This is a genomic window from Pseudonocardia sp., assembly GCF_029263155.1.
Classification (GTDB): domain Bacteria; phylum Actinomycetota; class Actinomycetes; order Mycobacteriales; family Pseudonocardiaceae; genus Pseudonocardia.
On the sequence record NZ_JAJCYB010000016.1, the window covers coordinates 1 to 55377 of the forward strand.

General features: G+C 73.8%; 53 protein-coding genes and 2 pseudogenes (1 of these 55 only partly in view). 30 read left to right on the forward strand and 25 right to left on the reverse strand.

What is annotated here, in order from left to right; genetic code table 11:
• On the forward strand, window positions 1-367 hold a 367-nt coding region (locus Q1K26_RS02490; protein ID WP_300007475.1), incomplete at its 5' end, for a phytanoyl-CoA dioxygenase family protein.
• Between the two features lie 306 nt (window positions 368-673).
• Here the strand turns inward: Q1K26_RS02490 and Q1K26_RS02495 are convergent.
• On the reverse strand, window positions 674-985 hold the full coding sequence (locus Q1K26_RS02495) for an STAS domain-containing protein (protein WP_300007476.1): 312 nt from the start codon (window positions 983-985) through the stop codon (window positions 674-676).
• A gap of 169 nt (window positions 986-1154) precedes the next feature.
• On the opposite strand from Q1K26_RS02495, the gene Q1K26_RS02500 reads away from it, so the two are divergent.
• On the forward strand, window positions 1155-1382 hold the full coding sequence (locus Q1K26_RS02500; protein WP_300007477.1) for a DUF3040 domain-containing protein: 228 nt from the start codon (window positions 1155-1157) through the stop codon (window positions 1380-1382).
• A 15-nt stretch (window positions 1383-1397) separates the two neighbouring features.
• On the opposite strand, the gene Q1K26_RS02505 is transcribed toward Q1K26_RS02500, so the two are convergent.
• Complete coding sequence (locus Q1K26_RS02505) at window positions 1398-1706, reverse strand: hypothetical protein (RefSeq protein ID WP_300007478.1); 309 nt, start codon at window positions 1704-1706, stop codon at window positions 1398-1400.
• Window positions 1707-2059: 353 nt separating this feature from the next.
• On the opposite strand from Q1K26_RS02505, the gene Q1K26_RS02510 reads away from it, so the two are divergent.
• Genes Q1K26_RS02510 through Q1K26_RS02520 form a run of 3 tightly spaced genes read left to right on the forward strand, consistent with a single transcriptional unit; the run spans window position 2060 to window position 4388 of the window.
• A complete protein-coding gene (locus tag Q1K26_RS02510) occupies window positions 2060-2746 on the forward strand; it encodes a response regulator transcription factor (protein ID WP_300007537.1) in 687 nt (228 codons plus the stop codon).
• Window positions 2743-4113 carry a HAMP domain-containing sensor histidine kinase gene (locus Q1K26_RS02515; protein ID WP_300007479.1) on the forward strand — a complete coding sequence of 457 codons (1371 nt, stop codon included), beginning with the start codon at window positions 2743-2745 and terminating at the stop codon, window positions 4111-4113. Before Q1K26_RS02510 ends, Q1K26_RS02515 begins: the two co-directional genes overlap by 4 nt.
• Window positions 4110-4388 (forward strand): hypothetical protein, encoded by a 279-nt coding sequence (locus Q1K26_RS02520; RefSeq protein ID WP_300007480.1) that lies wholly within the window; start codon window positions 4110-4112, stop codon window positions 4386-4388. The genes Q1K26_RS02515 and Q1K26_RS02520 overlap by 4 nt, the downstream gene beginning before the upstream one ends.
• Window positions 4389-4445: 57 nt before the next feature.
• On the opposite strand, the gene Q1K26_RS02525 is transcribed toward Q1K26_RS02520, so the two are convergent.
• The 3 genes from Q1K26_RS02525 to tkt are packed head-to-tail and all read right to left on the reverse strand — an operon-like array spanning window position 4446 to window position 8510.
• The gene (locus Q1K26_RS02525) at window positions 4446-4712 is read right to left on the reverse strand and encodes a metal-sensitive transcriptional regulator (RefSeq protein WP_300007481.1); all 267 of its coding nucleotides are present in this window, start codon (window positions 4710-4712) and stop codon (window positions 4446-4448) included.
• A 13-nt stretch (window positions 4713-4725) separates the two neighbouring features.
• On the reverse strand, window positions 4726-6477 hold the full coding sequence (sulP, locus tag Q1K26_RS02530; RefSeq protein ID WP_300007482.1) for a sulfate permease: 1752 nt from the start codon (window positions 6475-6477) through the stop codon (window positions 4726-4728).
• A gap of 26 nt (window positions 6478-6503) precedes the next feature.
• On the reverse strand, window positions 6504-8510 hold the full coding sequence (tkt, locus tag Q1K26_RS02535; RefSeq protein WP_300007483.1) for a transketolase: 2007 nt from the start codon (window positions 8508-8510) through the stop codon (window positions 6504-6506).
• Window positions 8511-8635: 125 nt separating this feature from the next.
• Here tkt and Q1K26_RS02540 point away from each other — a divergent pair, with 125 nt between their 5' ends.
• Complete coding sequence (locus tag Q1K26_RS02540) at window positions 8636-9289, forward strand: response regulator transcription factor (RefSeq protein ID WP_300007484.1); 654 nt, start codon at window positions 8636-8638, stop codon at window positions 9287-9289.
• Between the two features lie 11 nt (window positions 9290-9300).
• On the opposite strand, the gene Q1K26_RS02545 is transcribed toward Q1K26_RS02540, so the two are convergent.
• From Q1K26_RS02545 to Q1K26_RS02555, 3 genes are all read right to left on the reverse strand, one after another.
• A complete protein-coding gene (locus Q1K26_RS02545) occupies window positions 9301-10329 on the reverse strand; it encodes a class I fructose-bisphosphate aldolase (protein ID WP_300007485.1) in 1029 nt (342 codons plus the stop codon).
• A 185-nt stretch (window positions 10330-10514) separates the two neighbouring features.
• Window positions 10515-10820: a rhodanese-like domain-containing protein gene (locus tag Q1K26_RS02550; protein WP_300007486.1), complete on the reverse strand. Its 306-nt coding sequence runs from the start codon at window positions 10818-10820 to the stop codon at window positions 10515-10517.
• The gene (locus Q1K26_RS02555; protein WP_300007487.1) at window positions 10793-11860 is read right to left on the reverse strand and encodes an MBL fold metallo-hydrolase; all 1068 of its coding nucleotides are present in this window, start codon (window positions 11858-11860) and stop codon (window positions 10793-10795) included. The genes Q1K26_RS02550 and Q1K26_RS02555 overlap by 28 nt, the downstream gene beginning before the upstream one ends.
• A gap of 306 nt (window positions 11861-12166) precedes the next feature.
• On the opposite strand from Q1K26_RS02555, the gene Q1K26_RS02560 reads away from it, so the two are divergent.
• Both Q1K26_RS02560 and Q1K26_RS02565 read left to right on the forward strand, forming a co-directional pair.
• Window positions 12167-12754: a rhodanese-like domain-containing protein gene (locus Q1K26_RS02560; RefSeq protein ID WP_300007488.1), complete on the forward strand. Its 588-nt coding sequence runs from the start codon at window positions 12167-12169 to the stop codon at window positions 12752-12754.
• A 67-nt stretch (window positions 12755-12821) separates the two neighbouring features.
• Window positions 12822-13535 carry an HAD-IA family hydrolase gene (locus tag Q1K26_RS02565; RefSeq protein WP_300007489.1) on the forward strand — a complete coding sequence of 238 codons (714 nt, stop codon included), beginning with the start codon at window positions 12822-12824 and terminating at the stop codon, window positions 13533-13535.
• Window positions 13536-13567: 32 nt separating this feature from the next.
• Here the strand turns inward: Q1K26_RS02565 and Q1K26_RS02570 are convergent, their stop codons facing one another.
• From Q1K26_RS02570 to Q1K26_RS02605, 8 genes and pseudogenes are all read right to left on the reverse strand, one after another.
• Complete coding sequence (locus tag Q1K26_RS02570; protein WP_300007490.1) at window positions 13568-14971, reverse strand: MBL fold metallo-hydrolase; 1404 nt, start codon at window positions 14969-14971, stop codon at window positions 13568-13570.
• A gap of 296 nt (window positions 14972-15267) precedes the next feature.
• Window positions 15268-16530 carry a molybdopterin-binding protein gene (locus tag Q1K26_RS02575; protein ID WP_300007491.1) on the reverse strand — a complete coding sequence of 421 codons (1263 nt, stop codon included), beginning with the start codon at window positions 16528-16530 and terminating at the stop codon, window positions 15268-15270.
• A 5-nt stretch (window positions 16531-16535) separates the two neighbouring features.
• Window positions 16536-17663 carry an Mrp/NBP35 family ATP-binding protein gene (locus tag Q1K26_RS02580; RefSeq protein WP_300007492.1) on the reverse strand — a complete coding sequence of 376 codons (1128 nt, stop codon included), beginning with the start codon at window positions 17661-17663 and terminating at the stop codon, window positions 16536-16538.
• Window positions 17663-20632 (reverse strand): molybdopterin-dependent oxidoreductase, encoded by a 2970-nt coding sequence (locus tag Q1K26_RS02585; RefSeq protein WP_300007493.1) that lies wholly within the window; start codon window positions 20630-20632, stop codon window positions 17663-17665. Before Q1K26_RS02585 ends, Q1K26_RS02580 begins: the two co-directional genes overlap by 1 nt.
• 76 nt (window positions 20633-20708) lie before the next feature.
• The gene (locus Q1K26_RS02590; protein ID WP_300007494.1) at window positions 20709-22247 is read right to left on the reverse strand and encodes a 4Fe-4S dicluster domain-containing protein; all 1539 of its coding nucleotides are present in this window, start codon (window positions 22245-22247) and stop codon (window positions 20709-20711) included.
• A 125-nt stretch (window positions 22248-22372) separates the two neighbouring features.
• Window positions 22373-23385 (reverse strand): annotated as a pseudogene (glpX, locus tag Q1K26_RS02595) (class II fructose-bisphosphatase).
• Window positions 23386-23544: 159 nt separating this feature from the next.
• Window positions 23545-23982, reverse strand: a complete 438-nt coding sequence (locus Q1K26_RS02600; RefSeq protein ID WP_300007495.1) for a heme-binding protein — start codon at window positions 23980-23982, stop codon at window positions 23545-23547.
• Window positions 23979-24473, reverse strand: coding sequence for a hypothetical protein (locus Q1K26_RS02605; RefSeq protein ID WP_300007496.1), 495 nt, complete (start codon window positions 24471-24473; stop codon window positions 23979-23981). The genes Q1K26_RS02600 and Q1K26_RS02605 overlap by 4 nt, the downstream gene beginning before the upstream one ends.
• Before the next feature lie 214 nt (window positions 24474-24687).
• Between Q1K26_RS02605 and Q1K26_RS02610 the strand changes: the two genes are divergently transcribed.
• Complete coding sequence (locus Q1K26_RS02610; protein ID WP_300007497.1) at window positions 24688-26094, forward strand: MBL fold metallo-hydrolase; 1407 nt, start codon at window positions 24688-24690, stop codon at window positions 26092-26094.
• 133 nt (window positions 26095-26227) lie between these two features.
• Window positions 26228-27142, forward strand: coding sequence for an SGNH/GDSL hydrolase family protein (locus tag Q1K26_RS02615; RefSeq protein ID WP_300007498.1), 915 nt, complete (start codon window positions 26228-26230; stop codon window positions 27140-27142).
• Window positions 27143-27187: 45 nt separating this feature from the next.
• On the opposite strand, the gene Q1K26_RS02620 is transcribed toward Q1K26_RS02615, so the two are convergent.
• Window positions 27188-27784, reverse strand: a complete 597-nt coding sequence (locus Q1K26_RS02620; protein ID WP_300007499.1) for a class I SAM-dependent methyltransferase — start codon at window positions 27782-27784, stop codon at window positions 27188-27190.
• A gap of 132 nt (window positions 27785-27916) precedes the next feature.
• On the opposite strand from Q1K26_RS02620, the gene Q1K26_RS02625 reads away from it, so the two are divergent.
• From Q1K26_RS02625 to Q1K26_RS02660, 8 genes are all read left to right on the forward strand, one after another.
• Window positions 27917-29056, forward strand: a complete 1140-nt coding sequence (locus Q1K26_RS02625) for an AI-2E family transporter (protein ID WP_300007500.1) — start codon at window positions 27917-27919, stop codon at window positions 29054-29056.
• A gap of 143 nt (window positions 29057-29199) precedes the next feature.
• Window positions 29200-30273 carry a class 1 fructose-bisphosphatase gene (locus tag Q1K26_RS02630; RefSeq protein ID WP_300007501.1) on the forward strand — a complete coding sequence of 358 codons (1074 nt, stop codon included), beginning with the start codon at window positions 29200-29202 and terminating at the stop codon, window positions 30271-30273.
• 9 nt (window positions 30274-30282) lie between these two features.
• The gene (locus Q1K26_RS02635) at window positions 30283-31155 is read left to right on the forward strand and encodes a phosphoribulokinase (RefSeq protein ID WP_300007502.1); all 873 of its coding nucleotides are present in this window, start codon (window positions 30283-30285) and stop codon (window positions 31153-31155) included.
• A 68-nt stretch (window positions 31156-31223) separates the two neighbouring features.
• Window positions 31224-32654: a form I ribulose bisphosphate carboxylase large subunit gene (locus Q1K26_RS02640; protein WP_300007503.1), complete on the forward strand. Its 1431-nt coding sequence runs from the start codon at window positions 31224-31226 to the stop codon at window positions 32652-32654.
• Window positions 32655-32670: 16 nt separating this feature from the next.
• Window positions 32671-33096 (forward strand): ribulose bisphosphate carboxylase small subunit, encoded by a 426-nt coding sequence (locus Q1K26_RS02645; protein ID WP_300007504.1) that lies wholly within the window; start codon window positions 32671-32673, stop codon window positions 33094-33096.
• A 46-nt stretch (window positions 33097-33142) separates the two neighbouring features.
• On the forward strand, window positions 33143-34138 hold the full coding sequence (cbbX, locus tag Q1K26_RS02650; protein WP_300007505.1) for a CbbX protein: 996 nt from the start codon (window positions 33143-33145) through the stop codon (window positions 34136-34138).
• A 51-nt stretch (window positions 34139-34189) separates the two neighbouring features.
• Window positions 34190-34513 carry a rhodanese-like domain-containing protein gene (locus Q1K26_RS02655; protein ID WP_300007506.1) on the forward strand — a complete coding sequence of 108 codons (324 nt, stop codon included), beginning with the start codon at window positions 34190-34192 and terminating at the stop codon, window positions 34511-34513.
• 332 nt (window positions 34514-34845) lie between these two features.
• Window positions 34846-35187, forward strand: a complete 342-nt coding sequence (locus Q1K26_RS02660) for a hypothetical protein (RefSeq protein WP_300007507.1) — start codon at window positions 34846-34848, stop codon at window positions 35185-35187.
• A gap of 41 nt (window positions 35188-35228) precedes the next feature.
• Here Q1K26_RS02660 and Q1K26_RS02665 read toward each other — a convergent pair whose 3' ends face one another.
• Window positions 35229-36776, reverse strand: coding sequence for a SulP family inorganic anion transporter (locus Q1K26_RS02665; protein WP_300007508.1), 1548 nt, complete (start codon window positions 36774-36776; stop codon window positions 35229-35231).
• Window positions 36777-36945: 169 nt separating this feature from the next.
• Between Q1K26_RS02665 and Q1K26_RS02670 the strand changes: the two genes are divergently transcribed.
• Window positions 36946-37815 carry a LysR family transcriptional regulator gene (locus Q1K26_RS02670; protein WP_300007509.1) on the forward strand — a complete coding sequence of 290 codons (870 nt, stop codon included), beginning with the start codon at window positions 36946-36948 and terminating at the stop codon, window positions 37813-37815.
• On the opposite strand, the gene Q1K26_RS02675 is transcribed toward Q1K26_RS02670, so the two are convergent.
• Window positions 37812-39026, reverse strand: a complete 1215-nt coding sequence (locus Q1K26_RS02675) for a GAF domain-containing sensor histidine kinase (RefSeq protein ID WP_300007510.1) — start codon at window positions 39024-39026, stop codon at window positions 37812-37814. The genes Q1K26_RS02670 and Q1K26_RS02675 overlap by 4 nt on opposite strands.
• 309 nt (window positions 39027-39335) lie before the next feature.
• Here Q1K26_RS02675 and Q1K26_RS02680 point away from each other — a divergent pair, with 309 nt between their 5' ends.
• Complete coding sequence (locus Q1K26_RS02680; protein WP_300007511.1) at window positions 39336-40742, forward strand: DUF3089 domain-containing protein; 1407 nt, start codon at window positions 39336-39338, stop codon at window positions 40740-40742.
• Window positions 40743-40823: 81 nt separating this feature from the next.
• Here Q1K26_RS02680 and Q1K26_RS02685 read toward each other — a convergent pair whose 3' ends face one another.
• Both Q1K26_RS02685 and Q1K26_RS02690 read right to left on the reverse strand, forming a co-directional pair.
• Entirely contained in the window at window positions 40824-41150 is a 327-nt protein-coding gene (locus Q1K26_RS02685) for a DUF202 domain-containing protein (protein ID WP_300007512.1), read from the reverse strand.
• Window positions 41147-41518, reverse strand: coding sequence for a DUF202 domain-containing protein (locus Q1K26_RS02690; protein WP_300007513.1), 372 nt, complete (start codon window positions 41516-41518; stop codon window positions 41147-41149). Before Q1K26_RS02690 ends, Q1K26_RS02685 begins: the two co-directional genes overlap by 4 nt.
• A 179-nt stretch (window positions 41519-41697) precedes the next feature.
• Here Q1K26_RS02690 and Q1K26_RS02695 point away from each other — a divergent pair, with 179 nt between their 5' ends.
• The 3 genes from Q1K26_RS02695 to Q1K26_RS02705 all read left to right on the forward strand — a co-directional run bounded on the left by Q1K26_RS02695 (window position 41698) and on the right by Q1K26_RS02705 (window position 44693).
• Window positions 41698-42528, forward strand: a complete 831-nt coding sequence (locus Q1K26_RS02695; protein ID WP_300007514.1) for a GntR family transcriptional regulator — start codon at window positions 41698-41700, stop codon at window positions 42526-42528.
• Between the two features lie 89 nt (window positions 42529-42617).
• Window positions 42618-43820 carry an FAD/NAD(P)-binding oxidoreductase gene (locus Q1K26_RS02700; RefSeq protein WP_300007515.1) on the forward strand — a complete coding sequence of 401 codons (1203 nt, stop codon included), beginning with the start codon at window positions 42618-42620 and terminating at the stop codon, window positions 43818-43820.
• Between the two features lie 57 nt (window positions 43821-43877).
• Window positions 43878-44693, forward strand: coding sequence for an IclR family transcriptional regulator C-terminal domain-containing protein (locus Q1K26_RS02705; protein ID WP_300007516.1), 816 nt, complete (start codon window positions 43878-43880; stop codon window positions 44691-44693).
• Here the strand turns inward: Q1K26_RS02705 and Q1K26_RS02710 are convergent.
• Genes Q1K26_RS02710 through Q1K26_RS02720 form a run of 3 tightly spaced genes read right to left on the reverse strand, consistent with a single transcriptional unit; the run spans window position 44633 to window position 49055 of the window.
• Window positions 44633-45874, reverse strand: a complete 1242-nt coding sequence (locus Q1K26_RS02710; RefSeq protein ID WP_300007517.1) for a hydantoinase B/oxoprolinase family protein — start codon at window positions 45872-45874, stop codon at window positions 44633-44635. The two genes, Q1K26_RS02705 and Q1K26_RS02710, sit on opposite strands and share 61 nt — an antisense overlap.
• Window positions 45874-46926, reverse strand: coding sequence for a hydantoinase B/oxoprolinase family protein (locus Q1K26_RS02715; protein ID WP_300007518.1), 1053 nt, complete (start codon window positions 46924-46926; stop codon window positions 45874-45876). Before Q1K26_RS02715 ends, Q1K26_RS02710 begins: the two co-directional genes overlap by 1 nt.
• The gene (locus tag Q1K26_RS02720; RefSeq protein WP_300007519.1) at window positions 46923-49055 is read right to left on the reverse strand and encodes a hydantoinase/oxoprolinase family protein; all 2133 of its coding nucleotides are present in this window, start codon (window positions 49053-49055) and stop codon (window positions 46923-46925) included. Before Q1K26_RS02720 ends, Q1K26_RS02715 begins: the two co-directional genes overlap by 4 nt.
• Before the next feature lie 103 nt (window positions 49056-49158).
• On the opposite strand from Q1K26_RS02720, the gene Q1K26_RS02725 reads away from it, so the two are divergent.
• From Q1K26_RS02725 to Q1K26_RS02740, 4 genes and pseudogenes are all read left to right on the forward strand, one after another.
• On the forward strand, window positions 49159-50649 hold the full coding sequence (locus Q1K26_RS02725; protein WP_300007520.1) for an FAD-dependent monooxygenase: 1491 nt from the start codon (window positions 49159-49161) through the stop codon (window positions 50647-50649).
• Between the two features lie 134 nt (window positions 50650-50783).
• Window positions 50784-51866, forward strand: a pseudogene (locus tag Q1K26_RS02730) (AMP-binding protein); the annotation flags it as partial.
• Between the two features lie 251 nt (window positions 51867-52117).
• Window positions 52118-52360, forward strand: coding sequence for a hypothetical protein (locus tag Q1K26_RS02735; protein ID WP_300007521.1), 243 nt, complete (start codon window positions 52118-52120; stop codon window positions 52358-52360).
• Window positions 52357-53052 (forward strand): TetR/AcrR family transcriptional regulator, encoded by a 696-nt coding sequence (locus Q1K26_RS02740; RefSeq protein ID WP_300007522.1) that lies wholly within the window; start codon window positions 52357-52359, stop codon window positions 53050-53052. The genes Q1K26_RS02735 and Q1K26_RS02740 overlap by 4 nt, the downstream gene beginning before the upstream one ends.
• A 26-nt stretch (window positions 53053-53078) precedes the next feature.
• Here the strand turns inward: Q1K26_RS02740 and Q1K26_RS02745 are convergent, their stop codons facing one another.
• Window positions 53079-53885, reverse strand: a complete 807-nt coding sequence (locus Q1K26_RS02745) for an alpha/beta hydrolase (RefSeq protein ID WP_300007523.1) — start codon at window positions 53883-53885, stop codon at window positions 53079-53081.
• 146 nt (window positions 53886-54031) lie between these two features.
• Between Q1K26_RS02745 and Q1K26_RS02750 the strand changes: the two genes are divergently transcribed.
• From Q1K26_RS02750 to Q1K26_RS02760, 3 genes are all read left to right on the forward strand, one after another.
• A complete protein-coding gene (locus tag Q1K26_RS02750; protein ID WP_300007524.1) occupies window positions 54032-54697 on the forward strand; it encodes a VOC family protein in 666 nt (221 codons plus the stop codon).
• Complete coding sequence (locus Q1K26_RS02755; RefSeq protein WP_300007525.1) at window positions 54694-54945, forward strand: hypothetical protein; 252 nt, start codon at window positions 54694-54696, stop codon at window positions 54943-54945. Before Q1K26_RS02750 ends, Q1K26_RS02755 begins: the two co-directional genes overlap by 4 nt.
• A 72-nt stretch (window positions 54946-55017) precedes the next feature.
• A protein-coding gene (locus Q1K26_RS02760) for an alpha/beta hydrolase (protein WP_300007526.1) crosses the window boundary here: on the forward strand, window positions 55018-55377 show its 5' end (the start). It continues 888 nt past the right edge of the window; only the first 360 of its 1248 coding nucleotides appear in the window; it begins with the start codon at window positions 55018-55020; the stop codon falls past the right edge of the window.

Consider the following 55377-nt stretch of genomic DNA (forward strand, 5'->3'; position numbering starts at 1 on the left):
CGCCCACAACGGCTGCCTGATGATCATGCCCGGGTCGCACAAGGAGTTCGTCGCCTGCGTCGGACAGACCCCCGCCGACCACTACAAGCAATCCCTGCGCGAGCAGGAGATCGGCACCCCCGACCAGGACAGCCTCACCGCGCTGGCCGACCGCCACGGCATCGCCATGCTCACCGGCGCCGCCGGCTCGGCCACCCTGTTCGACTCCAACTGCATGCACGGCTCGGGCGGCAACATCACCCCCTACCCGCGCTCGAACATCTTCGTGGTGTTCAACAGCGTGCACAACGCGCTGGAGGAGCCGTTCGCCGCGCCGGCGCCGCGACCGGCCCACGTCGCGGCCCGCACCGTCACACCCGTGTCCTGAGCCGGAGGCGGCGGCCGGGCAGCGGGCGCCGACCGGGGCCGCGGCGGACATCCTGAGCTGCGCCGGTCCGGGAACCCGCTGTTCCGGGCCGGTCCGAGCGGCCGGCGGACCGAGGGACTTCCCGCCGGGACACCGATGCTGTGCCACCGATCCGCGAGTGAGCTCCCCAGTCCGCCTCGCACATGTCGGTCATCCGCACCCCGGGTCCTCGTCCCCGGCCCGCCGGCCGCCCGTCAAGTTGTAGCGGAGCGACGGTGCCGTGCCCAGCGGAGGCGGGACATCGTCAGCCGTTCGTCAGGAGCGCGGTCAGGAGGCGAGCGCGGCGTCCAGGCCGCAGATCGCCAGGGAGCGGTACAGTGCCGGGTGCGCGCCGCACACCGTCATCCGCCTGCCGGACGCGCGCAGGGCGTCGTGACAGCCGACCAGCAGGCCGGCGGCCCGGCAGCTGAGAAACTCCGCTTCCGACAGGTCGACGACGACGTCGCGGGAGCTGTCCACGGCATCGTCGAGTGCGAGTCCCAGGTGCGGGGAGCCCATCAGATCGACGTCACCGTGGACCTCGATCCGGTGTTCCTCGGCGACCGTCACGACCAGTTCGACGTCCGCCGTGCAGATCACGTGCAACGTGCCCCTCCGTCAGCTCGACTCACGCGATGCCGGCCGATCCTCGCGCGGAACGGGTCGACGCCGGCACCCCGATGCCGATCCGTCAGGAGAAAGTCAGGTGGATGCGCGCCGGGACGGTCCACCCTGGGAACCGTCGACCGGATCGGGCCGGGGGAGGATCGTGCGCAACGGTTTCCGCGAGCGTCGCCTGCTCGCCCGGACAGCGAAGCAGCTGGCTGCGGACGACCCGCAGCTCGCGGAGGCGTTCCGGCTCTGGAACGCGCGGTGCTGCGGTGTCGAGCCCACCGACGACACCCGGGTGGTGTCCGACCGGCTGCTGCGGATGGTGTTCTGCGCGGCGGTGGCCGCCTGCGTGCTGCTGGCCGTCACCGGTTGCGGACCGTTCTGAGCGTCCGCGCCGCGTTCACCGGGGTCGGCGGGACCGGCCGGCGGGCGGCGGTGCCTGGTCCGCCGCGGTGACCATGAGCCACACCGCTGCGGCGGCGCAGACGGACAGGACGACGACGGTGACCGATCCGCTCAGCGCGGCCAGGCCCAGCAGGATCGCCGCGGCCTCCCAGCCCGTGACGACCGTCGTGTCCTCGTCGAACGGCGTCGGCACCGCGCCGTCGGGTCGCCCGGGCCCGGGCGGACCCGGCTCCTCGGCCGGGGCGCCGGCGGCCTCCTCGTGGCGCATCCAGGCCCACCGGCCCGTTCCGTAGGGAAACCACATCTGCGTCCACCTCCCCGCCGAGCATCCCCGCCGACGCGGTCGCGGACACCCGGCCGGGCGCACCGTCAGGTGATCGCAAGGACCCGACCGCGGCATCCGGCGGTTCCGATGACGCGAACGGCAGGCCGCTGAGCTGACGATCTGCTTGCATACGGTGTGACAGCCTGCCCTCGACGCCCCGGCATCCGGCCGATGCGCGACCATCAGTGACGACGGAGGGAGTGGCGGATGCCCACGGGTCTCGAGGTGCTGCACCGGACGGCCGTGCAGCGGTCGCGGCGGCGCCGCACCGTTCCGCGACCGTGACGGCCGCGGACGACCACGGCGCCCCGCCGGCCACGGCGGTCGGCGCGATGGACGCGCGGCTGCTCCTGGTCGAGGACGACGAGCGCATCCGCCAGGCGCTCGGGCTGGCGCTGGCCGACGAGGGCTGCGAGGTCGTGGAGGCGGAGTCGGGCGAGGCGGCGCTGCGGCTGATCGGGTCGACGCCGGTGGACGTCGTGCTGCTGGATCTCATGCTGCCCGGCGTCGACGGGCTCGCGGTCTGCCGCACGCTGCGGGCCGGGGGCGACCTGCCGATCATCATCGTCTCCGCGCGGACGGACACCGCCGACGTCATCGCCGGGCTGGAGGCGGGCGCCGACGACTACGTGACGAAGCCGCTCGTGGCCAGCGAGCTGGCCGCCCGCATCCGTTCGCTGCTGCGGCGCCGGCAGCCCGGGCCGGGCGGGCCGCGGACGCTGCGCATCGGCGATGTCGAGGTCTCCCCGGACGAGGAGCTCGTGCGCCGCGACGGCGAGGAGATCCACCTGACGCGCACGGAGTTCGGCGTGCTGCTCGAGCTCGCCGAGGCCGGGGGCCGGGTCGTCACCCGCGAGGAGCTGCTGCGCCGCGTGTGGGGCTACGACTACTTCGGCGACACGCGGCTGCTCGACGTCCACGTCCGGCGCCTGCGGCGCAAGGTCGAGCGCGACCCGGACGCGCCCGAGTGCGTGCTGACGGTCCGGGGGCGGGGCTACAAGGCCGGTCGGGCCGGGTGACGCGGCCCGCGGTGCCCGTGCACCTGTCCCTGCGCTGGCGGGTCGCGCTGGCGTTCGGCGGCGGGGCGCTGTTGTTCACCGGGTTGTTCGCCACGGTGACGTGGAACCTCGCGTCGGACTACATGCTGCGCCAGCGGGAGACCAGCGCGATCCTGCAGGCCGAGCTCAACGTCCGGCTGGTGGACGCGTCGCTGAGGGAAGGATCGGAGGGCCTCGACGACCTGTTGACCGGGCTGAGCACCGACTCCGAGTCGACGGTGCTGGTCCGCCGTCCGGAGGGCTGGCTCACCAGCGGGCGCCAGGTGGTCCCCGACCAGCTTCCCGCGTCGCTGCGGGCCCTCGCGATGGAGGGCGTGGCGGCACGGCAACGGCTGATGGTCGACCGCGTCCCGGTGCTCGCCGTCACCCACCCGGTCGCACTGGCCGACACGGTCTACGTCGAGCTGTTCCCGCTCTCCCAGCTCGACCGGACCTTCCGGTTCCTCAGCACGGTCCTCGGCGCCGGTGTCGCGCTGTGCGCGTTGCTCGGGGTCGCGCTCGGGTCGTGGGCGAGCCGGCGGGCCCTGCGGCCGCTCACGGAGCTGACCGGTGCGGCGTCGCGGGTGGCCGGGGGAGACCTGACGGCGCGGCTGCCCGAGCAGGGCGATCCCGACCTGGCGCCGCTGGCGGTGACGTTCAACCGCACCGCCGAGGCGCTGGAGAACCGGGTGCGCCGGGACGCGCGGTTCGCCGGCGACGTCAGCCACGAGCTGCGCTCCCCGCTGACGACGATGGCGAACGCCGCCGAGGTGCTCGTACGGCGCCGCGGGGAGATCTCCGGCACCGCGGGTCGCGCCCTGGACCTGCTGCTCGGTGAGACCGGCCGCTTCCAGCGCATGGTCGTCGACCTGCTCGAGATCTCCCACGACGAGCGCGACGGACCCACCGAGCCGGTCGACCTCGCCGATCTCGTGGACAACGTGCTCAGGTCCCGGACCAGATGCCCCGGTCTCGTCGTGGAGTACGCCGAGCCCGCGCCGGTCGTGCAGGGGGACCGGCGACGGCTCGACCGCGTGGTGGCCAACCTGCTCGACAACGCGGACAAGTACGGCGGCGGCCCGGTGCGCGTGGCGGTGACGCGCAGCGGGGGCAAGGCGCGCGTCGAGGTCGACGACGCCGGGCCGGGCGTCCCCGAGGAGTACCGGGACGTGGTGTTCGAGCGGTTCGCCCGCGGTGCCCAGGCCGGGCGGCGCGGCGGGAGCGGCGGCAGCGGTCTGGGCCTGGCGCTCGTCGCCCAGCACGTCCGGCACCATCGCGGGGCGGCATGGGTGGAGCAGCGGCCCGGTGGCGGTGCCCGGTTCGTGGTCGAGCTGCCGGAGTCGACGTGAGGCGGCGCGCGCTCGTACTGGTCATGGCCGCGGCCCTCGCCACCGGGTGCGGTGTCGCCGTCGACGCCGCGCCCCGCCCGCTGGAGCCCGTCACCCTGGCCCCGCCCCGGCCGACGCCGACCGTCGTCCAGCGTTCCGACGACGGCACCGTCGAGTGCCCGACCGGCACACCCGAGCCCGCCGCGACGGCCGTGGCCGGGGCGACGGCTGGGGCGACGGCTGGGGCGACGGCCGGGCAGCCGACGACGCCCGCCTCGGTGGCCCCGGCGTGCTGATCCCGCCGCGACGGGAGGCCTCCGGATGGGCCGGGGTGCCGGGTGCCGGGGCGCCCGTCAGGCCAGGGAGAGGAAGAGCTTCTCCAGGGCGGACTCGTCGAGCCGGCGGGCGGCCGGGTCGTCCTGTTCGAGGCACTGCTTCATCCCCGTAGCAATGATCTTGAATCCGGCCCGGTCGAGGGCCCGCGAGGCCGCGGCGAGCTGGGTGACCACGTCGGCGCAGTCCCGGCCCTCCTCGATCATCCGCACCACGCCGCCCAGCTGGCCCTGCACCCGGTTGAGCCGTTTGACGACCTCGCCGAGCTGATCGCGTTCCACGTTCATCCGAACCTCCCCGTCATGTACCCCCGAGGGTATCGCGTGCGGGCCCCGCTGTCCCCGGGCCGTCCGGTCGCAGCGGGGAGCCGGGATCGAGGTCGAGGGCGCGGACGGCCGCGGCGACGTCGGCATGCATCCGGCCCTCGGTCAGCAGGGCGGCGCTGTCCGCGGAGCGGGCGAGCACGTCGCTCACGGGGCCCCGGGTCGCGGCGAGGTGCAGGGCGACCCCGGCGGCGCGCAGCGCGTCGTCGAGCTCGGCGAGCACCTCCGTGCCGGTGTAGTCGATCCACGCCAGCGAGCTCGCGTCGAGGACCACCGCCCGCAGCTGCGGGCGCAGCGCGACGGCGTCACCGATCCGGTCGGCCACGGCGCGGGAGTTGGCGAAGTACAGCGGCGCGTCGAGCCGGAACAGGGCGACCGACGGGTCCGTGCCCGCGTCGTCGTGCCGGGCGAGGTTGCGGTAGCGGGCCGTACCGGGCACCCGGCCCAGTTCGGGCAGGTGCGGTCGGGCGGACTGGCGCAGGAACACCACGATGCTGACGGCGGCGCCGACCCCCAGCCCGGTGGCGGGGCCCAGCACCAGGGTGGCCAGGAACGTCGCGACGAGGGCGACCAGGTCGCTGCGGCGGACCCGCGCGATGGACCGCGCCCCCCGCACGTCGACGAGCGAGGCGACGGCCACCATGATGATCGCCGCGAGGGCGACCTTGGGCATCAGCGCGAGCAGCGGGGTGATGGTCACCAGCGCGACCGCGACGACCACGGCGGCCAGCACCCCGGACATCGGCGTGCGGGCCCCGGCCCCGAAGTTCACCGCCCCCCGGGAGAATCCGGCCGCCACGGTGAAGCCACGGAAGAAGCCCACCGCGACGTTGGCGGCGCCGATCCCGATGAGCTCGCCGTTGGCGTCGACCCGGCGGCGGGTCCGCCGGGCGAAGGTCGTCGCCGTGCTGATCGACTCCAGGTAGGACACCAGGGCGAGCGCGGCGGCCGCGGGCAGCAGCGCGCCGACGTCGCCGGGGTCGAGCGAGGGCAGCGCGAACCCCGGCAGCCCGGCGGGCACCTCCCCGAGCACCGCGACCTCGCCGGAGAGTCCGGGCAGCAGCACGACCAGCGCGGCGGCGACCACCACGATCAGCGGCCCGGGGGCCCTCGGGACGACGCGGCGCAGCAGCAGCAGCGCGGCCACGGCGCCCACCCCGACCGCCAGGGTCGCGGGGGAGATGCCGCCCAGGCGCGGCACGAGCCCGGCGACGGTGTCCACCAGCGTCGTGGAGCCGCCGCCACCCGCGACGCCGAAGAAGTCCTTGAGCTGCGACGCCGCGATCGTCAGCGCGGCGGCCGTGGTGAACCCGCTGATCACCGGCACCGAGATGAAGCTGACCAGCGTGCCGACCCGCAGGACGCCCGCCCCGATCTGCAGCACGCCGGTGAGCACCGCGAGCAGCCCGGCCAGCGCGACGTAGCGCGCGGGGTCGCCGTCGGCGAGGGGGGCCACGGCCGCGGCCACCAGCAGCGAGTCGATGGCCACCGGGGCGACCGAGGAGTAGTTGCTGGTGCCGAGCAGCGCGTACACGAGCAGCGCGACGATTGCGGCGTAGAGCCCCGTGATCGGGGGCATCCCGGCCAGTGCCGCGTAGGCCATGCCCTGGGGGATCAGCAGCACGCCGACCGTGGCGCCGGCCCGGGCGTCCGCCCCGAACGTCGGCCGGTCGTAGCGGCGCAGCCACCGCAGCGGGGGCAGGAACCGCGCCGCGGTCACGTCGTTCACCGCCCGAATAGTACGGACATTCGGGCTCAGGTGTCGATTGTCGGGTCGGTCACCCGGGTGACCCGCACGGCGGCGTCGACGAGGTGCCCGCTGGTGAACCCGAGCCGGGCGTACACCTCCGGGCCGGGGGCACTCGCGCCGAACCGCTCCAGCCCGATCACGGCGTCGCCCGGCCGGCTCACCGCCCGCCAGCCGACGGGTGATCCCGCCTCGACCCAGACCGCGGGCAGCTCGCCGAGCAGCTCGTGCAGCCTCCCGCTGCCGACCGCACGTTCCCGCCAGGGCACCGAGACCACGCGGGCGGCGGGCCCGTCGAGCTCGTCGAGGCGGTCGGCGGCGGACAGCGCGAGGCTCACCTCGGAGCCCGTGGCGACCAGTACCACCTGCGCGGGCCGGGCCGGCTCCCGCACGGTCCGCGCCCCGTGCTCGGCGACCACCGCCGCCGGCACGGGATCGAGCACCGGGAGGTCCTGGCGGGTCAGGACGAGCGCGGTGGGACCGTCGGTGCGGGCCAGCGCCGTCGCCCAGCAGGCCGCGGTCTCGTGGGCGTCGGCCGGGCGCAGCACGGCGAGACCGGGGATCAGGCGCAGGGCCTCGACGTGCTCGACCGGCTGGTGGGTCGGCCCGTCCTCACCGACCACGACCGAGTCGTGGGTGAACACGTGGACCACCGGCAGCCCCATCAGCGCGGACAGCCGCAGCGCGGGCCGCAGGTAGTCGGAGAACACCAGGAACGTGCTGCCGAACGGGCGCAGCCCGCCGTGCAGGGCGATCCCGTTGAGGACCGCGGCCATCCCGTGCTCGCGGATGCCGAATGCGACGGTGCGCCCGGAGAAGTCGTGGCGGGTCACGACGCCGTGGCCGGGGAGCGCGGTGCCGGTGGAGCCCTCGAGGTCGGCCGAGCCGCCGACCAGGCCGGGGCACGCGTCGGCCGCGGCGCGCAGGGTCGCGCCCGACGCCACGCGGGTGGCGGTCGCGGCGTCGAAGTCCGGCGGGTCGAACGCGGTCCGGCCCGCGGCGTCGGACCACCGTCGCCAGCCGTCGGCGTGCGCGTCCGCCCAGTCCAGGCGCGTGCGCCGGCCCCTCCCGGCGATCTCGGCACAGTGGGCGGCGACGTCGGAGGGCACGTGGAACGGCTCGTCCGGCCACCCGTGGCGCGCCCTGAGCTCCGCCACCCCGGCCACGCCGAGCGGCGACCCGTGTGCCTTCGGCGTCCCGGCGACGGGGGAGCCGAAGCCGATCACGGTGCGGACCGCGACCAGGCTCGGGCGGGCGGTCTCCTCGGCGGCGTCCTGCAGGGCCGCGCAGACGGCGTCGAGGTCGTTGCCGTCGCCCACCCGCGCGGTGTGCCAGCCGTAGGCCGCGAACCGGGCCAGCGGGTTGTCGCTGCACGACCGCGACGCCGCGCCGTCGATGGTGACGTCGTTGTCGTCGAACACCACGATCAGCCGACCCAGACCCAGGTGCCCGGCCAGCGACGCGGCCTCGTGGCTGATCCCCTCCATCAGGTCGCCGTCCCCGGCGAGCACCCAGGTGCGGTGGTCCACGACGGGCCCGTCGGCGTTGCAGCGGGCGGCCAGCATGCGCTCGGCCAGTGCCATGCCCACGGCGTTGGCCAGCCCCTGACCCAGCGGTCCGGTGGTCGTCTCCACCCCGGGGGTGTGGCCGTGCTCGGGATGGCCGGGCGTCCGCGAGCCCCACTGCCGGAACCGGGCCAGCTCCGCGGCGGGCAGGTCGTAGCCGGTCAGGTGCAGCAGCGCGTAGAGCAGTGCCGAGCCGTGCCCGGCGGAGAGCACGAACCGGTCGCGGTCGGGCCAGCCCGGGTCGCCCGGGTCGTGGCGCAGGAACCGGGAGAAGATCGCCCAGGCCGGCACGGCCGCGCCCAGCGGGAGGCCGGGGTGCCCGCTGTTCGCCGCCTGCACCGCGTCCGCCGCGAGCATGCGGATCGTCGCGACGGCCCGGCCGTCGACGTCGTCGGGGGCGGGGGCCAGGTCGGCGACTACCGCGGTGGGGGCGGTGGGGGTGGCGGTCAACGGATGGCCTCCTCGGGACGTTCCATGGGCACGGCCCCGACGCTAGGCAGCACCGGCACCCGGGCGGTTCCCCGCGCGGGGGGAGACGGCCGGGGACCGATTGTCCGGACAGCTACCATCGACCGATGGTCGCCCGCCCGCTGCGCCTCGTGCTCGTCGACGACCACGAGATGGTCCGGACCGGGCTCAAGGCGATGCTCGCGGGCCTGGACGTCCGGGTCGTGGGGGAGGCCGCCGACGCCGAGGGCGGCGTGCGGGCCGCGGTCGACCTCAACCCCGACATCGTCGTCACCGACGTCCGGCTCGGCCGGCACAGCGGCCTGGACCTGTGTCGCACGCTGCTCGCCCGCGACGCGGCGCGACGGATCGTGATGCTCACCGTGTACGACGACGAGCAGTACCTGTTCCAGGCCCTGCGCGCCGGGGCCCGTGGCTACCTGCTCAAGCAGATCGACGGCGAGGAGCTCGTCCGCCAGCTCCACCGGGTCCAGGACGGTGAGATCGCGGTGGACGCCACGCTGGCGGGCCGCGTGGCCGCGTCCGCCGCCCGCATCGACGCGGGCGAGTTCTGGCCCGGTGCCCGCCTCGGCCTCACCCAGCGCGAGAGCGAGGTGCTCGGACTGATCGTCGCCGGGCTGTCCAACGGGGCGATCGCCGGGCGCCTGATCGTGGGGGAGGAGACCGTCAAGAGCCACGTCCGCGCCGTCTACCGCAAGCTGGAGGTGCCCGACCGGGCCGGAGCGGTGGCGGTGGCGCTGCGGGAGGGCCTGTTCCGCTGACCCCGCGGGAGCTACGCGGTCTGCAGCGGCGCTCCCGATCCGCGCAGCACCGCGGCGTTGCGCCGGACGAGGCGGGCCAGCGTCGCCTGGGCGGCGGCCACCCGGTCCGGGGCGCCCCGCCACTCCAGCAGCGCCGGGCTCACCAGTGCCCGGCCGAAGGAGAACGTCAGCGGCCACGGCGTGTCGATCTCCTGCATCGCGGCGAGGTGCGCGGTGGCCGTCTCCGGGGCCTGGCCGCCGGACAGGAACGCGACACCGGCGAGCCCGTCGGGCAGCACGGCGCCCAGCACGTCCACCGTCGCCCGGGCGACCGCCGCCGGGGGGCACCGCTGCGGGGACCCGTCCCCGGGCACCACCATGTTCGGCTTGAGGACGGTGCCGCGCAGGTCGACGCGCGCGTCGCGCAGGGCGTCGAACAGGGCGGTCAGCGCGTCGGTCGTGGCGCTCGCGCACCGCGAGAGCGGGTGCGCGCCGTCCATGAGCACCTCCGGCTCGACCACCGGGACGATGCCCGCGGCCTGGCAGGCGCTCGCGTAGCGGGCGAGGGCGTGGGCGTTCGCCGCGAGCGCCCACGGGCTCGGGGTGGCCTCCCCGATCCGGATGACCGCGCGCCACTTGGCGAAGCGCGCCCCCAGCTCCGCGTACTCGGCGAGGCGGGCCGGCAGCCCGTCGAGCCCCTCGGTGACCAGCTCGCCCGCGGTACCGGGCAGGTGCGTCGTCCCGGTGTCCACCTTGATCCCCGGGAGCAGGCCCAGGTCGCGCAGCGCCCGCGGGAACGGCCGGCCGTCCGCGAGCCGCTGGCGCAGCGTCTCGTCGCACAGGATGACGCCGCTGACCCCCTCGTGCAGGTCCGGCGTGGTGACGAGCAGCTCGCGGTAGTCCCGGCGGCCGGTCCCGGTCGGCGTGACACCGGCCTTCTCCAGCCGGGCCGACATCGTGGCGATGCTCTCGTCCGCCGCGAGGATCCCGCGGCGGTCAGCGACCAGCTCGCGGGCGGTGGCGTGCAGCGCGGCGGTCGTGGCGTCGGGCGCGATCGGCATGCGGGTCCCTCCGGTGTCCCTCCCGGCCGGGTGCCGGGCTCGTCGGCGACGCTACGAACGCGCGGGCGCGCTGCCGTCCCCCCGGCGGAGGACGTGCACGGGGAGGCCGGCCCGTCGGGCGACGGGAGGGGCCCCGGGCCGGCCACGGGGGAGGCCGGGCCCGGGGCCCCGGTCGGGTTGACGCGTCAGGCCGCGTCGGCCTCGGCGCGCGCAACGACGTCGGGCACGCCGACCTCGTCGAGCACCACGGCCCGGTATCCGGCGTCGGCCAGCACGCCGGCCGCGATGCTCGCGCGCCGTCCGGTGCGGCAGGCGACGAGCACGGGCCGGTCGCGGTCCAGCTCGGCGGGTATCCCGTCGGTGAGCAGGTCCGGGAGGAATCGGCGGACGGATCCGTCGATGCTCGCGTCCGCCCACTCCGACGGCATCCGCACGTCGAGCACCTGGGCGTCCGGCTCGGCCATCAGCTCGCGGAACCGGTCGATGCCCACCAGCTCGAACCCGACGCCGGCCCGGTCGGCCGGGAGGCCGCGGACGACCCCGACGACGGTGTCCACGCCGATCTGGGCGAGCTGGGTGAGCGGCTCGGTGACGTCCTGGTCGGCATCGGCGACGAACACGATCGGTGAGCTCCGCGGGACCAGCCAGCCGGCCCAGCTGCCGAAGTCGGTGGTGACCTCGATCGCCAGCGACCCGGCAGGATCCCGGCCGCCTGCTCGGCGCGCGGGCGGACGTCCACCACCTGCGTGCCCTCGGGCTGGGTGGCGATGTCGTCGACCGAGAGCTCCGGGAGGTCGCCGTCGGGCATCGCGGGCACACCCAGGACGTTGGCCGGGCCCATGAACCTGTAGAACGCGGGGATCGGCATCGCCGATCCGAGCAGCTGGTCGACGAACTGCTCGGCCGTCGGGATCGCCAGGAGCGGGTTCTCCCTGCGCTCCTGGCCGATCGTGGAGGTGAGGCGGCCCGCGCCGGACGCCGTGCAGAACGACCCCTGGCCGTGGGTGGGGTACAGCCCCAGGGAGTCGGGGAGCCCGGCGAGCCGGTGCAGCGACTGGTGCTGCAGCGTCGCCATCGTGCGGGCGCGCTCGGGACCCAGCAGGTCGGGCCGCCCGGCGGAGGCGACCAGCAGGCTGCCCCCGGAGAACAGTGCGGCCGGCTCGCCGTCGACCAGCACCAGGTAGCTGGTGTGCTCCGGAGTGTGGCCGGGGGTGTGGATCGGCCGGATCGTCAGCGCGCCGCCAGGGATGTCCTCGAGGTGGAACGCGGGCGTGCTCGGGTACGCGGGCGCCGCCGCGGCGGGCAGGACCAGCTGTGCGCCGGTCGTGTTCGCGGCCTGCTCGGCGCCCGAGACGTAGTCGTTGTGCAGGTGGGTGTCCAGGACGAAGCGGAGCTGCACATCCTGCTCGGCCGCCGCGTCGAGGAAGCGGTCGATGTCGCGTTGCGGGTCGACGAGCACCCCCTGCCCCTCGTGCACGAGCAGGTAGGTCTGGTCACCGAGGCCGGCGGTGCGGAACGTGAGGACGTCCATGTCCTCTCCTCTCTGGTCCGTGACGATGCCCACGAGTGTGTACGGATGGCCGGACATTGACAAGCGACCGCGCAGACCTGCGCATCGAGGCCCGGACGCCGGGAAGGGGCCCCCGCGGGCCGGGAGACCCGGACGAGCCAGTCCTCGCTTGATGTCCGTACAATTTCTCGTGGTTCCGTCGCGGCTGTCCGGTACGTCCCGCCCGCGCGGCGACCGGCGCCTCGCGTAGGATACCCCTTGGGGTACCCACATCGGGCGATGTGCAGCCTGCGCATCCGCCCTCCGTGACCACGAATCGGAGCACGCATGACCGTCAGCACGCCGACCGCGGCACCGGGCACGATCGACGTCGCCACGCTGCAGGCCGAACTCTCCACCAACCCGGACACGCTGCTCGTCGACGTCCGCACGCCCGGCGAGTTCCAGGGGGCCTCGATCGAGGGCGCGGTGAACCTGCCGCTGTCCCAGGTCGACGCGCACCTGCGCCGGATCGTCCGCGACGCGGGCGGGCGGATGGTGCTCGTCTGCCAGTCCGGGACCCGTGCGGAGCAGGCCGCCACGACGCTCGCCGGGGCCGGGCTCTCCGACGTCGCCGTCCTCGACGGTGGGATGAACTCCTGGGTGGCCGCCGGTGCGCCGGTCCGCCGCGAGGAGCAGGCGAAGTGGGCGCTGGAGCGGCAGGTCCGGCTCGTCGCGGGCGGGATCGTCGCCTCGTCGATCGCGGGGAGCGTGTGGTTCCCGAAGCTGCGCTTCCTGGCCGGCGGCATCGGGGCCGGGCTGGTCTTCGCCGCGGTGAGCAACTCCTGCGCGATGGGCAGCATGTTGATGAAGCTGCCCTACAACCAGGGGGCCGCCGCCGACGTCGAGAAGGCCATCGAGCGGCTGCGCGGCTGAGTCTCCCGCCGCGGCTACCTCGGCGGGGGGATCCGGTCGCGGTACGACCGGGCCTACCGTCGGGGCCGTGCTCACCGCGGTGCTGTTCGACGTCGACGGGACGCTGGCCGACACCGAGCGCGACGGGCACCGGCCCGCGTTCAACCGAGCCTTCGCCGAGCACGGGCTCGCCGACCGGTGGGACGTCGAGGACTACGGCCGCCTGCTGTCGGTGACCGGCGGGCAACGGCGCATCGAGAGGTTCCTCGCCGAGCGCGGCCACCCCGACCCGGCGGGTCTGGCCCGGGCGCTGCACCGGGCGAAGACCGAGCACTTCGTGGAGTGGGTCCGCTCGGGGCCGGTGCGGTGCCGGCCCGGGGTGGACGTCCTGCTCGCCGACCTCCGCGCGGCGGGCCTGCGGCTCGGCGTCGTCACCACCGGACGACGGGCGTGGGTGGCGCCGCTGCTGGACCGGTTGTTCGGGCCCGCCGCGTTCGAGACCGTCGTGACCGGCGACGACGTCGAGCGGCTCAAGCCCGCCCCCGACGCCTACCTGCTCGCCCTGCGACGGCTCGGGCTCGACGCCGCGGCCGCCGTCGCCGTCGAGGACTCCCCGCCCGGCCTGGCCGCGGCCCGGGCCGCCGGCCTGCCCGGCGTGGTCGTCACGAACGGGTACACGGCCGGCGCCGGTTTCCCCGGGGCCGCGGCCGTCCTGGAGTCCTTCGACGGCCTCGACGCGGCGGGCCTGCGGCGAGCCGCGCACGCACCGGCCACCCGCGCACGTCCCGACATGCGCGGATGACCCGAAGGTGCGCGGATCGGGCGCGGCGTGGCTCAGGCGGGGGCGACCCGCACGACCGGTCGGGAGCCGTCGTCCCACGCCCCGAACCCGCCGATCAGGTCGGACACGTCGGCGAACCCGCGCGCCCGCAGCGCGGACGCCGCGATCGAGGACCGGTAGCCGCCCGCGCAGAACACGATCGTGGGCTTCGCCGGGTCGAACTGCGACACCCGCGCGACGAGCTCGGGCAGCGGGACGAGGTCCGCGCCCGGGACGGTGCCGCTGACCCGCACCTCGCCCGGGCCGCGCACGTCGATGACCTGCACGTCGGTGGGGGCGGCGGTGACCTGCGCGGCGGTCAGCCGGCTGCCTGGGGTGAGGTGTTCCGCGGCGACGCCGGCCGCGCCACCCGCGAGGTGTCCCACGACGCGGTCGAACCCGATGCGGGCCAGCCGGTTGCGCGCCTCGGTCTCCGTGCCCGGGTCGGCGACCAGCACGATGTCGTCGCCCGCGCCCAGTACCTGTCCGGTCATCTCCGCGAACCGCCCGCCGAGGCCGACGTTGACCGAGCCGCGCAGGTGCCCGGTCGCGAAGTCCTGGGGGTCGCGGGTGTCGAGCAGCACGGCTCCGGCGGCCTGGGCGGCGAGCGCCTCGGCGGCCGACAGCGCGGGCACCGGCTGCGTCTCGTCGAGGGTGGGGCGTTGCTGGCGGTTGCGGACCGAGGCGTACGCGAAGTAGGCGGGCGCGGTGCTCTGGCCCTCGCAGACCGCGGCGACGAAGTCGTCCTCGGCCATCGGGGCCAGCGCGTAGTTGGTGCGGCGCTGCTCGCCGACGGTGCTGGTGGTCTCGGTCGAGAGGTTCTTTCCGCACGCCGACCCCGCGCCGTGCGCCGGGTAGACCCCGGTGGCGTCGGGCAGGGTGAGCAGCTGCTCGCGGGTGGAGCGGAACAGCGCCCGGGCCAGCTCCTCGGACGACCAGCCGTTCGCGCCGAGCAGGTCGGGCCGGCCCACGTCGCCGATGAACAGGGTGTCCCCGGTCAGCACCCCGAACGGGACCTCGTCGCCCGCCGCCGCCCGCACCACGATGCAGATCGACTCCGGGGTGTGGCCGGGCGTGTGCCGGATCTCCAGCTCGACCTCGCCGAGCGAGATGCGCTCGCCGTCGCCGAGCCGGTCGATCTCGAACTCGACCTGTGCCCCGGACCCGTAGGCGATCCGCGCCCCGGTGGCCGCGGCCAGCTCCAGGTGGCCGGACAGGAAGTCGGCGTGCACGTGGGTCTCCAGGACCTGCTCGATGCGCAGGCCCTCGGTCTGCGCGTCGGCCAGGTACTCGCTGACGTCGCGTTGCGGGTCGACCACGACGGCCCGGCCGCTGCTCCGGTCGCCGATCAGGTAGGAGGCCTGTGAGAGGCAGCCGAGGTAGTACTGCTTGAAGGCCAGTGCGCCCGTGCCGTCCATGTGGGTCCTCCATGCTGCGGCAGTCTGCTCACTTTGACCGTACATCTGCGCCGCGGCCCGGTCGAGGGCTGACGCGGCCGGACCGACCGATGAGTTCGGTCGGACGCGCGGGTCGGTACCCGTGACGGCACATCGCCGTCACGGGGTCGCCGCCGCGTGCGGCTCCGGGGGACAGGGGGTGAGCCGTGGTGGAGCAGATGGTGGCGGTGGGCGGGGTCGAGCTGTGCGTCGAGACGTTCGGGCGACCGGCCGATCCGGCGGTGCTGCTGATCGCGGGCGCACCGACGTGGCTCCGCTCAGCCGGTCCCCACCCGGTCCGCGGCGGGAGCGCCGGGCAGCCGCTCGACGGTCACCGTGGCCCCGGCCGGGTGTCCGGTCGCACCGGCGGGGACCCGCAGGACGCCGTCGGCGCGGGCCAGCCTGCTCAGCGCCCCGGCCCCGCGCCCGCTCGGCACGGCGGTGAGCGTGCCGTCGCGGTCCTCCAGGCGGACCAGTACGCTCTCCTCGACGTGCCCGGGGGAGTCGACCGCGGTGCCGAGCACCGCGGTGACCCGGTCCACCGGGCGCGGCGCGCCTCCGGTGAGCGCAGCGATCATCGGGGCGGCGAAGGTGTCGAACACGTGCGCCGCCGAGACCGGGTAGCCCGGCACGCCGACGACCGGCACCGGGACGGTGTCCTCGAGCACCCCCAGCACGACGGGGTGGCCCGGCCGCATCGCGACCCCGTGCACCGCCACCTTGCCCAGGGTGGCGAGGACACCCGCGGTGTGGTCGTCGCGCCCGGCGCTCGATCCGGCGATGACCAGCACCAGGTCGGCCCCGTCGGCCGCCGCACCGACCGCGGTGGCCAGCAGCGCGGGGTCGTCGGGGACGACGGGCAGCACCCGGGTCGCGCAGCCCGCCTCCTGGGCCATCCCGGCGAGCATCAGGGAGTTCGTGTCGACGATGCCGCCGGGCCCCAGACCACCGGGTTCCAGCGCGCTGCCCACCGGCCGGATCTCGTCGCCGGTGGGCAGGACCGCCACGACCGGGCGTCGCACCACCGGCAGGTCACGGTGTCCGGCGGCGGCGACCATCGCCGCGTCGACCGGGCGGACGCGGTGCCCGGCAGGGAGCAGCCGCTCCCCGGCGACGACGTCCTCGCCGATCGGGCGCACGTGCCGCCCCGGCGGCGCGGGCGCGACGATCTCCACCGTGCCGTCCGGGACCCGGCGGACGTGCTCGCGCATGATGACCGCGTCACGGCCGGCCGGCAGCGGGTCACCGGTGTCGACGACGTCCCAGGAGCCGGGGGGCAACCGAACCGGGCGGTCCTGCGAGGCGTCCACGGTGTCCGCGGAGCGCACCGCGACGCCGTCCATCGCCGCGCGCTCCTGTGCGGGGGAGGACCACAGGGCGTGCACGTCCGCTGCCGTGGTGCGCCCGGCGGCGGCGTCGAGCGGGACCCGCTCGACCGGCCGTCGCGGAGCCCACCCGGCCTCGGCACAGCACGCGAGCCAGGTGCGGTGGGCCTCGCCGACCGGGCCGGCCGGGGTCGGCGCGAACCGGGCGGTGGACACGTCGCCTACCGGGACACCACGGACAGCGGCAGCGCGCGACCGGCCAGCTTGCGCTGCGGGGCGGGCAGGACCGTGGCGATCCGGGCCAGCTCGCGCGCCGAGGCCGACCCGGGCGCGTCGACCACGACGGGCACCCCGCGGTCACCTGCCTCCCGCAGCTCGATGTCGAGCGGTACCTGCCCCAGCAGCGGCGCCCCGGCCTCCTCGGCCAGCAGCGCCCCGCCCCCGGTGCCGAACACCGACGTGTGCTCGCCGCAGCTCCCGCACACCGACGCCGTCATGTTCTCGATCACCCCGGCCAGCGGCACCCCGGTCTCGGCCGCCATCCGGGCGACGCGGGCGGCGACGACCGTGGCCGTGCGCTGCGGGGTGGTCACCGCGAGCAGCGTGGTGTCGGGCAGGAACTCCAGCAAGGACAGCGTCGCGTCGCCGGTGCCCGGCGGCAGGTCGACCAGCAGCGCGTCGAGGCTGCCCCAGTAGGTGTCGGTGACGAACTGCTGCAGCGCCTTGTGCAGCATCGGACCACGCCACACGACCGGCTGCTCCTCGTTGACGAAGAAGCCGATCGACATGAGCCCGACACCGTGCGCCGGCACCGGCATCATCAGCTCGCCGAGCACCACGGGGTTGCGCCGCACCCCGAACAGCTGCGGCATCGAGTACCCCCAGACGTCGGCGTCCAGGACCCCGACGCGCTTGCCCTGTGCCGCGAGGGCCACCGCGAGGTTGGCGGTGACGGTGCTCTTGCCGACCCCGCCCTTGCCGCTGGCGATCGCGTACACGCGGGTGCCACCGACACCCAGCGTGCCGTTGAGCGGCGGGGCGGCCAGCTTGAGCCGGTCGGCGAACTCGGCCCGCTCGCGCGGCGCCATGGTGCTGAACGCGACCTCGACCTCGCGGACGCCCGCCTCGCCGGAGACGACGGTGGTGACCGCGTGGCGCAGCTCGTCGACCAGTGGGCAGGACTCCGTGGTCAGCCGCACCTCGACGCGGACGTGCCCGCGCCGGGCGGTGATCTCCCCGAGCATGCCCAGCTCGGCGAGCGGCCGGCCGATCTCCGGGTCGTGCACCGCGGCCAGGGCGTCGCGGACGGTGTCGGTGTCGACCCCGGCGGGACGGGTCAGCAGGCCCATCAGGACGTCCCGCCCTCGGCCGGGGCGGTGCCGGGGGAGTGGAACGGCGGCTGCCCGTCCCCGTCGACCCGGAACGCGCGGCGGCGCGGCTTCACCGGGCGCATCAGGAACTCCGGGCGGCGCTGGCCACCGGGGCCGAGCATCGGCCGGGTCTTGGCCAGCCACTCCCGGTAGACCTCCATCGACCGGGCGGTGTCGACGTAGACGTCGCCGTACTGGTCGCCCGCGTGCGCCTTCTCCAGCCGCACCTTCTGCAGCCAGCACTGCATCCCCGACCACGGGTCGGGCTGCACGGCGAACGCGAGGTTCTGGTGCACGCCCGGGTCCTTCCACCAGATCCGCTCCGAGTCCGGGTCGTCGGAGGAGAAGGGCTCGATGCCGCCCTTGTAGCGCAGCAGATGCGAGTCCGGGCCGTCCGGGTGGGTGATGTCCACCAGGCCCTGCGACCAGCGGCTGCCCTCGGTGTCGTGCAGCCGCCAGCGGCCCATGTGGTGGGAGAGCGCGCAGACGCCGGGCCGGATGCCCTCGGTGACCCAGACCCGGGCCACCAGGTAGCCGATGGAGGTGTTGAGCCGGACCAGGTCGCCGGTGGCCACCCCGTGCCGGGCGGCGTCGACGGAGTTGAGCCACATCGGGTGGGAGTTGGAGATCTCGTTGAGGTACTTCGCGTTGCCCGAGCGGGTGTGGATCAGCGTGGGCAGCCGGAAGGTGGGGACCAGCACCAGGTCGCCCGCCGCCAGGTCGATCTCCGAGGCCGCCACGTGGGAGCGGATGTAGCCCGGGGTGGCGTGCTCCTCCCAGCCCCAGTCGCGCATCGTGGGGGAGTAGACCTCCAGCTTGCGCGACGGGGTCAGCCAGCCCGCGGTGACGGTGCCGTCGTCGTGGCGCACGCCGACCGCGCCCGCCTCACCGATCAGCGGCGGCACCGAGTCGAGGTCGGTGGGCTTGCGCAGCACGCCGGGGGTCGCCGAGTCCGGGCCGTCCGGGACCGCCCCGTCGAGCTCGGTGTCGGTGAGCGCGCGCTCGTCCTGCCGGTAGAGCTTCTCGGCCACCTCGACCACGCCGTAGCGACGCATGTACTCCAGCGGCGTGAGGCCCTCGGCGTCGGCCTTCTCCTTCAGCCCGGGCACCCGGTTCTCGAAGATCCACCGGTAGTACTCGTCGACGGTGATCTTCTCGCCGGGCCGGTAGGGCGACTCGAAGTGCTTCCGGATCCCCATCGACCCGTCCGGGTCGATCCGCCAGGACAGCTCGAACCAGAGCTCGTTCTCCTCCCACACCTCGCCGGGGTTGGCGTCGCGGGTGTCGCCGACCGGCATCCCCATCTTCTCCATCGCCACCCGGCGCACCGGCTGGCGGAAACCCAGCCACTTGGCCGCGTGGGTCTCGTAGGACTGGGTGTCGTGGCGCTCGGTGGAGTGGCCCATCGGCAGCACGTAGTCGGCGAACTCGGCGGTCTCCGACCAGGTCGGGGTCAGGGCGACGTGCAGGCCGACCTTCTCGGGGTCGGTCAGCGCCTTCATCCAGGTGAAGCCGTCGGGGTAGGTCCAGATCGGGTTGAACACCCGGGAGAAGTAGACGTCCATCCTCCCGCGGCCCTCCTGCAGGAAGTGCGGCAGCAGGATCGACATCTCGTTGCAGGACATCGGGTACTCGGCCGGCCAGGCCAGCTCGTTCCAGTTCGCGTGCGCGGGCACGTCGGGGCCGTGCGGGATGAACTTGTTCCAGCCGTTGGGCTGGGTGCCGCCCACGCCGCCGATCGAGCCGGTCAGCGCCAGCACGAACCACATGCTCCGCGCCACCTGCCAGCCGCCGTAGTTGCCGGCCGCGGCGGAGCGCCAGATGTGCGCGGCGAGCTTCCCGTCGCAGCCGGCGACCAGGCGCGCCACCTCCTCGATCCGCTCCACCGGGACCTGGGTCTCGGCGGCGGCGAACTCGAAGGTGTAGCCGGCGTAGTCGGCCTCGATGCAGTCGAGGAAGGACTCGAAGGTGGGCTCGGCGGACGGGTGGCGCTCGCGCAGGTAGACGTCCCAGTTGAACCAGCGCCGCAGGTAGGGCTCGTCGATCTGGCGGGTGCGCAGCAGGTAGGACGCGATCGCCAGCAGCATCGCGGCCTCGCTGCCCGGCCACGGCGCGAGCCACACGTCGGCGTGCGAGGCCGTGTTCGACATCCGCGGGTCGACGACGACCAGCTTCGCGCCGGCCTGCTTGCCCTCCATGATCCGCTGGGCGTGCGGGTTGAAGTAGTGCCCGGTCTCCAGGTGGCTGGAGAACAGCAGGATCACCTTGGCGTGGGCGTGGTCGGGGGAGGGCCGGTCGAACCCGCCCCACAGGGTCTGCCCGAACCGCGCTCCCGACGAGCAGACCTGGGTGTGGCTGTTGTGCCCGTCGACGCCCCACGCCTGCAGCACCCGCTCGGCGAAGCCGTCCTCGCCGGGGCGCCCGACGTGGTAGGCGACCTCCTCGTTGCGGCCCTCGGTGATCGCCGCCCGGATCCGGGCGGCGATGTCGTCGAGGGCGTCGTCCCAGCTGACCCGCTCCCACTGCCCGCCGCCGCGCTCGCCGGTGCGGCGCAGCGGGTGCAGGATCCGCTCGGGGTCGTCGATCTGGTTGATCGTGGCCGGGCCCTTGGCGCAGTTGCGCCCGCGTGACCCGGGGTGCGCCGGGTTCCCCTCGACCTTCTTGACCGACAGGTCGTCCTTGTCGACGTAGGCGAGCAGCCCGCAGGCCGACTCGCAGTTGAAGCAGGTGGTGGGCACCAGCATGTAGCTGTGCGGCACCTTGCGCGGGTGTGCCTTGGCGTCGTAGGCGACGTGGTGGTCCCACTCGGAGACCGGCGGGTAGTTGCGCAGGTGCTCGTGGGTGCGGGCGCCGGGCAGCGGGTGGCCCACGGCGGGGGTTGCCGGTGTGGTGGGCGCCGGGGCGGTGGGGGCGGCGCCGGTGGTGTCGTGGCGGGCGGTCTCGGTCATCGGGATTCCTCGCAGAGGGGGCGCGGTGTGGTGGGCGCGGTCCGGGAAGGCGCGGTGGCGCGGGCGACGCCGCGGGTCAGGAGAGCGGCACGTCCTGGCCGGCTCGGACGAACACGGACTCGTAGGCGAGCAGCGCCACCTGCACGGCGAGACCGGCGACGGCGACGAGGACGACGGCCCCGCCGCCCCAGGCCGGGACCGTCAGCACCGCGGCGACGGCCGCGAGTGCCACGGCGCCGAACCAGAACAGCCGGGCGTAGCGGCCGTGGGTGATCATGTGGGCTCCCGTCGCGGCGCCCTTGCTCGAGTGCTTCCCGCCGTACTCGATCAGCAGCATGAGCACGTGCAGCACGGTGGCGACGAGGAAGACCCGCGAGATCAGCGCGAACTCCGGCGCCGGGGTGCCGGCGAGCGCGGCCGCCACGGCCAGCGCGCCGCCGCCGACCATCACGGCCTGCACGATCAGGTGCCAGAACAGCAGCGGCGACTGCCACAGGTCGCGGCCCTCGGCCTGGCCGAACAGGAACCCGGTGTACCCGGCCAGCATGGCCCCGGTGGGGATGCCGAGCACCGCGAGCACGGTGAACGCGGTGTCGGCCGAGGCGATCAGCCCGGTCTCCACCCCGATGCCCAGCAGTAGCCAGATCCCCGCCACCGCGGCGAACAGGGCCAGCGCGTAGGACCCCAGCACGAGCCAGGACCCGAAGTTGGACTTGAGGAAGATGTAGAGGAAGCGCTCGGGGCGCTTGAGGTCCCAGATCAGCAGGGCGCCGGTGATGCTCACCCCGGCGACCCCGAGCGCGGGGGCGACGACGGTCGACAGCACCCCGAGGTCGATCCCCAGCAGCAGCGCCAGCGCGGCGATGAGCACCGCCCCGCCGCCGACGGCCTTGGTCCACAGGTAGGTCGTGACCCGCCAGCCCCACGGCCGCGTGTGCTCGGTGTTGAGCGTGGTGCGGGCGCCCGTCACCGGGTCGACCGGCAGGTCCTTGCCGACGTCGACGCGGTGCGCGTCGGGGGAGGAGAAGATGTAGCTGCTGTCCACCGGGGCTCCCAGCGGGTCGAGCACGGCGCGGTCGGCGCCCAGGTAGAACACGTTCGGGCCGGTGTTCTGCTCCGGTGCTCGCACCGTGACCGGGTTCGAGTTGACCAGCTTCGAGATCCCGCTGTGCGGGTCGTCGAGGTCACCGACCCAGATCGAGTGCGTGGGGCAGACGACGACACACGCCGGTTCCATGTCCTCGTCGATGCGGTGCGCGCAGAAGTTGCACTTGGCCGCGGTGTGGGTGTCCTCGTCGATGTAGATCGCGTCGTACGGACAGCCCTGCATGCAGCTCTTGCAGCCGATGCACCGGTCCTTGTCGAAGTCGACGATCCCGTCCTTGCGCTTGTACAGCGCCTTGGTCGGGCAGATCTTCACGCACGGCGCGTCCGTGCAGTGGTTGCAGCGCATGACGCCGAAGTCGCGGGTGTTGTTCGGGAAGGCGCCCTGGTCCACGTACTTGACCCAGGTCCGGAACTGTCCCACCGGGATCTCGTGCTCGGTCTTGCACGCCACGGTGCAGGCGTGGCAGCCGATGCAGGTCCGCTGGTCGATGGCGAAGCCGTACCGCACTCGACACCTCTCCTCTTCGAGGGCTCACCGAGGACGGTGACCCGCCCGCCGAGTGATCTGGCGTGTGAGTCTGCCATGAGTCCGGATGTACGGACAAGCCACTCGGTCCGGCGGTATCGGCGGTGTCAGTGCCGGTAGTCCACCGCGCTGTAGCGCTCGAGCCGGTCGAGGCGGTGGTCGCTCTGCATCCGGCGGACCGTCCCGCTGCGCGCGCGCATGACCAGCGAGTCGGTGGTGGCGGTGTCGGGGCCGTAGCGGACCCCGGCGACCAGGTCGCCGTCGGTGACCCCGGTGAGCACGAGGAACGCGTCCTCACCGCGCACGAGGTCGTCGCACTCCAGCACGGCGTCGAGGTCGACACCCGCGGTCTGCAGGTGGACCTCCTCGGCGGCGTCGCGAGGTGCGAGCCTGCCCTGCAGGGTGCCACCGAGGCACTTCACGGCGCAGGCGGCGATCACGGCCTCGGCCGTGCCGCCCAGTCCGATCAGCATGTCGATCCCGGTCCGCGGGCTCGCCGCCATGATCGCCGCGGACACGTCGCCGCCGGTGAGGAAGCGGATGCGGGCACCGGCGTCGCGCACCTCGCGCGCCAACCCCTCGTGGTGGGTGCGCGCCAGCATGCCGACGGTGACGTCCTCGACGTGGCGGCCGGTGACCTTGGCCAGCCGGTGCACGTTCTCCGCGACCGACGCGCGGATGTCGAGCTGGTCACGGGCCTCCCGCCCGGCCACGAGCTTGTCGATGCGCAGGCACACCGACGGGTCGAACATCGCTCCGCTCGGGGCGACGGCCAGTACGGAGACCGCGTGGGACAGGCCCTTCGCGGTGAACGTGATCCCGTCGACCGGGTCGACGGCCACGTCGTAGCGGCCGCCGCTGCCGTCACCCACCCGGTCGCCGCGCTCGAGCCGCACCTCGTCGTCGTCGGTGCCCTCGCCGATGACGATCGTGCCGGCCATCTCGACGCTCCCGATCATCGCCCGGACGGCGTTGACGGCGGCGGCGAGCGCGCCGCCCGCGTCGTTGCCCCGACCCACCTGCCGGTCGCCATCGCCGCCGCCTCGGTCACCCGGACCAGTTCCAGGGCGAGGTTCCGGTCGGGCACGGGCCCGCCCCGCGCCGTCGCAGCATCGGTCACATCGCCACATCCTCCCGGCCGCAGGGGCGGCTCGCCCGCCCCGTCGTCGACGACCGCGGCGCGCACCTGGGTGCCCGCGGCCGTCTCCGGTCCAGCTCACAGGCGCCGGGGCCGGGGCGCATCACCGTCAGGGGGGAGGGCGGCGGGGGTCCTGGGGGTTCAGCTCACCCCCTGCACCGACTCGGCACCGGCGGCGGCGACCGTGCGGTCCTGGTCGGGCATCCCGCCGCTGACCCCGATCGCGCCGACGATCTGGCCGTCGACCGAGATCGGCAGTCCGCCGGCGAAGACGACGACGTTGCTCTTGCCGCCCTGCAGCGTCTGGATCCCGTACGCGGGCCCGCCGGGCTGGGCGATCTCGCCGAGCTTCTCGGTGGGCATGTCGAAGGCGCGGGCGGTGCTGGCCTTGTCCAGCGCGATGTCGATGCTGCCCAGCCACGCCCCGTCCATCCGGGCGAACGCGGTGAGGTTGTTGCCGGCGTCCACGACGGCGACGTTCATCCGGAGGCCCTCGGCGGCCGCCGCCTTCTCGGCGGCCTCGACCACCGTGCGTGCCTGCTCGAGGGTGATGCCGCTCTGACTCGTCAGGTGTGTCATGTCCCGTCCTTCCTGGTGTCGTGACGTCCACCCGGTGGCTGCCCCGGCCGGGGCCGGGCGAAACCGGCCCTCGCCTGTGCGCGGGCGATCACGATGGCGGCGGCCAGTCCGAAGACGACATGGACGAGCAGGCTCGGCCACACCGCCGCGGCGCCCTCGGTCCACGGGGCGGGGCGGCGGTACAGCAGCGGCAGGGCCAGCGCGTTGACCACCAGCCAGTAGGTCGCGCCGTAGACGACTCCGCCGGCGACCGCGATGCCGGGGCGGGGACGCAGCGCGGCAGCGGCGACGGCGAGCGGGACGGCGCTGACGACACCGATCACCAGGTGCAGGGCGAGCAGCACCACGGGACGCCGGGTCCCGGTGAGCTGCTCGGCCAGCAGCTCGCCGTAGCGGTTCACCTCGAAGCCCGCCACGGACAGCGCCAGGCCGACCGGCACCATCGCGAGCGCACCCACGACCCCGGCGACGACCACGTCCCGAGCCCTCACCGGGCGGCCTCACGTGATCGGGCCGAGCGCCGTGGCCTGCTCCCGGCCCCGGGGCGGCGCCGCGCCGGTCGCGGGTGGTTCACCATGGCTCCCAAATGTCCGTACACTATGTCTGGTTATTCGGCTACAGAGGGAATAGTCCCGAGTGTGGTGCGGTTCGATCATAGTACCCCCCGGGGTATGCCGAGCCCGGACACGGAGAAACGGAGACGAGATGCTGCTCGAACGGATCTACGACAACGACCTCGCCCAGGCCGGCTACCTGATCGGCTGCCAGGCCAGCGGAGAGGCCGCGGTGGTCGACGCCCGCCGCGACATCGGCGTCTACCTCGATCTGGCGCAGCAGCACGGGATGCGGATCGTCGCGGTCACCGAGACCCACATCCACGCCGACTACCTGTCCGGCACCCGCGAGCTGGCCGCCGCGACCGGCGCCGAGATGTACGTCTCCGGCGCAGGCGGGGAGGACTGGCAGTACGGCTTCGAGGCCACCCGGCTGCACGACCGCGAGGCGATCAGCATCGGCCGGCTGCGGATCGAGGCCCGGCACACCCCGGGGCACACCCCGGAGCACCTGGCGTTCCTGGTCACCGACGGCGCGTTCGCCGAGGAGCCCGGCTACATGCTCTCCGGTGACTTCGTCTTCGCGGGCGACCTCGGCCGGCCGGACCTGCTCGACGAGGCCGCCGGCGGTGTCGACACCCGCTACGAAGGGGCGCGACAGCTCTTCGCGAGCCTGCGTGACACGCTGCTGGCCCTGCCCGACCACGTGCAGATCTTCCCGGGCCACGGCTCGGGGAGCGCGTGCGGCAAGGCGCTGGGCGCGCTGCCGTCGACCACGGTCGGCTACGAGCGGCGCAACGCCTGGTGGGGCCCCTACCTGAGCACGGGTGACGAGCAGGGGTTCATCGACGAGCTGCTCGACGGGCAGCCCGACGCGCACGCCTACTTCGCCCGGATGAAGCGGCAGAACACGCAGGGCCCGCAGATCCTGGGCGACCGCGGGGAGCTGCCCGAGCTCGCCCCGGCCGACGTGGCGGCCTCGCTGGCCGACGACTCGGCCATCCTCGTCGACTCGCGCCCGGCGACCGAGGTCCGCGAGGGCACCGTGCGCGGGGCGCTCGCCGTGCCGGCCGGCGGCAAGGCGGCCAGCTACGGCGCCTGGGTGTACGACCCGGAGACCGAGACCCGCCCGCTGGTGCTGTTCGTCCCCGACCGGGCCACCGCGCAGGACATGCGCGACCACATGATCCGGGTCGGGATCGACGAGTTCGCCGGCTTCGTCACGAGCATCGACGGGCTGCCGACCGAGGTCCCCGCGCAGGTCGCGCCGGCCGACCTGGACACCGCCGGTGCCGCGCTCGTCCTGGACGTGCGCAACCGCACCGAGCACGCCGCAGGCCACGTCCCCGGATCGCAGCAGCTCAGCGCCGGCCGCCTGCTGTGGAACCTGGACACCCTGCCCAAGGACGGGCTGATCGTGACCTACTGCCAGTCCGGTGTGCGCAACTCCGTCGCGGCGAGCGTGCTGCGCCGGGCGGGCTACCAGGTCGCCGAGCTGGAGGGCAGCTACGCGGGCTGGAGCGCCTGGCACGACCGCGAGCGCATCTCGGTGGCCTGATCACCGCGCCGTCGGCCGCCCGAGCTGCGCATCCTGTGGTCAGCAGCGCACGTCCCGACGTGCGCAGGAGGCCGGAGGATGCGCAGCTCGCCCCGGATTTGACGATCTAGAACGTTCGCTCTAGATTGCTCGCGTGTCCCTTCGTCTCGGGCGAGCGCGTCTGCGGGTGTGGACGACCCTCGCGGCGTCGTTCGCCCTCGTGGCAGTCACCGTGGGTACGGGGACGGGGGTCGCCGCGGCGGCACCGCCCGAACCGGGTCCCGGCGTCGAGTACGTCGCGCTCGGGGATTCCTTCGCAGCGGGCCCGCTGATCCTCCCCCAGGAGACGGGTGGCCCCTGCTTCCGCTCCTCGGTCAACTACCCGCACCTGCTGGCGCGTGCCCTGGACGCGCAGGTCTTCCGCGACGTCACCTGCAGCGGAGCGACGACGGCCAACGTCCTCACGACACCGCAGCCCTCGGGGTTCCCGGGCGTCGCGCCCGTGCCCGTCCAGCTGGACGCGGTGACGTCGACCACCACGCTCGTCACGCTGTCGATCGGTGCCAACGACGCCGACCTGGTCGACATCGTGAGCGGTTGCCTGAGCCTGCTCCCGCTGGGCCCGTCCTGCAGGACGACCCTGACCGCCGGCGGGGTCGACCGCGGGGCCGAGGCCGTCGATGCCGTCGCGCCGCGCATCGCGGCCACGCTCGACGCGGTGCGGGCACGGGCACCGCAGGCCCGCGTCCTGATCACCAGCTACGCCAACTACATCCGTCCCGGCGGCTGCTACCCGGTGCAGCCGATCCGGGGCGAGGACGCCGACTACGTCCAGGGCCTGGTGGGCCGTCTCGGGGCGCTCACCCGTGCGGTCGCCGCCGACCACGGCGCGGAGTACGTCGACCTCATCGGTCCCGGTGCGGGGCACGACGGATGCGCGCTGCTGCGGAACTGGGTCACCTTCGTCACCCCGGGGGTCACGCTGGGACTGGTGCCGCTGCACCCCACCGCCCTGGGCGAACGGAACTTCGCCCGGATCATCGAGGGGCACCTGACCGGCAGCGGGTGACGCGGCCGGACGTGGGTGCGCGGTGGTCCGGACCGACATGCGGGTTCAGCGCCGCAGCGCGCGGACCAGCGTGTCGATCGCCGAGCGCTCCTCGCCGTCGACCTGCACCGGGCGGCGGATCCGCTCGGCCCGCACGACGTCGAGCCCGGCCAGCGCCGCGGTGACCTCCTCGACGGTGTGCAGGACCGCCGGGTCCTGCGGACCGCCGACGCCGTCGGTCAGGTTGGCACGGTCGTGCCCGACCAGCAGCAGCGTGCCGCCCGGGGCCAGTGCTTCTGCGGCGGCGGCGAGGACCGGGGTGAGCACCTCGGCGGGCAGCTGCAGGTAGGCGACGACGACGAGGTCGTGGTGCCCCGACTCGGGTCGGTAGGTGGTGACGTCGGCCTGCACCGTCTCCACGGCGACGCCGTGCTGCTCGGCGAGCCTGCGGGCCTTGTCCAGCCCGGCCGCGGAGAAGTCGACCGCGGTCACGGTCCAGCCCTGCTGCGCCAGCCACACCGCGTTGCGCCCCTCCCCGGCGGCGAGGTCCAGCGCCCGGCCGGCGGGCAGCCCGGTCACCTCGGCCGCGACGGTCCGGTTCGGCTCGCCGCTCCACACCAGCTCGGTGCCCGCGTACCGCTGGTCCCAGGCCGTCGCGTCCATCGTCGTCTCCTCTCGTCGGTCGGGAGCAGTCCAGGATCACCGTACCCCCGGGGGTGTATGGCGGGATCGGCGATGCGCGGGCCCGGCGGAACTCCGGTGGTGGGCGGGGCGTGGGCGGGGTACCCGCGCCGCATGCGCACTCCACGGGGGACCCCCACGGCAGGCCCCGGCGGGCCGCAGGCGCCGGACACCGCAGCGCTGGTGCCACGGTGGTTCCTGCGCACCGTCGCCTACGCCGGCGGGCTGCTCGTGCTGGGCGCCGCGGTGTGGGCGGTGGTGTGGATGCTGCTGCAGGTCGCCCTCGTCGCGTTCGCGCTGCTGGTCGCGCTCCTGCTGGCCGCCCTGCTCGCCCCGCTCGCCCGGGTACTGCGCCGCTGGCTGCCCGCCTGGGTGGCGGCGCTGCTCACCGTGGTGGCCCTGCTCGCCGTGGTGGTGGGCATCGGCTTCCTGCTCGTGCAGCGGGTCATGGGGCAGCTCGGCAACCTCACCGGCTCGCTCACCACGGGCATCGACCAGGTCCGCGGCTGGCTGATCGACGGGCCGCTCGCGCTGCAACCTCGGCAGATCAACCAGGTGGCCGACCGGATCGTCTCCGGGGTCGAGTCGGCGGCCCCGGACGGCTTCACCGCGGCCAGTATGGTCATCTCGGCGCTCAGCGGCGTGGCGATCGTGCTGTTCGTGCTGTACTTCCTGTTCAAGGACGGTCCCAGGCTGTGGGGCTGGGTCGTCGAGACGGTTCCTGCGCAGCACCGGGACCGGGTCGGGGAGGCCGGACGGCGGGCCTGGGAGACGATGAGTCAGTACACGGTGGGCGTCGTCGTCATCGCGCTGACCGATGCGGTCCTCATCGGCGCCGGGCTCTTCGCGCTCGGCGTACCGCTCGCGCTCTCGCTCGCGGCCCTGGTGTTCCTCGGCGGGTTCGTCCCGTTCCTGGGCGCCTTCCTGAGCGGGGCGGTGGCGGCGCTGGTCACCCTGGTGACCAACGACCTGGTGGCCGCGTTGATCGTCGTGGGGATCGTGCTCGTGGTGCAGAACCTGGAGGGCAACCTGCTCCAACCCCTCGTGCAGGGCCATCAGGTCCGGCTGCACCCGGTGGTGATCCTCGCCGCCGTCAGCGTCGGCTTCCTGGTGTACGGGATCGGGGGCGCGGTCGTCGCCGTGCCGGTCGTCGCCGTCGCCTACCGGGTGGGCAGCTACCTGCGCAACGGTGACGAGCCCGGCGGCGCCGCGGGCGGTAGTGGGTCCGACCCCGGTGGTGCGGTGACGGGGTAGCGGTCCCGGTGCCCGCCCTCACCCCCTCCGCTCCACCGTGAGGGGGATGGCGCTGATCGAGATCGTACCTAGGTTCGGCGCAGCAGGCCTGGACCGGCCGTCCCTGCCCGGACGGTGCGGAGGCCACATAGCGAGGAGGAACCATGGTCGCCGACCGGACGACGCTCGCTCGGTTCCTGATCGAGCAGCGCAGCCACCACCCGTCGGCGAGCGGGGAGCTCAACGGGTTGATCCTCGACGTCGCACTGGCGTGCAAGGCCATCTCGAAGCGGGTGGCCTACGGCGCGCTCGGCGGGGTCCTGGGCGCCGAGACGACCACCAACGTGCAGGGCGAGCGGCAGCGGAAGCTCGACGTGATCGCCAACGAGCTGTTCCTGCGGGTCAACGAGTGGGGCGGGCTGGTGGCCGGGATGGTGTCCGAGGAGCTCGACGACCCGCACCCGATTCCGCCGCAGTACCCGCGCGGCAAGTACCTGCTGGTGTTCGACCCGCTCGACGGCTCGTCCAACATCGACGTCAACGTCTCGGTCGGCAGCATCTTCTCCGTTCTACGGGCTCCGCATCCCGGGGTCGACGCCACGGCGCCGGACTTCCTGCAGCCCGGGTCGGAGCAGGTGTGCGCGGGCTACGCGATCTACGGCCCGTCGACCGTGCTGGTGCTCACCGTCGGCACCGGCGTGCACGGCTTCACCCTGGACCCGGAGCTCGGGGAGTTCCTGCTCACCCACCGTGACCTGCGGATCCCGGAGTCCGCCTCGGAGTTCGCGATCAACGCGTCCAACCGGCGGTTCTGGGAGCCGCCGGTGCGCCGTTACGTCGACGAGTGCCTCGCCGGCCGGTCCGGGCCCCGGGGCAAGGACTACAACATGCGCTGGGTGGCCTCGGCGGTGGCCGAGCTGCACCGGATCCTCACCCGGGGCGGGGTGTTCCTGTACCCGCGCGACACCAAGGAGCCCGCGCGGGCGGGCCGGCTGCGGCTGCTCTACGAGGCGTCGCCGGTGGCGTTGCTGGTGGAGCAGGCGGGCGGGCGGGCGAGCACCGGGCACCGGCGGGTGCTCGACGTCGTCCCCGAGCACCTGCACCAGCGGATCCCGCTGGTGTTCGGGGCGCGCGACGAGGTCGAGCGCATCGAGGACCACTACGCGGGCGGCCTCGACCCGCTACCGCAGCAACCCCTGTTCGGGAGCCGTGGCCTGTTCCGGGTGCGCGGCCAGTGAGGAGCGGACATGTCCCAGCAGCATCCCGTCATCGCCGTCACGGGCGCCTCAGGCGCCGGAACCACCTCGGTGATGCGCACCTTCGGGCAGATCTTCCGCCGGGAGCAGATCGAGGCGGCCTACGTCGAGGGTGACAGCTTCCATCGCTTCGACCGTGCCGAGATGAGGGCCCGGATGGCGGCCGCGCTGGAGAACGGTGATCACACCTTCAGCCACTTCGGGCCGGAGTCGAACCTGTTCACCGAGCTGGAGGACCTGTTCCGGGTCTTCGGCGAGACCGGTAGCGGCCGGGTGCGCCGCTACCTCCACGACGACGCCGAGGCGGCGCCGTACCGGCAGCCGCCCGGGACCTTCACCCCGTGGGAGGACCTGCCACCGGGTGCGGACCTGCTGTTCTACGAGGGCCTGCACGGTGCGGTCGCCACCGACAAGGTGGACGTCGCCCAGCACGTCGACCTGCTCATCGGGGTCGTCCCGGTGATCAACCTGGAGTGGATCCAGAAGGTGCAGCGCGACAAGGCCGAGCGCGGCTACTCCACCGAGGCGGTGATGGACACGATCCTGCGCCGGATGCCGGACTACGTGCACTACATCGCACCGCAGTTCTCCCGCACCCACGTCAACTTCCAGCGGGTGCCGGTGGTGGACACCTCCAACCCGTTCATCGCGCGGACGATCCCGACCGCCGACGAGTCGATGCTGGTGATCCGGTTCGCCCGCCCGCAGGGCATCGACTTCCCGTACCTGCTCTCGATGCTGCACGACTCGTTCATGTCGCGGCCGAACACGATCGTCTGCCCCGGCGGGAAGATGGACCTGGCCATGCAGCTGATCTTCACGCCGATGATCTGGCGGTTGATGGAGCGACGCCGGCATTCTTAGCCGTTCAACGAAGGGTGTGTACCTAACTCTCAATAGACTGACGAATGATCCGGTGCGACGCTTCGTGCATGGCAGACAGGTGGAGCGCGGGAGTCATTCCCTACGCGGAGATGGGTTACTGGGAGCCGGACTACGTGCCGAAGGACACCGACGTGCTGTGCGCCTTCCGGATCACGCCGCAGGACGGCGTTCCCCCCGAGGAGGCCGGCGCCGCGGTGGCGGGGGAGTCGAGCACGGCGACCTGGACGGTGGTGTGGACCGACCGGCTCACCACCCACGAGCACTACCAGGCCAAGTGCTACAGGGTGGACGCGGTGCCGAGCCGTCCGGGCGAGTGGATCGCCTGGATCGCCTACGACATCGACCTGTTCGAGGAGGGCTCGATCGCCAACCTCACGAGCTCGATCATCGGCAACGTGTTCGGGTTCAAGGCGCTCAAGGCGCTGCGGCTGGAGGACATGCGGATCCCGGTCGCCTACATCAAGACCTTCCAGGGCCCCGCGCACGGCATCGTCATGGAGCGCGAGTACCTCGGCAAGTACGGCCGGCCCCTGCTTGGGGCCACCACCAAGCCCAAGCTCGGCCTCTCGGCCCGCAACTACGGCCGCGTGGTCTACGAGGCGCTGCGCGGCGGGCTGGACTTCGTCAAGGACGACGAGAACATCAACTCGCAGCCGTTCATGCGCTGGCGCGACCGCTACCTGTTCTGCATGGAGGCCGTCACCAAGGCGCAGGCGGCCACCGGCGAGGTCAAGGGCCACTACCTCAACGTCACCGCCGGCACGATGGAGGAGATGTACGAGCGCGCCGAGTTCGCCAAGGAGATCGGCTCGGTCATCGTGATGATCGACCTCACGATCGGCTACACGGCCATCCAGTCGATGGCCAGGTGGGCCCGCGCGAACGGCGTGATCCTGCACCTGCACCGGGCCGGGCACGGCACCTACACGCGGCAGAAGTCCCACGGCGTGAGCTTCCGGGTGATCTCCAAGTGGATGCGCATGGCCGGGGTCGACCACATCCACGCGGGCACCGTGGTCGGCAAGCTCGAGGGCGACCCGATGACCACCGCCGGGTTCTACGACACGCTGCGGCAGGACCGGACGACGGCGGACCCGACCAAGGGCCTGTTCTTCGACCAGGACTGGGCCTCGATGCCCGGTGTGATGCCGGTGGCCTCCGGTGGCATCCACGCCGGCCAGATGCACCAGCTGCTGCACCACCTCGGCGAGGACGTCGTGCTCCAGTTCGGCGGCGGCACGATCGGTCACCCGATGGGGATCTCCGCGGGTGCCGAGGCCAACCGGGTCGCGGTCGAGGCGATGATCAAGGCCCGCAACGAGGGCCGTGACTACTACAAGGAGGGCGAGGACATCCTCAGGTCCGCGGCCAAGAACTGCCGCGCGCTCGACGTCGCCATCGCGACCTGGGGCGACATCAGCTTCGACTACGAGTCCACCGACGTCCCCGACGTCGTCGCGACCCCCACCACCGTCTGAGGACCAGGGACACGACATGCGCATCACCCAGGGAACGTTCTCCCATCTCCCGGACTTCACCGACGAGGAGATCCTCGCCCAGATCACCTACTGCCTGGACAACGACTGGCCGCTGTCGGTGGAGTTCACCGACGACCCGCACCCGCGCAACTCCTACTGGGAGATGTGGGGCCTGCCGATGTTCGACATCACCGACGCCGCCGGCGTCATGATGGAGGTCACCGCCTGCCGGCGGGCCTACCCGGACCACTACGTCAAGCTCAACGCCTACGACGCGAGCCTGGGCCGGCAGACCACGGCGCTGTCGTTCATCGTGCAGCGGCCCGCCGAGGAGCCCGGTTTCCGCCTGGAACGCCAGGAGGTCGGGGACCGGCAGATCCGCTACACCACCCACGCCTACGCGGCCGACCGTCCGGTCGGCGAGCGCTATGGCCGGTCCTGACCGGCCGGGCGCGGTGAACGGCGGTCCGTCGCGGTCGGGCTTCGGCATGCCGACCGCGGCGGACCTCCGCCGTGAGGCGGAGCAGGAGGCCGAGGCCGCGCAGGTCCTGCCCGCCGACGCCGTGGTGGACCTGGCCGAGCTGCGGGCCTCCACCGGGACCGACGAGGTGCTGGCCTCGCTGGACCGGGAGCTGGTCGGGCTCGCGAGCGTCAAGGAGCGGGTCTCCGAGCTCGCCGCCCTGCTGCTCGTGGACCGGGCCCGCGAGAAGTTCGGGATCACCGCACCGCGCCCCAACCTGCACATGTCGTTCACCGGCAGCCCGGGCACCGGCAAGACCACCGTCGCGCTGAGGATGGCCGAGCTGCTCCACCGGCTGGGCTATCTGCGCAAGGGCCACCTGGTCACCGCGAGCCGCGACGACCTCGTGGGGCAGTACGTCGGGCACACCGCGCCGAAGACCAAGGAGGTGGTCAAGCGGGCGATGGGCGGGATGCTGTTCATCGACGAGGCCTACTACCTGTACAAGGCCGACAACGAGCGCGACTACGGGCAGGAGTCGATCGAGATCCTGCTCCAGGTGATGGAGAACCACCGCGACGACCTCGTGGTGGTGCTGGCCGGCTACGCCGACCGCATGGACGTGTTCTTCCGGGCCAACCCCGGGATGAGCTCGCGCATCGCCCACCACATCACGTTCCCCGACTACACCGTCGACGAGCTCGCGTCGATCGCCGACCTGATGACCCGCGAGATCGGTTACGGGTTCTCCGACGGTGCGGGTGAGGTGTTCCGGGCCTACCTGGAGCGGCGGATCTCCCAGCCGTGGTTCGCCAACGCCCGCAGCGTGCGCAACGCGCTGGAGCGGGCCCGTCTCCGGCACGCCCGGCGGCTGCTCGACGGCGCGGGAGGGGCCGTGGGTCGCGAGGCGCTGACGACCTTCGAGCGGGCCGACTTCGCCGGCAGCCGGGTCTTCGCGGGTGGGGCGGCCGCGGTGGCGCGGGACACCGCGGCCGCCGGCGCACCGGCGGCGGACGACCGGTAGGGTCGGGCCCGACATACCCCATGGGGTATCTGACCAACGGAGAGGAACAGCATGCAGGCCACCGAGATCACCCAGGACGCCTTCGTCGCCGCCCACGCCTCCGGCGCGCCGGTCGTGGACGTGCGCTCGCCGGAGGAGTACGCCGCCGGACACGTCCCCGGCGCGGTGAACATCCCGCTGGAGCAGGTCGCGGCCCGGCGGGAGGAGTTCGCGTCCGACTCGCCGATGCACGTCATCTGCCAGTCCGGTGGCCGCAGCATGCAGGCCTCCGAGGCGCTCGCCGCCACGGGCGTCCCGGCGCTGTCGGTCGCTGGCGGCACGAAGGGCTGGATCGACGCCGGGCGCCCGGTCGTGACGGGCTCCTCGCCGCGGTAGGACGGCCGGGCCCTCGCGGGCCGCCGGCCGGAGATCGGCTCCGGTCGGTCGTCCGTACCCATCCGTGGCCGACAGCCGAGCGCCGTTTCCGGGCCCCCGCCCCGGGTACGGACATCCGTACGCGAGGTCGTCAGGTCCCGCCCCGGTCGAAGGGAACCAGGAATGACCGCTGTCAGCCCGCGCCCCAACGACGGGGGCCCTCGGCGGCCACCCCGGCCGTCGCGGGGTTCGCGCCTGGCGCACGTGCTGCGCGCGCTGCTGCGGTTCGCGACGCCGCTGAGCTTCGGGTTCGCCGACCACCCGTTCCGCGGAACTCGGTGGAGGTGACCGCTGTGGCGCACGACGACGACGGGCCGGTCGTGCTCAGCGAGCGCGAGCACGTCGTGCTGCACCGGCTCGAGCAGGATCTGGGGGCGCCCGCTCCTCGGCCCGGACCCGGGTGCGACACCGACGTCGAGCCTCGACCCCCGGGGGGTGACGTCGCGCTCGCGCTCCTGGCCACCGTGTCGGCCATCTGGATCGCGGCGTTCGTCGCCGGTGAGCTCGCCGGGCTGGCGGCGGGGCTCGTGGCGGGTCCGGCCGCGGTCCTCACCCTGCTCCTCCGACGACGCGGTCGTCGCGGTGTACCCGCGCACGGACACCTCACGGTGCGATCACGACCCGGGGACAGCTGACCCGCCGGGGGGATGCTCGACCGCACCGAGCCGTCCACCGATCAGCCGAGCGGGTCCTGCTCGGCGTTCAGCACCCGCTCGGTCAGCTTCTGCGACTGCGGCGGGATGCCCACGGCCTCGGCTCGCAGGCCGGCGACTCGCGCCTGGTCGAGCACCGAACGCAGCACCAGCGCGCCGGTGGTGTCGATCCGGCCGAGCCGGACCAGGTCGACGACCAGCCGGTCGGCGTCGGGGTGTGCGGCGAGCGCGTCGAGCAGTGCGGTGTCCAGCCGCTGCGCGGTGCCGAACCACAGCACGCCCCGCGGGGTGAACACGACGGTCGTGCCGTCGAGTTCCACGTCGATGTCGAGGCGCAGGGACCGCCAGAGGAACACCGCGACGGACAGGCCGATCCCGATCAGCACGGCGATGTCGAGCCGGGGGGCGAGCAGGACGGTGGCCAGGAACGTGCCCCAGGCGATCACGGCCTGGGGCACCGACACCCGCCAGATCCGCAGCAGCGGACCGAACCGCATCAGGTTGATCACGGCCACGATCACGATCGCGCCGAGCACGGCGAGCGGCAGCGGTTCGAGGACCGCGGCGAAGGGCAGGAAGGCGAGCACGGCCACGCCGGTGACACCGCCGGAGAGCCGGGTCACCGCGCCGGACATGCGGTTGACCGAGCTGCGCGAGAACGAGCCTCCGCACGGCATCCCGCCGAAGGCCGCGGCCGCCAGGTTGGCCGCGCCCTGGCTGACGAACTCGCGGTCCGCGCTCCAGCGCGTGCGGTCCTCCGAGGCGAACCGGCGCGAGATCGACGCCGCCTCGGTGAACCCGATCAGCGAGATGAGCACACCCGCGACCAGGAGTTCGGGGATGCGGTCCCACGGGATCGCGAGCAGCGTGAAGGGCGGGAAGCCGGCCGGGATCGTGTCGACGACCGGCCCCGGGTAGAAGCCGAGTGCGGAGATCACGATGCCGAGCACCGCGGCGACCAGAACGCCCGGGAACAGCGCGTGCAGGCGCCGCCCGCCCAGGATCACCGCCGCGGTCATCACGGTCATCGCGACAGCGGGCAGGCTCCACAGGTTCGGGTGCACCAGTGACCACGCGCCGTCGACGATCTCGTTCTCGAACGGCGGCGGGGGTACCCCGAGCGCCTTGGAGGTCTGCGAACCGGCGATGAGCACGGCCGCGGCCGGCACGAAGCCCAGCAGCATCGGCTGGGACATGAGGTAGGCCAGCCAGCCGGCGCGCACGACGCCGAGCAGCACCCGGACCACGCCGACGACCAGGGCCAGTGCGAGTCCCAGGCCCAGGTACTCGGGGCTGCCGGGGGTCGCCATGGTGCTCAGTGCCCCGTAGGTCAGCAGGGCCGTGATCGCCACCGGGCCGGTCTGCAGGTAGGGCGAGGAGGCGAACAGCGCGGCGAGGATCGGCGGGACGGCGCCCGCGTACAGCCCGACGATCGGGTCCATCCCGGCGAGGTCGGCGTAGGCCAGCGACTGCGGCACCCCGACCATCGCCACGCTGAGGCCCGCCACGACGTCCCGGGACACCGACCGCACGCGGGAACGGCGCACCGCTCCCGCCGGAACCTCACGCACCGCCCGCACCCTCGCCGCCTGTCCGATCACATTGTCCGGATGATTGTCGTGCGGACAGTGTGCCGTGCCCGGGCCCTGCGAGGCCACGCGCGGTGGGCGCTCATGCGCCGAGCGGGCCGGTCGTCACGGGGGAGTGCCCGCCGCCGGCCCGTGGTGCATCATCCGCACAGTGACCACCAACGCGCGCCTGCGCGCCTTCGTCGTACTGGCCGAGTGCGGCTCGGTGCGGGCGACGGCGCAGGCGCTGCACGTCACCGAGCCGTCGGTCTCGGCCGCGGTCGGCGCGCTGGCCCGCGACGTCGGGGTCCCCCTGATCGAGAAGGACGGCCGGGGCGTCCGGCTGACCGTGGCGGGCGAGCGCTACGCGGGTTACGCCCGTCGCATCCTCGGCCTGCACGCCGAGGCGGTCGCCGCGGCGCGCAGCGAGGCCGATCCGGAGCACGGGCTCGTCCGGCTGGCCGCGGTGACGACGGCGGGCGAGCACGTGCTGCCCGACCTGCTCGTGTCGTTCCGTGCTGCCCACCCGGACGTCGACCTGCACCTCGAGGTGCGGGCCCGGGACGGCGTGTGGCCGATGCTCGCCCACCACGAGGTCGATCTGGTCGTGGCCGGGCGACCGCCCGCCGAGCACCCCGGACGGGTCCGCGCCGGCCGGGCGAACACGCTGGTGGCCGTCGGCGCGCCCGGTGCGGTGGCGGGCTTCGCGCCCGACCGCACGCCGTGGCTGCTGCGCGAGCCCGGCTCGGGAACCCGCGCGACCTGCCTGTCCGTGCTCGCCGGGCTGGACACCGACCCGCCGTGCCTCACCCTCGGCTCGCACGGGGCGGTGGTGGCGGCCGCGGTCGCCGGGCTGGGCGTCACGCTGGTGTCGGAGCAGGCGGTCCTGCCGTTGCTGGCGGCGGGACGCCTGGTGGTGCTGCCGGTACCGGGCACCCCGTTGGCGCGGCCGTGGCACCTCGTGTCGGCCCCGCGGTCGACGGCGTCGGCCGAGCTGTTCGTCCGGCACGTGTTGGAGCGCCCGGAGTGGTCGGCGTCCTAGTGGGCCTCGCTCCCGGCGGCCGGCAGCGGGAGGGTCACGCGGACCGAGGTGCCGCCCCCGGGCCGGGACCGCACGGTGACGGCGCCGCCGACGAGCTCGGCGCGCTCGGTCATGCTGTGCATGCCGTAGCCGTCGGACTTCTCGTCGGGGTGGAAGCCGCAGCCGTCGTCGACGATCTCCAGGCGGGCCGTGGCGCCGTCCACGGCGAAGCTCAGCCGCGCGTGGGCGGCACCGGAGTGCTTGACGACGTTCTGCAGCGCCTCCTGGGCGATCCGGTAGAGGGCCAGCTCCCGCGCCTCGGGCAGGCGGACCTCGGCGACGTCGACGGTGACCGGCAGCTGCGGCAGCGAGCGGGCCAGGCTGGTCAGCCCGCCGGAGAGGCCCAGGTCGTCCAGTACCGGGGGGCGCAGGCCGCCGATCGCGGACCGGGCCTCGTCCATGCTCAGGTCGGCGAGCCCGCGCGCGAGCCGGACCTGCTCCGCGGCGTCTCCCGGCCGGTCGGGCAGGGCCCGCTGGGCGGCGTCGAGGTGGTAGGCCAGGCTCACCAGCCGCTGGGAGATCCCGTCGTGGATGTCGCCGGCCAGCCTGCGCCGCTCGGTCTCCTGTGCGGTGATCACCTGCTCGGTGAACCGTTCCTGGGCGTGTTCGCGGGCGACGAGCCTGCGGTGCAGCCGGGCGGAGTGCATCGCCCCGGCGACCAGGCTGCCGATGACGGTGAGCAGCCGGATGTCGGCCTCGGTGAACTCGCGGCGCACGACGGTGTGCACGTTGAGCACACCCACCAGCCCGGCGGCGTCGGCCGCCATCGGCACGCTCGCCATCGAGGTGAACTCCGAGCCGCGCAGGGCGGGGATCCGGACGTAGCGCGGGTCGCGCTCCTTGTGGTCGACGATCACCGCAGGCCGCCGGTGCTGCGCCACCCAGCCGGTCACGCCCTCGCCGATGCGCAGCTGCACCTGGCCGACGGCGGTGTCGAACGGTGGTGTCGCCCCGGCCAGGCTCAGGGAGCGGTCGGCGTCGTCGAGAACGTGCACGAAGCAGACGTCGGTGGTGGTGGCCCCGGTGATCAGGCCGGCCACCGCGGCCGCCAGCGGCTCGACGTCGGGCCCTGCTGATACGGCGTCGATGATGGCGTGCAGCAGGGCGACCTCGTTCTGGGCCGTGCCGGGAACGAACGCCGGGTCGGTGGCATCCGACCCGCTGCGGGTCACGCGAGGCCCGATCCGGCTACCGCCGGCGGCAGGCCGGACCGGGGTGGCGCGACGACGGGCCCGGCGGGCTGGGCCCGGTCGCGCGCTGCGCGTCGGCCCACTGTGGACACCTCCGGGTCGAGCGGCGGTCCGGTGCTCCGTCTCGCGGTCCGGGCCGGTCGCGGGGGTGAGTGCGGCGCAGTACTGCGCGTGCCGCGCCGGGATGGTAGCGGAGGGTACAGGTGAGTGCGGTGGTGTCGGAGCCCGCTCGGGCGGTGCGGGCGGCCCGGCGCGACCGATCTAGGTCGCTCCCTCTAGAGTGCCCGTTCCATGAGCAGTCGCACCGAGGCCCGCTCCCCACGCCGGGTCGCCGCGGCGGTGGTCACCGGCCTGGCTCTGGTGGCCGCCGCCGCGGCGCTCGCCCCGGCCGCGGTCGCCCAACCGGCCGCCCCGGCGAGCGGCGGGACCGTCGGGCTCCCCGCGCCGCACCGACCCACCTCCACTGCCGAACCGCTGGCCCGTCCACTGGCGGAGCCGGTCTGGCTGTGCCGACCCGGGCTGCCCGACAACCCGTGCAACCAGGACGTCGACGGGAGCCCGCAGGACGCGCGCCCGCCGTTCCGGGTGGCCTACCCGCGCAGCGGCGGGCGTACGACGCTCGACACCGCGACCGTGCCTCGCAACGGTCCGGTCACCGTCGAGCCCTTCGCGCCGCCGGACGAGCCGTCGGTCGACTGCTTCTACGTGTACCCCACGGTCGACCTGCTGCCGAACCCGCCGCTGCGGATCGGGTCCCGTCCGCCCCGGCCGACCGACACCGAGATGGCTGTGCTGCTCGCGCAGGTCGGGCCGATGCTGAACCAGTGCCGGATGTTCGTCCCGACCTACCGGCAGACCACGCTGCTGCAGCTCGCGGGGGCCGGGCTGGCCGGCCGGGAGCCGGACTTCACGCTCGGTCGCGCTGATGTCGACCAGGCGTTCGCCGAGTACTGGTCGCGGTACAACCTCGACCGCCGGACCGGCGAGCGGCGCGGAGTGGTGCTGCTCGGGCACTCGCAGGGCTCCTCGGCCCTGGCCGAACTGCTCGCGCGCGAGTTCGACGGCACCCCGGCGCAGGCTCAGCTCGTGTCGGCCGTGCTGCTGGGGACCGACATCATCGTGCCCGCCGACGGCCCCGGGGACGGCGCCGGCGACGACACGGTCACCACCTTCCGGGAGGTGCCCGCCTGCGAGCGAGCGTCGGCGGCGGCGCCGATCCCGGTCGGGTGCGTGATCGGGCAGGTGTCCTACAACGTGCCCGAGGGTCGGACTCCGCCCGAGGACTCGGTCTTCGGGCGGTCGGACGCCGCCCACCGGGTGCTGTGCAGCAACCCGGCCGCGCTGCTCGCCGGGACGGACCCGGACGATCCGGCGGCCGCGGAGGCCCGCCTGCCCTCGCGGCGGCTGCTGGAGGGCGGTGTGCTGAACCCCGGCGGCCATCTCGGACTGCTGTCGGCTCGGTTCGTCCAGGACGTCCCCGCCGGGTACGCGCGTCTGCCCGGTCTCGTCACCGGTCAGTGCCGCAGCGAGGTCTCCGGGGCTGGTCGCGTGAGCTGGTTCGAGGTGGACGGCCCGCCCGGCATCATCGGGGAGCCCGACCGCTCCCGGGCCGGCCTGCACGTGCAGGACTACAGCCTGGTCCTGGGTGACCTCGCCGCGCTGATCGACGCCCAGATCGAGGCCTGGTCGAGCAGGTAGCGGCCGCACCGGGGTGGGGCCCGGGCCGCCCGGACCAGGAGGGTCCGGGTCGGTGCCGGGGGGATGGATCACGCGGCCGGGTCACGCGAGGACGACGGCGGCGATCCCGACCACGGTCGTCAGTACGAGCAGCGCGACTCCGGGTACCGCCGCGCTCGACAGCGGACCGTTCCCGGCCCGGGTGGCCCGCTCGACGTGCAGGTACCGGATCGGGGCGACGACCGCGGCCAGCATCCCGCCGGTCGCGAGCAGGAGCAGGCCGGGCCACGGTGGGACCGGGTGGCCGGCCGGATGGGCGTGCACGGCGAGCAGGCCGACGGCGGCTGCGGACAACCCGGTCCGCTGCCACGCCAGGGCGGTGCGCTCGGACTGCGCGCCCCGGTCGTGGACCGGTTCCGACCGGCTCACGGGCGGGTCGTCGCGAGCACGACGAGCACGGCCACCGCGACGACCACGATCAGCAGCCCCGCGACGAGCAACCGGGGAAGCGGGTCGACCGGCAGCGACCGGCCCTCGCGCAGCGCCCGCTCGGTCCGGTCCCAGCGCAGGTAGGCGCCGACGGTCACGGCGAACGCGAGGACCAGGAGCATCGCGGTCAGGGCGTTGCGCACCGGCGCCGGTCCCAGGTCCGGCACCAGGCCCGCCAGGGCCACGGCCCCGGCCACCAGGGCCAGTGCGGTGCGGACCCAGGCGAGGAAGGTGCGTTCGTTGGCCAGGGTGAACCGGTAGTCCGGGTCCGTGCCGACCGAGCGCAGTGGTGGGCGTCGGCCTCTCATCGATCACCTCCGGGCGCCTCGATCCCGAACCTACCCGGTGCCGTGTCGTTTGTCCGGACACGCGGGCGTGCTTCCTGTCCCGTGGAACGATGATCGGTTCGCTCGCCATCGACGCGACTTTGTCCGGTAAAGTCGTCCGGGCAACATCACATTCGGCGAGTTTGTCCAGCGAGGTGCACATGGCAAGGGGTGTCAAGGCGCGGCCGCTGGACCGTACGAACCCGCTACCCCTGTGGGCCCAGATCGAGGCGGATCTGCGCCGGCGCATGCGGTCGGGTGCGTTCGAGGACCGCTTCCCCGGCGAGCATGAGCTCGTCGCCGAGTACGAGGTCAGCAGGCACACGGTCCGCGACGCCCTCCGGCGGCTGCGCGACGAGGGCATCCTGGACTCGGGGCGGGGCCGGGGCACGTGGCTGCGCAAGCCCCGGATCGAGCAACCGCTCGGCGCGCTGTACTCGCTGTTCAAGTCGGTCGAGGCGATGGGGCTGGAGCAGCGCAGCGTGGTCCGGGCGCTCGAGGTGGTGGTGGACGAGGCGGTCGCCGGTCGCCTGCAGCGCCCCCCGTCGACCGAGCTCGTGTACCTGGAGCGCCTGCGCCTGGCCGACTCCGAGCCGCTGGCCATCGACCGGACCTGGCTCCCGCGTTCCATCGCGGGCCCGCTGCTCGATGCCGACTTCTCGCACTCCGGCCTGTACGACGAGCTCGCCGGCCTCACCGGGACCCGGCTCACCGGGGGCAACGAGGTGATCACGGCCGCCGTGCCGTCGGCGGCCACCCGCAAGCTGCTCAAGATCCCGGCCGGCACGGCGGTGATGGAGGTGCAGCGGATCGGCTGCCTGCGGGACCAGCCCGTCGAGTGGCGCGAGACGCTCATCCGCGGCGACCGCTTCAGCGTGGCGGCGCAGTGGTCGGCGCAGGACGGCTACCGGATGGGGGTGGCCGGCGACGAGGTGCGGGCGGGGGGATCGGAACGGGACCGGTCCGGGGCGAGTGCGAAGCGCCGTCGCTGAGAATCCCGCGCCCCGACTTGTGTGGCGGTGCCCACACCCTTACGGTAGATGTTCGGACAAATTGTCCCGCATCTGAGGAGGTGTGTCGCATGGCGACGCGAACCCACCACAAGGTCGCGATCGTGGGAGGCGGTAGCGCGGGTGTCTCGGTCGCCGCGCGGCTGCGCGCGGCGGGCCAGCAGGACGTGGCGGTGATCGACCCGGCGACCACCCACTACTACCAGCCGCTGTGGACGCTCGTCGGCGGCGGCCGGGCCCCGGTCGAGGAGAGCGCCCGCCCCCAGGAGTCGGTCATGCCCAAGGGCGTGGTCTGGATCCGGCACGCGGCGGCCGAGATCGACCCGGACAGCCGGGAGATCACCCTCGACAACGGTGGGACCGTCAGCTACGACTACCTCGTCGTCTGCCCGGGCATCCAGCTCGACTGGGACAAGATCACCGGCCTGTCCTCCACGCTGGGCAAGGACGGCGTGTCGAGCAACTACCTCTACGAGCTCGCCCCCGCCACGTGGAACTTCATCCGCAACACCCGGTCCGGGACCGCGGTGTTCGGCATGCCGGCGGGCCCGATCAAGTGCGCGGGTGCGCCGCAGAAGATCGCGTACCTGGCCGCGGACCACTGGCGCCAGCAGGGCGTCCTCAACGACATCGACATCCACCTGGTCCTGCCCACCCCGGCCATGTTCGGGGTGAAGGAGTTCTCCGACGTCCTCGTCGACGTCGCGCGCCGCTACGGCATCACCGTGCACTTCGAGAGCGAGGTGACCGAGGTCCGCCCGGACACCCGCGAGGCCGTGGTCACCGACAAGAAGAACGACACGACCCTCACGCTGCCCTACGACGTCATGCACCTGGTGCCACCGCAGAGCGCCCCGGACTGGATCAAGAAGGGCCCGCTGGCCGACCCGAACAACCCGGCCGGGTACGTCGAGATCGACAAGCACACCATGCAGCACACCCGCTACCCGAACGTGTTCTCCCTCGGTGACGCCGGGTCCTCGCCGAACTCGAAGACCGGGGCCGCGATCCGCAAGCAGGCGCCCGTGGTGGCGAAGAACCTGGTCAGCGTGATGAACGGCCAGGCGCCGACCGATCAGTACGGCGGCTACGCCTCCTGCCCGCTGACGACGGCCCGGAACAAGATGCTGCTCGCCGAGTTCGACTACACGATGAAGCCGACCCCGTCGATCCCGCTGATCGACACGATCAGGGAGCGCACCGACATGTGGTACCTGAAGCGGTACGGCCTGCCCTTCATGTACTGGAACCTGATGCTCCGCGGCCGGGCCTGAGCCGGCCGGTACCCGCGCGCACCCCGGCTTGCCCGAGTGACGACGAGGGGGCGCGCCGTGGACGGAGACGGCCCGGATCCGCACGGGAGCGCCGCGATCAGCCGGGCGGCCCGGGTGCTGCAGCTGCTGCACGACCATCCGCAGGGGCTGAGCCAGACCGAGATCGGTGAGCGGCTCGAGCTGGCCCGTTCCACCATCGGCCGCACGATCGCGGCGCTGCGCGACGAGGGGTTCATCGCACCGATGGCCGCGCGCGGTCCCTACCGTCTCGGACCGGCGATCACGGCGATGGCGCACTCGATCCGGCGCAGCGCGGCCATCGAGCTGCACGCCGCGCTCGAACAGCTCGCCCGGGCCGCCGGGGAGACGGTGCAGCTGTTCGCGTCCGAGCCCGGCGGGGTCACGCTGCTCGACCAGGTGGTCGCGCCGCGGCGGCTGCGCGTGGTGGGGCAGGTCGGCGAGTCCGCCGCCCTGCACTGCACCGCGCCCGGCAAGGTCGTGCTGGCCGCGGCCACACCGGCGCAGCGCGCCCGCCTCCTCCCGCGCACCCTCCCGGCCCGGACCGCGTCCACCATCACCGACCGGAACGCGCTGTTCGCACAGCTCGCGACGGTGCGCGGCTCGGGGGTCGCGTTCGACCACCAGGAGGACTGCGACGACGTGTGCGCGGCCGCCGTCGCCGCCGGCCCGCCTGGCGCGGGGCAGCTGGTCGTCGCCGTCGCCGCGCCGGCCTCGCGGTTCGCGGGGCGGGAGGACGAGTTCGGGACGCTGCTCTGCGGATGGGCGGCGGCGGTGCGCGACGACGGCCGTCCTCAGCGGGCCGCGACGCCCCCCACGTGGTCCACGTGGTCGGCGGGAACGACGGCGGAGTAGACCGCCGTCCAGCAGCCGGGGCAGGAGTACTGGCGGAACACCACCGGCGCGTCGACGTAGTCGGCCGGGTCGGCGAGCATCTGGGGTCCCGCGTCGGTCGAGGGGCCCTCGTGCACGCCGAGCCGCAGGGCGGCGGGCTCGCCGAGCCGCTCGCCGCAGTGCCGGCAGGCGATCACGGTGCGGCCGTCCTCGCTCACCTCGACGAGGTTGTCGTCGAGCCGGCGCCCGGTCGCGGCGTCGACCTTCGTCCCGGGCTCGCCGGTGACCGACGAGCGTGCCCGCCGTGCCGCGCGCCCGTGGTCCCGCTCGGCCGCCGTCGCCGCGGCGTCGATCTCGCCGCCGTCGAGGACGACACCGTAGACGTCGCGGGCGGCCGCGGCGGTGATCTTCTCCTCGCGCAGGTCCGCGGCCACGGCGGCCGGGTCGCGGTACAGCGGGTCACCGTAGCCGCCCCCGCCCTGCCAGGTCATGGCGAAGACCTCGCCGGGCGCGAGGTAGCTCGACGCGTAGTTCTGGCCGATCTCGCAGGTGTCGCTGACCTCGGCGAGCGTGGAGGGCACGGTCCCGGCGGCGAGCAGTTCCGCCACCCGGCTGCGCCGCGCGACGACGTCGAGACCGCTGTTGCCGGGGTGCCCGCCCGACAGTCCCGCGTTCTGCGCGACGGCCTTGCCCGCCGACGCGAGCACCAGGCCCATCGGCAGCGACGTGCCGTGCGGGGTGATCGCCACCGACGCCCCGACGCCGCCGCGGTGCCGTCCCGGCCCGCCGGAGTCGGGTTCCTCGCGCCGCCACAGCGTGAGCACCGGGTAGAGGAACTCGGTCATCTCGACGTCGGGGATGCGGCCCATCGGGATGCAGAACAGGCCACCGGTGTCGATGCCGTCGGCGTGCGGGCGGGCGCCGTAGCCGCCGGCCATCGGCTCCATGATGATGTTGAGGAACGGGACGGGTTGCTCGCCGCGCTGGTCGAGGCCGGCGATGACCGCGGTGTCCCAGGTCCCGCAGCAGGTGGCCTGCACGTTGCGCCCCAGCTCCAGGTCGCGGTCGAGCATCTGCGACAGGCACTCCGCGACCAGGCTGCCGGTGAGCCACGCCGGGCCGATCGGGCCGCGCCCGACGGCGGCGGGGTAGGTCGCGTTGTTGAGCGTGCCCTCCTCGGTGACGAGGTCGAAGCAGCGCATCAGCCCCCGGCCGACCAGGGGATGTCCCCGGCGAGGATCGGCAGCAGCGCGAGCATGACGCCGCCGCGCATCCCGGCGTAGGTGCAGTTGATGACGCCGGCCTGCGGGTCGGTGCCGGTGAAGTCGAACGTCAGGTGCCCGCCGGTCTTGGTCGTGGTCACCGTGATGCGGTGCAGCCCGCGGTCGCCCTCGTGCGACTGGTCCTGGTAGCCCGTGGCGCTCCAGGAGCCGTCGGGCAGGCTCGTGAGCTTGTCGCGCAGGCGCGACTCGGCGTCGCTCATCATCCGCTTCATCACGGCCTTGACCGTGTCGGCCCCGTACTGCGCGATCAGCGCGAGGATGCGCTCCCGGCCGACGTTGTTCGCGCCGACCTTGGCCCGCAGGTCCAGCCCCACCAGCATCGGGACGCGCGAGCGGCGCACCCACAGGTCGGCGACGTCGCGTTGCAGGGTGAACCCGCGCACCACCTTGACCGGAGGCGTGGGCAGCGACTCGGAGAACACGTCCTGGGCGGCGGGGGAGAAGGAGCCCAGCCCGACGCCACCGAGGTCGGGCTCGTGGCAGATGGCGCTGGTCCAGGCGAACAGCTTCCCCTCGTGGAAGACCGGCTGGTAGACCATCGTGTCGTTCTGGTGGAGCCCGCCGCCGACCCACGGGTCGTTGGTGAGGAACATGTCGCCCTCGGTGATGCCCGGGTTGACCGCGCGGTGCCGCAGCGTCCAGTAGATCGCCAGGTCCACGGCGCCGACGAGCATCGTGTTGTACAGCCCGACCTGTACCTCCTGGCCGAGCTCGTCGGAGATGGCGAAGTCGAAGTCGTTCGCGTCGGTGACGATCGGCGAGCCGGACATGCGCTTGAGCGCCTCGCCCATCTCGTCGGTCACCGACCACAGGCGGTGCCGGACGACCTCGTAGGTGAGCGGGTCGAGGCCGTCGATCTGGTCCTGGGTGACGGTGTGCGTGGCCAGCGTCGACGGGAGCGAGGCCTGCAGCTCGGCCGGGTCCACGGGGCGGCTCGAGAAGACCTCGGAGCCGGGGATGGGCATGGTCATGACGCGCTCCCGACGCTCGGGTGGAGAGGACTGGTGCGGATGGCGAGGTTGCCCAGGCGATCGACCGTGCCGCTGGTGCCGCCCGGGACGACGACGGTCGTGGTGGGCACCTCGACGACGGCGGGCCCGGTGAGCACGTGGCCCGCGCGCAGGCGCCGGTAGTCGTAGATCGGGGTGTCGACGAAACCGGTGGCGGCGTCGAGGCAGACCGGCCGGTCCCCGGTCCACGCCTGCGCGGGATCGGGCGACTCCGCGGCCGGGATCTCCGGGAACTCCGGGGAGAACGGCAGGGCCCCGACGCCGCGGACGCGGAACGTGATGGCCTGGATGCCGGCCTCCCGGAACCCGGCCTCCGCGCCGTACAGGGCCGCGTAGCGGGCCTCGAAGGCCGCGGCCGCGCCCTCGATCGCGGCCGTGTCGAGCGGCCCGCCCGGCACCGGCGCGGTGACCTCGGCGAGCTGCATCGTGTAGCGCATGTCGATCTCGCGGAACAGCTCCACCGAGGAGAAGTCGACGCCCTGACGGCCCAGGCCGTCGCGCACGCGCTGCTCCAGCTCGGCGAAGTTGCGCTCCGCCCGCGCCGGGTCGAACGGGACGAACGTGGGGTCCGACAGCTCGGCGGCGAGCACGATGTCCGACGCCGCGAGCCCGAACGCGGAGAACGCCGAGGCCACCGGCCCGAGCGGCACGACCACCTCGGCGACGCCCACCTCGGCGGCGTAGCGCGCGCAGTGCGCGGGCCCGGCGCCACCGAACGCGTAGAGCACGAACTCGCGCGGGTCGTGCCCGGCCTCGACGACGGACTTGCGCAGCAGGTCGCCGGTCTGCGCGTTCTGGACGGTGTGGATCGCGACCGCGGCCTCCTCGACGGACAGGCCGAGCGGCTTGGCGATCCGGATGTCGATGGCCTGCCGGGCCAGCTCCAGCGAGAGCGGCTTGCGGCCGCCGAGCAGGCCGCGCTCGGGCAGGATGCCCAGCACCAGGTTCGCGTCGGTGTTGGTCGGCTCGGTGCCGCCCTGGCCGTAGCAGGCCGGGCCGGGCACGGCCTGCGCGCTGCGCGGCCCGACCCGCAGGTTCCCGCCCGCGTCGAGCCAGGCGACGGCGCCACCGCCGGACCCGATCGCGTCCACCCGCAGCGTGGGCACGTTGATCGGGTGGTGGTTGATCACGGTGGTGGTGTCGCGCACCGGCTCCCCGTCGACGATCAGCCCGGCGAGGAACGTGGTGCCGCCGACGTCGGTGGAGATGATGTTGCGGTGGCCGAGCTGGCGCCCGAGCTGCACCGCGCCGACGACGCCGCCGGTGAGCACCGAGCCCACGGTGCTGATCGCGGCGGCCGGTGCCTCCGCGGCGGCCACGGCACCGCCGTTGCTCTGCATCACCAGCAGCGGCCCGGCGAGGCGCCGGGCCCGCAGCGCGTCCTCCAGCGTCGCGAGGTAGTCGCGCAGGCCGGGCCCGACCTGGGTGCTCATGATCGTCGTCGCGTTGCGGGAGAACTCCCGGATGCGCGGGCTGACCTCGCTGGACAGCGCCACGAACACCTCCGGGTCCTGCTCGGCGACGAGCTCGCGCAGGCGCCGCTCGTGCGCGGGGTTGCGGAACGACCAGAGCAGCGACACCGCGATCGCGCGGACGCCGTCGTCGAGCAGGGCGCGGATCGAGGCCCGCGCCGCGTCCTCGTCGAGCGCGACGATGATGGTGCCGTCACGGTCGATGCGCTCGGTGACCTCCAGCGCGTGCCGCTTGGGCAGCAGGTGGTGGTTCTTGTCCTGCGCGAGGACGTGCTGCAGCTCGTGCGGCGAGCGGCCGAGGTAGCGGCCCTCGACGTTCATGATGAAGATCGAGTCGCGGTGGCCCTTCGTGGTCAGGAAGCCGACCGGTGGCACGTTGCCCGTCACCAGCGCGTTGAGCGAGGACGTCGTGCCGTGCGCGACGTGGTGGGTCCCGGCGAGGAGCTCGGGGAGGGGCCTGCCGACCTGCTCGGCGAGCAGCTCCAGCGCGTCGAGCACGCCGCGGGAGTAGTCCGGTGGGGTCGACGGCGACTTCGCGGCGACCACCGTGCCGGCGTCGTCGTCGAGGACGGCATCGGTGAACGTGCCGCCCACGTCCACGCCGATGACATAGGTCATGACTCACGCTCCTTCGCGGAGGCGGCCGCAGTGAGCTGCGGTCCTGACGGTTGCGTAGACTATTTAACGTCTGCGAAGGTAGTCAAGGACGAGGGGAGGGCCGATGCGGCTTCGGCGGGTCGAGGTGCTCGGAGGCGGGCCCGGTGGCCTCTACGTCGCGCGCCTGCTCGCGCTGGCCCGCCCGGGCTGCGAGGTCGTCGTGCACGAGCAGGGCGAGCGCGGCACCACGTTCGGCTTCGGGGTCGGGCTCGCCGCGGGCACGCAGCGCAAGCTGGAGGCCGCCGACGCCGACACCCTGCGCGACATCCGGGCGGCCGGGCGTCGGCACGACATGACGATGGACGTCGGCGGCGCGGTCGCGCGGGTCCACAACGACAACCTGATCGGCATCGCGCGCACCGAGCTCCTCGAGGTGCTGGGGCGGCACGCGGAGAAGGCGGGCGTCCGGCTGGAGTACGGCGAGCGCCGGGCGGTCGCCGACGTCGACGCCGCCGACCTCGACGCCGACGTCGTGATCGCCGCGGACGGGGTCGGCAGTGCCACCCGCGAGGCCGGCGACTTCGGCGCGGGCGTGGAGCCGGGTCGCGGGCTGTTCCTGTGGTGCGGCGCCGCGTTCGCGCTCGACGACGCGGTGTTCGCGCCGGTCGACACGGAGTTCGGCACGTTCGTCACCCACGCCTACCCCTACGCCGAGGACCGCAGCACCTTCCTCGTCGAGACCGACGAGGCCACCTGGCGGGCCGCCGGCCTCGACGGCGCCGCCTCCGACGGGGGCACCTCGGACACCGCCTCGCTGGCCTACCTGTCCGAGGTGTTCGCCGGGCACCTGCGCGGCCATCCGCTGATCGGCAACGGCACGCGCTGGCAGCGCTTCCGCACCGTCACCTGCGAACGCTGGTCCGACGGCCGCGTCGTGCTCCTCGGTGACGCCGCCCACACCGCCCACTACTCCATCGGCTCGGGCACCAAGCTCGCCATGGAGGACGCGATCGCGCTGGTGGAGGCGCTGGGGGCGGAGCCGGACCGGGCCGCGGCGTTCGCGCGCTACGAGGCCGCGCGGCGTCCCTCCGTCGAGCGGCTGCAGGAACTGGCCCGGCGCAGCAGGCTGTGGTGGGAGTCCTTCGGTTCCCGGACGCACCTGCCGGTGGAGCGGCTGATGGTCTCCTACATGACCCGCGCCGGGAACGTGCCGCTCGACCGGTTCGCCGCCACGAGCCCGGACGTCGTCGGCGCGGCGCTGGGCCAGTACGCGGGCGTCGACCCGCAGGTCCCGGACGACCTGACCGGCTGGGTGCTCGACCGGTCGCGCCGCGACGCCCCGCCGGACGCGCTGGTCGTCGACGCCGTCGTGGACGATCCCTGGGGGCCGGAGGCCGACGCCGCGGTCGCCGCCGCCCGGGACACCGGGGCAGGCGCGTTCCGCGTCGTCGGACCGCCCGAGCGGCCCGCGGTACTGACCCGCCTCGACCTCGCCGAGCGCCTGCGCACCGAGGTGGGCGGGGTGGTCACCGTCGTGGGCCCGCCGGAGCTGCGCGACGACCTGGCCGCGGGGCTGGTCAGCGGGCGCGCCGACGTGGTCGGGTTCAGCTCGTGAGGGCCGACGACCCGCGGCTCGTGCCGTACCCGCCGGAGGTCGCGCGCCGCTACCGCGAGGCCGGGCTGTGGGGTACGCGGACCATCGCCGAGGAGTTCCACGCCGTCGCCGCCGCGCACCCGGACCGGCTCGCGGTGATCGGCTTCGCGGGCCGGCCGGCCCCGTCGCAGCCGGCCCCGTCACGGCCCGCCGGATTGCAGCATGGCCACCTTCACGCCACCACGTTGCATGAAGGTGGCCTTCCTGCAATCGCGCGGCTGACCTACCGCGAGCTGGACGCGGCCTCCGACCTGCTCGCCGCCGCCCTCGCCGGGCGCGGCCTGCGGCCCGGCGACCCGGTGCTGTTCCAGGTGACCAACCGGGTCGGGTCGGTCGTGGCCTGGTACGGGGTGCTCAAGGCGGGGCTGGTGCCGGTGTGCACGCTCGCCGCGCACCGCGGCCACGAGATCGGGGAGATCAGCCGCCGCGTCGGGGCGGTCGCCCATCTCGTGGAGGCGGGCACCCGCGGGTTCGACCTGGTGGCCTTCGCCGCGCAGCAGCAGTCCGGGCACCCGACGCTGCGGCACGTGCTGGTGCTCGACGAGCCCGTACCCGACGCCGACCCGACGTCCGCGCGGACGGTCGTCGAGGAGATCCAGCGCGACGTCGGCGTCGACGACGTCGCGGTGTTCCAGCTCTCCGGCGGCACGACCGGGGTGCCCAAGGTGATCCCCCGGCGGCACGCCGAGTACTGGTACAACGCGGCCGAGTACGCGCGGTCGTGGGGATGGACGCCCGGCACCCGGGTCGCGCACCTCATCCCGGTGATCCACAACGCCGGCATCGTCTGCGCGGTGCACGCCCCGCACAGCGTCGGCGCAGCCCTGGTGCTCGGCCCGGCCGACCTCGACGAGTCGCTGCCGCTGCTCGCCGCGGCCGGGGCCACGCACGTGCTGCTCGGGCACGGCCACTTCGGCGCGCCCGACCATCCCGCGTTCGACGCCGTGGCCCGCACGTTGGAGCAGGTCGTGCTGTCCGGTGCGAAGGTCCCGCCGGCGCTGTTCGACGGGCTGGAACGCCGGGGCCTGTGGTCGGCGCAGCTGTTCGGGATGGGCGAGGGCCTGTTCCTCACCACCCGTCCCGGCGCGCCCCGCCCGGCCCGCGCGACCACCGTGGGTACCCCGCTCTCCCCGCTGGACGAGGTGCGCGTCCTGGAGCCGGGCACCGAGGACGAGGTGCCCGACGGGGAGGTCGGGGAGCTGTGCTGCCGCGGGCCGTACACCCTGCGCGGCTACCTCGACGCACCCGAGCACAACGCCCGCGCGTTCACCGCCGACGGCTTCTACCGCACCGGGGACCTCGCCGCGATCCGGTGCATCGACGGCGAGCGGTACGTCGTGATCGAGGGCCGGATCAAGGACCTCTCAACCGGGGCGGCGAGAAGATCAGCGCCGAGGAGGTCGAGCTGCTGCTGCGGCGCCATCCGCGCGTGCGCGACGCGGCCGTCGTCGCGGTGCCGGACCCGCGGCTGGGCGAGCGGGCCTGCGCGTTCCTCGTCCTCGACGGGCCGCCGCTCACGCTCGCGGACGTGCAGGGCCACTTCGCGGCGCTGCAGGTGGCGAAGTTCAAGTGGCCCGAACGCGTCGAGCACCTCGCCGAGATCCCCCGCACGCTCGTCGGGAAGGTCGACAAGAAGCGCCTGCAGACGGCCGCACTACGATCCCCGGTATGACCGGCGCGGGACGCAACGGCCGGGGCACCCGCCGCGAGCTCGTCGAGAACGAGATGTACGACCACGCCGTCCGGCTGTTCGCCGAACGCGGCTTCGCCGGCACCAGCCTGCAGGACATCGCCGACGCCATGGGCGTCACCCGGCCCGCCCTCTACTACTACGTCAGGAGCAAGGACGAGCTGCTGGCCAAGCTCGCCGCCGACGTCGCGGGCGGATCGGCGGCCGAGATGGCCGAGCTCGCCGCCCGCACCGACCTCGACGCCGTCGGCAAGCTGCGCGGCATCGCGCGGCTGACGGTGTCGCGGCTGGCGCACCAGCCCGACCGGTTCCGGCTGCTGATCCGGTCGGAGGCCGAGCTGCCTCCCGAGCTCGCCGAGTCCTACGACGCGAACCGGCGTGCGGTGCTGCGCACCGTCGTCGAGGTCGTGGAGGAGGGCGTGGTGGCCGGTCAGCTGCGTCCGGTGGACGCCCGCGTGGCCGCGCTCGCGGTGATCGGGATGTGCAACTGGGTGGCGTGGTGGTTCCGGCCCGGCCGCGACGACGTCGACGCCGTCGCCGACCAGATCGCCGACATGGCGCTCGCCGCGCTGCAGCGGGCCGAGCACCGCGTCCCCGACGGCGAGGGACCCGCCGCGGCGCTGGCGATGCTCCGCCAGGACCTCGACCACCTCGAACGCATCCTCGACGTGTGATGCCCGACCGGCCACGGGCTCGCAGGTCAGGGGTCCTGCAGGAAGGCCAGCACCCGGGCCACGAACAGTTCCGGCGCGGTGAGCATCGCCACGTGACCCTGTCCCGCCATCCGTACGACCTGGGCGCCGGGCAGCGCCGCGGCGAGCGTCGCGGTCGAGGCGAGCAGATCGGGCGGGCTGTCGTCGCCGGCGAGCAGCAGGGTCGGCACGGTGAACGTGGCGAACCGCAGCGGGTCGAACCGGTAGGCCTCCTCCTCCCGGGTCTCGCGACCGATCGTGTGCGCGGCGGCCACCCGCCCCGTCCACGACGGCTGCGACTCGGCGAGCCCCACCTGCTCCGGGGACATCCCGATCAGCGCGAACACCGTCCGGACGGCGTCCTCGGGGCGGCCCTGCTCGACCAGCGCGTCGACGCGGTCGGCGAATCCCGGTGGCGTCACCGACCCGATCGGGGGATCGTAGAGCACCAGCCTGCGCACGGCGGTGGTCGATGCCGTCGCCTCGAGCGCGCACAGCGCGCCGTAGGAGTGGGCGAGCACGTCGACCGGTCGACCGGTGGCGGCCGCGATGGCGTCCACCACGGTGGCGACGTCGGCGGCCTCGGCCGCGAGCGAGTAGCCGGGCGCGTCACCGCTCGCCCCGCGTCCCCGCCGGTCCATGGCGTGGACGGTGACGTGCGGGTCCAGCAGCGGCCGCACGGTCTCCCAGCGGGACGCGTCGGCGGTGGTGCCGTGCACCAGCAGCAGCGCCGGGCCCCGACCGCTGCGCCGGTAGCCGATCGGGGTCCCGTCCGGCGAGACGGCGTGCTCCAGGACGGGGGTCGAATCGGTCATCGCGCACTCCTTCGGGCTCGGGAGCGCCCAGCCTGCACCCGCGGGTGGAGTCCTACATCGGGCGAAAACCCTATGCGCGGGCGAGCCATTTTTCGCTGTCGTCAAACTGTTGACGCAAACGTCGAAGCTGGCGTAGCGTCGAGGCCATGACGGAGTTCGACCACCCCGTGCCCGACCACCCCGTGCTCGACCATCGTGTCCAGGGCGTCGACCACGCGGCGTTCCCGACCTTCGACCCGGCAGGCACCGTCCGCTTCTACCGCGACGTGCTCGGCTTCCCGGTGGTGCACTCGATCTGCGCCGCCGGATGGGGGCCCGAGGACCACCCCGACTTCGTGCACTTCTTCTTCGACATCGGCCGCGGCGACCGGATCGCGTTCTTCTACTACTTCGGCCTCGACGCGGTGCACCCCCGGCACGGTCGCGGTGACGTCTACGCCGGGTTCGGTCCGGACGTTCCGGAGTTCTTCGTCCGGTCCCGGCACCTGGCCATCCACGTGGCGAACGAGGACGACCTGCTGGAGTACCGACGCCGGCTCGACGCCAGCGCGTGGCCGGTGGAGATGCAGATCACGCACGAGACGATCGAGTCGATCTACACCCACGACCCGAACGGCTACATGGTCGAGCTCACGCGCGCGCTGCGCCCGGTCACGCCGCAGGAGGACCTGGACGCGAACCTGACCATCGACGCGCTGCTCGACGTCGTCGGCGGGGCGGACCCGACGTTCCAGAAGTTGCTGGCGCGCAAGGCCGAGCTGATCGTGGAGCGGGCCGCGGCCTGGGAGCTCGCGGCGGCGGGTGGGCGATGACCGCGCTCTACGTCCTCGACGTCCCGGAGAACACGCCGGTGGCGAAGGTGGCGGCGCAGGACCCGGCGGTCACGGTCGGGCGGATCGGGCCGTACTTCGAGATCACCGCCGACGGGCCGATCGCCGTCGACCGCCGGGCCACCGGCTGCCGGCACGCGGTCTGGTACAGCTGCGTCGCCGGGGTGGCGCGGGACAGCCGGATCGTCCAGCACGACAAGGACGCGCTGCGGGTGGAGCCTGCGGAGTGAGCACCGCCGACGTGCTCGGTCCCGCGGAGGCGCGATGAGCACCGCCGACGTGCTCGGTCCCGCGGAGGCGCGATGAGTACCGCCGAGCGGTTGGGTGCGGGGCGGTACCTCGCGGCCGGTGCCCGCCCGGAGGCGGCCGTGACGTCGGTGCACGAGCTCACCGCGGCCGACGGGGCGACGGTCCGGGGGGTGCTCGCCACGGTGCCCGGCGCGACCGCCGTCGTCTGCCTGATGCATCCGCGTCAGGACCTGACCCACCACCCGCTGGTGCCGGTGCTGCTCGGCGCCGGCGCCGCGGTGTGGACCCAGCACACCCGCTCGGTCAACAACGACCTCTCGCTGGTGCACGAGCGGGCCCTGCTCGACGTCGCGGCGGGGATGGTGTTCGTGCGCGAGCGGGGTTTCGCCTCGGTCGTGACGCTGGGGCACTCC

Excerpts from the sequence above, each read along its gene's own strand:
- Q1K26_RS02570 (WP_300007490.1), bottom strand. The coding sequence starts at position 14,971 with ATGGACGGCACGGGCGCACTGGCCTTCAAGCAGTACTACCTCGGCTGC.
- Q1K26_RS02630 (WP_300007501.1), top strand. The coding sequence starts at position 29,200 with ATGGTCGCCGACCGGACGACGCTCGCTCGGTTCCTGATCGAGCAGCGC.
- Q1K26_RS02695 (WP_300007514.1), top strand. The coding sequence starts at position 41,698 with ATGGCAAGGGGTGTCAAGGCGCGGCCGCTGGACCGTACGAACCCGCTA.
- Q1K26_RS02555 (WP_300007487.1), bottom strand. The coding sequence starts at position 11,860 with ATGGACGTCCTCACGTTCCGCACCGCCGGCCTCGGTGACCAGACCTAC.
- Q1K26_RS02545 (WP_300007485.1), bottom strand. The coding sequence starts at position 10,329 with ATGCCGATCGCGCCCGACGCCACGACCGCCGCGCTGCACGCCACCGCC.
- Q1K26_RS02680 (WP_300007511.1), top strand. The coding sequence starts at position 39,336 with ATGAGCAGTCGCACCGAGGCCCGCTCCCCACGCCGGGTCGCCGCGGCG.
- Q1K26_RS02510 (WP_300007537.1), top strand. The coding sequence starts at position 2,060 with ATGGACGCGCGGCTGCTCCTGGTCGAGGACGACGAGCGCATCCGCCAG.
- Q1K26_RS02620 (WP_300007499.1), bottom strand. The coding sequence starts at position 27,784 with ATGGACGCGACGGCCTGGGACCAGCGGTACGCGGGCACCGAGCTGGTG.
- Q1K26_RS02715 (WP_300007518.1), bottom strand. The coding sequence starts at position 46,926 with ATGACCATGCCCATCCCCGGCTCCGAGGTCTTCTCGAGCCGCCCCGTG.
- Q1K26_RS02750 (WP_300007524.1), top strand. The coding sequence starts at position 54,032 with ATGACGGAGTTCGACCACCCCGTGCCCGACCACCCCGTGCTCGACCAT.
- Q1K26_RS02610 (WP_300007497.1), top strand. The coding sequence starts at position 24,688 with ATGCTGCTCGAACGGATCTACGACAACGACCTCGCCCAGGCCGGCTAC.
- cbbX (WP_300007505.1), top strand. The coding sequence starts at position 33,143 with ATGCCGACCGCGGCGGACCTCCGCCGTGAGGCGGAGCAGGAGGCCGAG.
- Q1K26_RS02690 (WP_300007513.1), bottom strand. The coding sequence starts at position 41,518 with ATGAGAGGCCGACGCCCACCACTGCGCTCGGTCGGCACGGACCCGGAC.
- Q1K26_RS02710 (WP_300007517.1), bottom strand. The coding sequence starts at position 45,874 with ATGCGCTGCTTCGACCTCGTCACCGAGGAGGGCACGCTCAACAACGCG.
- Q1K26_RS02540 (WP_300007484.1), top strand. The coding sequence starts at position 8,636 with ATGGTCGCCCGCCCGCTGCGCCTCGTGCTCGTCGACGACCACGAGATG.
- Q1K26_RS02625 (WP_300007500.1), top strand. The coding sequence starts at position 27,917 with ATGCGCACTCCACGGGGGACCCCCACGGCAGGCCCCGGCGGGCCGCAG.
- Q1K26_RS02505 (WP_300007478.1), bottom strand. The coding sequence starts at position 1,706 with ATGTGGTTTCCCTACGGAACGGGCCGGTGGGCCTGGATGCGCCACGAG.
- Q1K26_RS02655 (WP_300007506.1), top strand. The coding sequence starts at position 34,190 with ATGCAGGCCACCGAGATCACCCAGGACGCCTTCGTCGCCGCCCACGCC.
- Q1K26_RS02700 (WP_300007515.1), top strand. The coding sequence starts at position 42,618 with ATGGCGACGCGAACCCACCACAAGGTCGCGATCGTGGGAGGCGGTAGC.
- Q1K26_RS02580 (WP_300007492.1), bottom strand. The coding sequence starts at position 17,663 with ATGGGCCTGCTGACCCGTCCCGCCGGGGTCGACACCGACACCGTCCGC.
- Q1K26_RS02585 (WP_300007493.1), bottom strand. The coding sequence starts at position 20,632 with ATGACCGAGACCGCCCGCCACGACACCACCGGCGCCGCCCCCACCGCC.
- Q1K26_RS02645 (WP_300007504.1), top strand. The coding sequence starts at position 32,671 with ATGCGCATCACCCAGGGAACGTTCTCCCATCTCCCGGACTTCACCGAC.
- Q1K26_RS02600 (WP_300007495.1), bottom strand. The coding sequence starts at position 23,982 with ATGACACACCTGACGAGTCAGAGCGGCATCACCCTCGAGCAGGCACGC.
- Q1K26_RS02635 (WP_300007502.1), top strand. The coding sequence starts at position 30,283 with ATGTCCCAGCAGCATCCCGTCATCGCCGTCACGGGCGCCTCAGGCGCC.
- Q1K26_RS02745 (WP_300007523.1), bottom strand. The coding sequence starts at position 53,885 with ATGACCGATTCGACCCCCGTCCTGGAGCACGCCGTCTCGCCGGACGGG.
- Q1K26_RS02560 (WP_300007488.1), top strand. The coding sequence starts at position 12,167 with ATGACCGTCAGCACGCCGACCGCGGCACCGGGCACGATCGACGTCGCC.
- Q1K26_RS02755 (WP_300007525.1), top strand. The coding sequence starts at position 54,694 with ATGACCGCGCTCTACGTCCTCGACGTCCCGGAGAACACGCCGGTGGCG.
- Q1K26_RS02640 (WP_300007503.1), top strand. The coding sequence starts at position 31,224 with ATGGCAGACAGGTGGAGCGCGGGAGTCATTCCCTACGCGGAGATGGGT.
- Q1K26_RS02740 (WP_300007522.1), top strand. The coding sequence starts at position 52,357 with ATGACCGGCGCGGGACGCAACGGCCGGGGCACCCGCCGCGAGCTCGTC.
- Q1K26_RS02725 (WP_300007520.1), top strand. The coding sequence starts at position 49,159 with ATGCGGCTTCGGCGGGTCGAGGTGCTCGGAGGCGGGCCCGGTGGCCTC.
- Q1K26_RS02525 (WP_300007481.1), bottom strand. The coding sequence starts at position 4,712 with ATGAACGTGGAACGCGATCAGCTCGGCGAGGTCGTCAAACGGCTCAAC.
- Q1K26_RS02720 (WP_300007519.1), bottom strand. The coding sequence starts at position 49,055 with ATGACCTATGTCATCGGCGTGGACGTGGGCGGCACGTTCACCGATGCC.